A 57,189-nucleotide genomic window follows, 5' to 3' on the forward strand; every position below is an offset into this window, starting at 1 on the left:
CGAGCTTGCCGGGCTTCGGGAACTCATGAAAATGCAGCGCCGCATCGTGCAGGCTGGAAGTCGTATCGGCCATTTTGTCTCCCCGGTCTTTATAAAGGCTGTTCAACGCCCCGCCCCACAATCAGGACGGTACCAGCCATGACCAGATAGACTTTGGTCGCTAGGGCGCGGCTTGCCCCAGCATCTCGACGAATAAGCCATAGGCGACGTCGGTATTGGCGTGCTCCTGCCGCGGATCGATGAGGTCATGCGGCAGGCCCAGCGATAGCGGCACCACTTTCACCTCAACCTCAGCACCAAGCCCCCGCCATGCCGCCACCAGACGGTCGATGAGCCGATCGTTCACTTCGGTGTCCGCCTCGTTGATCATCACCGCCAGCCTCTGTGCCCTTGGGGCCTCCTTGTCCGCCAGATCAGCCGTCACCTCCCCAATGAGCATGAATTGTCCAAGAGCCCTCGTGGCCACCCGCGGATAGGCATAGTCCATCTCGGGCGATCCCTCCGGGTTTTGTGCGTCCCAGCTCATCATCATATTGGGCAGCAGCAGCAAGAGATTGGTGGCCGCCCGATTGGCCCAGGCCGGAACCAGGCGCGGGCCGAAAAACGGCGCCATGGCAATCGCCTGATCAACATCGGCGCGCTGCTGTCCACTCCAGGCCGAAAGCACGCCGCCGGCCGACAGACCGCTGACCACGACCTCACCCCCAATGCCCTGCGCGATGGCAATGGCCTCTTCGGCCGCCGCCACATAGTCCTCCGCGCCAATCTCGGCCAGGGCCATGGTCATGCGGTCAGCCTCTCCATGACCCGGCAGTCGCGGCACATACACATTGTATCCGAGCCCAAAAAGCATCGGCGCCAACGCCTCCGCCTGCGCCGGACAATTGGTCAGGCCATGGAGAAAGATGATGGTTGGAGCCTCCTGGCTCTCCTGCAAGAGCAGCTTCGACGCGCATCGCGGATTGATCGGAAGCCGATCCTCCCGCTGCCGCACCGCCGCATAGGTAGCGATCGCCTGCTCATAGTTCAGCTCCGCGGCGAGGCCCTCGCCAGCCACGCGCCCCCGCTCAAGCGGCAGCACGGTGAGCCAGACGAAAACAACAGCCAGAGCGCCCATCAAAGCCAACAATACCAATCCCACCCAGCGCAGCAATTTCAGCGCCGGATCGCCTCCCATCGAGGCTGGATAGAGAGGCCGCAACAAAAGCGCCGCGACCACGCCCGTGATCGCCATGAAGGGGACCGCCGCAAATCCAGTGGTGAAAAGCCCAAAGCCGCTGAGCCTGCCGACCGCCGCCGCCTGCTCCATTGCCCCGTCAATTTCCGGCGAAATCCGCAACACTTCGGCAAAGGCGAGCACGACCGGGTAGGACAATATCCCCGTCAATGCCCCGGCAATCGCCCCTCGCAGCAGCGATGCTCGCCCGCGGCGCCCCACCAATACCCACCAGCCCAAGGCTCCAACCACGAAAACACCGACGGCAATATCGGCCCAGTGCAGGCCACCCTCGCTGCCGAAGAACTCCCCGACCGGCAATCCCCCGAAGAACGTCGCCACGAGGCCGCCGAGAGAAAAAATGAGCCCCGCCAGCACATTTGCCAAAATAGGTCGAAACATCATGCTGCCGCCACTCCCCTGTCCCGAGCTTACTGAAAGCATGGGTCATTCTCGATGTGCGCAAAATCCCGCAGCTTTGCCGCCCGTCCCTATTTCATCACAAATCTCCAGCGCGCCTTTTCTCTCCCGCCATTGTGGGATTAGCTAATTCACGGCAGCGATTGGATGAGCGTGGCCATGCGCCTGATTGAGCGAATAGGGTCCTATATTTCCACAGCGGGCCTGATCGTCGGCATCCTGTTTTTCGCGCTGTCGCTGACCCCTTCGCTGATCCCCCGGCCCGCCGTCGTCCAGGGCCTGCTGTCGGGTTGTGTTTTCGCCGTCGGCTACGCGGTGGGCGCAATTCTCTTCTGGTTCTGGACCTACCTGCAGCTCCATCCCGCCAATCCCACAGTCCGACGCTGGCTCCGCTGGGGTCTGCTCACGGTTTCCGGGACACTCGCCCTTGTCTGCCTCTATCGCTATACCGGCTGGCAAAACGCCGTCCGCGCCGAAATGCAACTCGAGCCGGCGAACGATAGTCACGTCCTTGTCGTCATCGTGCTGGCGCTTATTCCAGCGCTCCTCTTCGTCACCATCGGCACGCTCCTGACGCGCGGAACGCAGCGCGTCGCCGCCCTCCTGCGTACCCGCATGCCCCGACGCGCCGCCACCCTGGTCGGCATCATCATCGTCGGCATCGTGACGGGCCTGCTGGTCAATGGCGTCTTGGTGCGCGGCCTCCTGAACTTTGCCGACGAAACCTTCCTACGCATCGACGCCGTGGTTGCCCTCACCGGCACCCCGGCCCCGACCGATCCACTCCGCTCGGGGAGCGGGGCTTCCCTCGTCCCCTGGACCTCCATCGGCCGCGACGGCCGGGTCTATATCGAAACCCAGCCGACCGAGGCCGATATCGAGGCCGTCACGGGACGGCCCGCTCAGACACCCCTCCGCACCTATGTCGGCCTGCGTTCCGCCGAAACCCTGACGCAGCGCGCCGACCTGGCCCTCGCAGAAATGCTGCGCATCGGCGCCTTCGATCGCTCAACGCTCGTCATCATCATGCCTGTCGGCACCGGCTGGATCGACCCGCCCAGCATCGATGCCCTCGAATACCTTCTCGATGGCGATGTCGCGAGCGTGGCGATCCAGTATTCCTACCTCACGAGCCCGCTTTCGCTGCTGGTCGAGCCTGATGAGGGCAAGTCGACCGCCCAGGCCCTCTTCGATATCGTCTACAATTATTGGCGCGCCCTGCCCGCCGATAAGCGTCCGCGGCTGTTCCTCAACGGCCTCAGCCTCGGCGCCAACAGCTCCCAGGCCTCCACCATGTTTCTGGATATCCTCGCCGCCCCGTTCGATGGCGCCCTCTGGGTAGGCCCACCCTTCACCAGCACCGTCTGGCACTGGGCAACGGCCAACCGGGCCGACCAGTCCCCGGAATGGCGGCCCATTTTCGGCGACAGTTCCAGCGTGCGCTTCGCCAATCGCGGCATTGACTTCCTTAAGCCCGGCAAGACATGGGGCCCCATGCGGATAGCCTTCCTGCAATATCCCAGCGATCCCATCGTCTTCTTCGACTACGACACCATCTTTCGCGCGCCCGCCTGGATGGAAGGCGAGCGGGGCGAAGGCGTATCCCCCGAATTTCAATGGTTTCCCATCATCACCTTCTTCCAGCTCGCCATGGATATGGCGCTCTCCAACACCTCGCCGATCGGCTTCGGCCACGTCTATTCCGCCGCCGATTATGCCGATAGCTGGTACGCCCTGGTCGAACCGGAAGGCTGGAACCCCCAAAAGATGGCAGAACTCAAGGCAGCACTGGCCCAGAATACCGGCCGCGCCCCATGACAGCACCGAACACCTAGTTCACAGTCCCGCCCCTATCGAAGCTCGCGATCTGTTTTGACATCAGTACGGCATAGTCCGGGGTCAGCGGCCCCATCGAACAGACCTGCGTTTCGGCGTCACCCTCGCGACAAGCGGCATTGAACGCGGCGATGGTGCTACGCGTCAGCCGGCCATCGAGCGTGCCGCCATACCGTTCCGCCTTTTTCAATTGCTGTTGCAGCACATAGACATAGGCATTCTTGTTGCTCCAAAAGAGCATCTGCACCGCCTGGGTGACATCGCCTGCGGCGAGCTGTCCAAACCTATCCCCCACCGACTGCATAGCCGTCAGCGTCGGCGGCCCAGCCGCATAAAGCGCCATGCTTTCAAACGTCGCCGCCTCAGGTGGCAGCAGATTGCCATATTGATCGAGCGACGCCTTCGCCTTGGCAATGGACGGCGGCATTCCTCCTCCGCCCGCCCGATAAAGCTGCAGCAAAAGCCGCAACGCTGCGGGATCGTCGCGCCGGACTTCGCCGAGGAGCCGCCCCTCCGCCGCCTTGCCACCCTCGGCCCCCGCCAACCCCATCATTTCAAGACGCGCCATTTCGACCGCCGCCCCCGGCACGCCCTGCGCCACCGCGCCGCGCACTAGTTCCAGCCCTTCGGCCCGGTGCTCGGCGGCCAGCGGTCCCGAAGCCAGCAACCCGCCGAAACGAAAACGCGCGCTGGCGTCGCCAAGACGCACGGCACTGTCGAAAAATCCCTTCGCCTTCTGATAGTCAGGTTGTTCATAGCGGCCATCGGCATAGTACCCACCGAGTATCCCATTGGCCCAGGCGCTATCCGGCGCCGCGTCGCCCAGCAGCTCCAGCGAACGCCCCACGTCCTTGGCCACGCCACGCCCCTCGAAATGCATCAACGCAAGCTGAATTCTCGCCAGGCTATCCCCACCAGCCGCGGCCGCCTCGAAATATTCGGCCGCCTTGGCCGGGTCCGCTCGCAGCGTTCCCGCGCCATTGAGGTAGAGCAATCCCAATTTCACCGCACCCGCGCCAATCCCTTGGTCGAGTGCCCTCTTGTAATAATCGCGCGCCGCCACGGCATCGACGCCAACCGCCCCGCCTTGCGTCAACGCATCACCAAGCTGAATCTTGGCCCAGCCGTCTCCGGCCTCGGCAACCTCCCGCAGCAGTTTGAGCCCTCGCTCCGCGTCGATCGCTCCACCAGTGCCGGCCAGCAGCATCAGCCCGAGCTTGTTCTTGGCCCCAAGCTCGCCCAGCGCCGCCGCCTGCTCATAATAGTCCCGTCCCATAGCCGGATCCGAGGCAATCGGCGCCACCCACTTCACGTAGAGATCGCCAAGCAGTGTCAGCGCCGCCGGATTGTCCTCACCGGCCAGCGGCGTCAGCAAATCCAGCGCCCTCTGTGCATCATGCGGAACCTTGTCGCCACGGATCAGCAAATCCGCCAAAATCGTCGCCGGCCACGCCTCCCCGCGCGCCGCGCCGTCATCGAGCAAATTTACCGCCCTCTTCACCGAAGCCTCACTGCCATCGTCCAGCAGCAGCCGCGCGAGACTGACGCTGGCAAAGCTGTCGCCTTTGGCCGCAGCGGCCTCCCAAAAACCCACCGACTTCCCCCGGTCCGCCCCCTCGGCGCCGAGCCCATCTTGATAGGCCTGGGCCAGCCGCGTCAGCGCCGCCGTATTGCCTGTCGCCGCCGCCTCTTCAAAATAGGGAATGGCCCTTTCTGCCGGCTGCACCAGTCCCTTGGCATAGAGATCGCCCAGCGTGATCAGCACCCATGGATCGCCCCCCTTGCCAACCTCCTCAAGCAAGCCAACCGCCCGGCCGATATCGCGCGGAACGCCCTGTCCATCGATCAGCAGCGACGCCAGCTGAAATTTGCCCCACATGTCGCCGGTATTCGCAGCCCGTTCAAAATACGCCGCAGCCAGCGGCACGTCCTTGGGCGTATTGTTCGCACCGGCAAGATAAAGCTCCCCCAGTCCCGTCAACGCACCCGCATTGTTGGCTTTGGCCAGCGGCTCCAGCAGCGCCACGGCCTTAGCGCCATCCTGATCCACCGCCTCCCCCTGCCGATAAAGATTGGCAAGGAGGATCGTCGCCCATGCATCGCCCCGCTCAGCCACGCCGGAAAGCAATCGCACCGCCCGCTCGGCACTCGCCGGCGTCCCCACCTTAAGCAGTTGCTGGGCCAGTTCCACCTTGGCCGACGGATTCCCCTGGGCCGATGCTGTCTCCAGCGCGGCAAGGACACAGTCAGGCGAAGACAGCGTCACCGCGCAAGTTTCGTCCCCCGTGGCCGCCGCCACAGGGCTGATCATGCATAAAGCAAAGAGAATGGACAGATGGCGCATGGCAGTCTCCGGCCAGAGTGGACCAGCAGGATGCCTGTCGGAACGCCTTTGGCATTGATGACTGTCAAAATTCCCTGATCACAAATTAAACGCTGCCGCTGCGTGCATGCCCCCTCTGCGGCGCCGATATGGAACGGCAAACGCCGCATGCTATTGTCAGTTCAGGCATTCTTGCGGCGGCGATGGGGCAATGGCGCAATGGACACGGTCGCTTCGCCACCAAATCTCCCAGCTTTTGACATATCTCGTTGCCCAGTGGCCCAGAGGTTGCCGTGGTTTTCGTGTCTTGGGTAACGCGCCCGTGATTGGGCGCGCGTAATAAACTAAGAGGCTGAAGCATGCCGATGTCCCGATTTCGCTATACGCTGAACGAGGCTGTGGGCGACCCCAAGGCCTGGTCATTCACCTGGGCGATAGCGGATGACGTGACCTTGGGCAGCACCTGCGGCTTTTGCGGCCAGACCCATCAGCGCCTCACCTATGAAGTCGCCCGGAGCGAGGACACGCTCTGGATCTGCCAGCGCTGCGTCGGCCGCTATCCGGTTGGCGGCGTCATCGACGGCGAGCGGTTCGATATCCCCTCGGTCCGCGCCTATATTCACGGCCTCACCGCAAGACAAAAGCAGCGCACCTGCCAGGAGGCCATCCGCAAGGTGCAGGCCGCCTTGCCCGATCTGCCGCTGGGCGAAATCATCGTCTATTTCGAGCGCAATCTGCAATTGTCGCCCCAGCCGGCCGCCGTGCTGTTCGCCGGCATGGCGCAACTGGACGAGCCGATCGACCCGCGCATTTTCGAAGTGCAGACCCGCAGCATCGCCCATCAGGACGAATTCGGCAGCCTCAATGAACTTGAGCGCGCCGTGATCTGGCCCGCCCTCACCCCCCAGCAACGGCGGAGGCTCGCCTCGCTCGGTTACGCTCCGGGCGGAATGCGGACAAGACGCAGCCGCACAGCCGAACGCCCAGAGGTGCCCGCCCCCCGCATGTCTGCCTTGAGCGAGCCGGCAATAGTCGATCCCGCTCCAAAACGGGCTGAAAAATCAACAGCTTGATCTGATTTTCGCCGGCACAAGCGCCGATCGCCCCGAAGTCCTGCCCCATTGCGGGCATGATCAATCGCGACGATCCTAATCCCACGAATAGAAGCAAGGATGGGGACATGATCTCAGCCCCCGATTGGACTTACTCTGTCGCGCGCCGCGTTTCCGTGTGCCTGCTGGCGCTCGCCGCGTCAGGCGCCGCACAGGCCGCCGAACCCTATATTCTGGGCGTTTCGGACAAGCTGGCGATCAAGGTCGTCCAATGGAAAGCCGCCGATTCCACCTTCGAGGAATGGACGGCGCTGGGCGGCGACTACATCGTCGGTGCCGACGGCAATGTGAATTTCCCCATGGTCGGGCCAACCGAGAGCCTGGGTAAAACCAGCACCGAACTGGCCGCCGATCTCGGTGCGGCTCTCCAACAATCCCTGGGCCTCCCCACCGCCCCCTCGGTCACCGTGGAGGTCTCCACCTATGGCCCCATCTACGTCTCGGGCGATGTCGGCTCCCCCGGCGAATATCCCTTTGCGCCCAACCTGACGGTCGTAAAGGCCCTGGCCCTCGCCGGCGGCGAACGCCGCAGCGCCGAAGCCGTGGCCCGTCCCGAAAAGGAAATGCTGACCACCTCCGGCGCCCTCGACGTCCTCGAAGACGAATACAATCGCCTCCTCATTCGCCGCGCCCGCCTCGATGCCGAATTGGCCAACGAGGAAAAGATCCCCGTCCCCCCCGAACTCGAAAATCACCCTGATCTGCAAGCGCTGCTGGCCGCCGAAACCGCCATCCTCGAAGCGCAAAAGCGCCAGGCCGAGGCTCAGACGACTTCCCTCACCGACGAAGTTGGCCTCCTCACCACCCAGATCACCGCCTTCAACCAAAAGCAGGCGAGCGCCGAAACCCAGCTCGAAACCGCCCGCGACCAACTCACCAAGATCACCGCCCTCTCCGACGATGGCCTCGCCCTCTCCTCCCGCGTCACCTCGCTCCAGACCAATGTTGCCGACCTCGAGACCCGCCTCCTCGACACCGAGACAGCGACCCTCCAGGCCCAACAGGCCATCGCAACAGCCAATCGCGAGCAGTCGCGCCTGACCGACCAGCGCATTTCCGACCTTTCGCTCGAGCGCCAGACGGTCGACGGCCAGATCAGCGCCCTCGCCCTAAAAATCGCGACGCAAAAGGGTCTGGTGCAGGAAGCCGTGCTCCATACCGGCATCTCCGCCCCCTCGGACACCGCTCCCGCCTACAGCTACGCCATCATCCGTGACGGCGCCGAAATCCCCGCCGAGATCGGCACGCCGCTGATTTCCGGCGATGTCGTCATCGCCCGCCTGGCCTTCGCACAGTGAGGACCTTTTCCAGATGAAACGCACTCTCACCCTTCTCACCGTCCTCGCGGCAGGCATCGCCACCCCGGCCTTCGCCCAGGAAGCCTTCTTCGACGGCTTCGACACAATCGACCAATCCCGCTGGTACGTCGCTGACGGCTGGGCCAATGGCGCCCATCAGAACTGCACCTGGTCCACCGATCAGGTCACCGCCTCTGGCGGCATGCTCCGCGTCGGCTTTTCGCCCCAGCCCAAGGGCGACCGCCAATACCGCTGCGGCGAGTTGCAAACGCGAACGGCCTATGGCTACGGCACCTACGAAGCCCGCTTCAAAACGCCCTCCGGCTCTGGCCTCAACGCTGCCTTCTTCACCTATATCGGCGCCCAGCAGGGCAAACCGCACGACGAGATCGATTTCGAAATCCTCACCCGCGACACCAGCCACGTCGACACCACCACCTTCGTCAACGGCAAGAGCGGCGATGGCAAGGTCGGCAGCGGCCAGTCCCACGCCCTGCCCCGCCCGTCCGACAGCGATTTCATCACCTATGCCTTCACCTGGTCGCCCGACAGCGTGCGCTTCTATATCGATGGCCAGCTCGTCCGCACCATGGACGACCCCAAAACCATTCCGAGCAATCCGCAGCGCATTTTCTTCAGCCTCTGGGGATCAGATACCCTGACCGACTGGATGGGTCCGTTCACCCCGGTGACCACCCCCATCGCCATGGAGGTCGATTGGGTCGCGTTCACTCCGCTCGGCCAGGAATGTGCATTCGAACAATCCATCCTCTGCCAGGACTGAAAAGGACTTCTCGATGAAGCTGGTATTCTTCCGCGGCCACGTGCCCAATTTCGGCGATGAGTTGAACCTCCACGTCTGGCCCGCCCTGCTGCCCAAAGGCTTTCTCGACGAAGACGAGAGCGAACTGTTCGTCGGCATCGGCTCCATCATTGGCGACCACCTCCCCGAAAAGTCGCGGAAATTCGTCATGGGCTCCGGCTATGCCGGCTATATGGGCCTCCCCGATGTGCATGACGGCACCTGGGACATCCGCTTCGTCCGCGGCCCCAACACCGCCAAAACCCTCGGCATCGACCCCGGCCTCTCGGTCTGCGACAGCGCCGTCCTGCTCCGCGCCATGGACCTGCCCCCGCCCGACGACAGCACCGGCATCGCCTTCATGCCCCACTATGAAAGCCTCGAGCGCGGCGATTGGGCCGAAGCCTGCCGCATGGCCGGCATGACCCTGATCGACGCCACCGCTCCGGTCGAAACCGTCCTCAGCCAGATCCGCGGCGCCCGCCTCCTGATCACCGAAGCCATGCACGGCGCCATCGTCGCCGATGCCCTGCGCACCCCCTGGATCGGCGCCCGCCCCATCTATGGCGGCCACCACAAGAAGTGGCTCGACTGGGCCGGCGCCCTCAATGTCGACGTCCGCCTCAACGAACTCAAACCCACCAGCGTCCTCGAATACTACATCGGCCGCACCGGCCGCGGCGGGCGCCTGGGCAAAGTCGGCCAATTCAGCGCCTCCCCGCTCGCCGCCATCCCCAACCGCATCTTCACCAGCATCGCGGCGAAACACCTCACCGAAATGTCCCGCCTCGAACCCCAACTCAGCAGCGACACCCGCATCATCGAAGTCACCGAACGCGCCCAGGAAGCCGTAGACAATTTTGTGCGCAGCCGCGTGGCGGTTCACTAAGCCGCCGGGCGGAAAAGACGCCGTCCCTCCCAGCACCAGCACCAACACCAGCACCCAAGCCCCAGTAGCCCTCATGGTGAGGCGCTTTGCGCAAGCAAAGCCTCGAACCACGAGGGCGTGGCACTGGTTCATCAGAGCGCGCCCCGAGCCGCCAAAATGTCCTTCAGCCGCGGATCATGCCTCGAAATCGAAGTCACCGTCATCGGACGGCATCGCCAGTGGCCTATTGACCGAACTTGAGATCACAACAATCTCGATCTCTGATCGCCGGATGCGGTAATCGTAGAAATAGCCGTCCCGAACGAACCGGCGCAGGCCCGGAACGGGCAGCCCCTCGTCCGAAAAGCCGGCTTCGCCAAAGCTCGCGAGATCTCTCCTGACCGACTTTACCCTGTCCAAAAAATGCTCCGCTGCGGGCCGGCTGTGCTGGCGCAGATACGCCGCTTCATGCCGCACATAGTCGGCCGCATTCCTCGAAAGCCGGACTTTCATCACGCAGCATTGCCGCGGACGATCTGCTCCACCTGCGCGATAACGTCGTCCATATCCTCGGACTCGCCACTATCGAGTTGCGTAATTCCATCTGCGACATTGAGGATTTCAGCACCTTCGCTGGCCAGATAGAGCCGCATGGCGCGTACCATCACCCAACTGCGCGACCGATCCGACGTTTCCGCGATCCGCTCGATTGCTTTCAGAATGTCCAGCGGCAGCCGGAGCGTGATGGGGTCGGAAAGCTGTGGTTTTGACATGGGCACTCCAGGTTCAAAATACAGCGTATTACAAAAATGCATCGCAGCAAAGAGCTACCGCTTCTTCCGCAAAAACCCCACCATCCGCCACATCCGCTCCCGCCCTAGCACCACAATCACCGCACTATAACTCGCCGCCGCGATACCCACTGTCGCCACCAGCCGCAATACCGGCTCAGTCTCCCCCACTTCCCGCTGCACCAGCCACCCCGCGCCCCACATCACCGCGGTCGCCAGCACCGGCAGGGCGAACGATCGCAGATAGCCAAAAATCGAAATGCCCAGCAGCCGCACCACCATGTGCAGCGTCGGCATCCACATCAGCGCATTGAGCACCACCAGCGACACCGTTAGCGGCAATAGGCCCCAGCCCGCAAACAGGAAGACGTAAAGCACCGTCACCACCTGCTTGCTCAGCACATAGTAGAACCACAGGTCCGCCTGCCCCTGGCTGCGGATCAGCGAGGCCTGCAATATCCCTACCGCCGTCAGCACGCCCAGCGCACAAAAGGCCTGCACCACCGGCACGGCCTCGATCCAGTGCGCGCCAAAAGCGAGCGGAATGAGATCGCCCGCCACCAGCGCCAGCCCCGCAAAAACCGGAAACGCCACAACTGAGGACGCAAAGGTCCCCAGCAGATAAGCCTCGCGCAACTTCGCCTTCTCCCCCTGCATCGAGGACAGCAGCGAATAGGACACAAGGTTCAGCGCCCCCGAAAGCAGATCGGTGAGAATCTGAAAAATCCGCCGCGCAAAGCCATAGATACCCAGCCCCGCCGGCCCCAGCAGCGCCCCAATAAGCAGCTGATCCAAACTGATCGTCGTGATGAAGTGGTTCCCCGTCGAAAACAGCCCAAAGGCCTTCAAATCTCCCAGCGCCCGGAGGTCGAACCGCAAACCCGGCCGCCAGCGTGCCGCGATCAACGCCCCGACACAGGTCGTCACCGACCCCGCCAATTGCGAAGCCGCCAGCGCCCAAAGCCCGAACCCGGCCCACAACAGCCCAAGGCAAACCATTGCCGCAACGAGAGACGCCGCCGTCGTCCGCAGCGCCAGCATGCGAAACGACATGGTGCGCACAAGCAGCGCATTGGGCACTGCCGCCGCCATATCGAAAATCACCCGCGCCGAAATGAACGGCACCAGCGCCGTCAGCAGCGGATCGCCCGATGACGACGCAACAAACGGCGCCGCCACACAGAGCGCACCAAAAATAACAACCGCCGCCCCGACACACAGCCAGAACACCGTATCGAGGTGCTTTGCCTCGATATCCGTCCGCTGGATCAGCGCCTCGCGAAACCCCGCCGGCGCCACTGCCAGCCCCACGGTCGCAATGCTCGCCGCAAAGGCAACAATCCCGAACTCAGCGGGAGTAAGCACCCGCGAGGTCGCCAGAAACACCAGAAACCCGAGCAGAGCCGGCGCCAGACTGCTGACAAGCGACCACATCGTGCCCTTGATCGCAGCCGAAGCCCGGCCCGATTTCAGATGACCGAGCCGTTTGCCTCCCGTCTCTGCCACAACGGTCATGCGCTGTGCCGCAATCCATCGCGCGAGGCGACAAAGCGCTCGAATTCCGGCGTCACCCGCCCGAGCACACGGATCACCAGCCCGCGTAGCCGCAGTTTCGCAGCCTCCACCGGGGAAACATGCGGCATGATCCCCTGCCCCAGCAGCGCCTTGCCCACATTCACCGCCCGCACACCAATCGGGGTCGCAAATCGCGTATCGGTCAGAAATCGCGCCCGCTGCTCCGCGCTAGCCTCGGTCCAAACCCGCTGCCGCAGCGCCTGCACGGCCCGCTTCAAGTCCAGCTCCCGCCGCAGATAGCCCGCATTCAACTCCGCATTGCGCGTCGTCTGTTCGGCATTTTCCGCCCACACCGCCAGTGGCTCCATGGCCACATAGACCGGCTCCACCACCGAATAGGTCCGCAGATATTCCTGCAGCGTCGCCGTGCAGCCATATTGGATTTCGAGCGGCGATTTCGCCCTCAGCGACCAGAAGAGCCCGCCATTGGAAACCCCGATCCCCGCCAGAAGCGCCATGCGGAAATCGCCCGCCTCATAAAGCCCCTCGGTAAAAAGCTCGTCGAGCACGCCGATATCCCCGACATGCGCCCGCTCCGTGCCGCTGGCATATTCAAAATACTGATTGCGCAGCACGATCTCGACACCCTCGCTCCGCGCCAATGCGATATTGGCCGCGCAGAACTCGGGCAGGATGAAATTGTCATCCTCAACCACGCAGAAGAACTCCGCCCCATGCGGATTGTCCGCCGAAAAGCAGTGATCGATATTTTTGGAGGCAAAGAGCTGCGGCGTGTTCGCCGTATAGCGGATACGCGCGTCCCCGATCGCGGCCACCACCGACCGCGCCGCCTGCTCGGGGTCGTCGTCATAGACGTCGCAGACCCAATGCGGCCAGGATTGGTCGATCATCGAATAGAGCGCGCGGCGCAGCGCCTCGGGACGCTTATAGGTCGGCGTGCGGAAGTGGACGAGGCCGGGCTGGTACTCGGACATGGCTGAATAAACCTCCAGGACGGCGCCTTGCGGGCGCAGCGGATTGGGCGCGGAGGGCAGAGAGCCCCTGCGCGGCATAAATGAGGGTGGCAATGCCCATGATCGAGCGGATGGAGAATTCGAAGAACACCTCCACCTCGATGAAGCTCCGCAGGATCATCAGCGCCTGCAAAGCCAGCAGCAGCGCATTGGCCGCATTGGGCCGGGCAAAGGTATAGGCACCCATGAGAAAGGCCCCGCCATAAATGATGGCGATCTGCAATATCAGCCCGACCAGCCCGATCTCGACGGCATTGGAAATATAGGTGTTGTGAAAATTGAACCCCGCGCCCGAAGGCACGTCGAACATGGCCCAAAGCTCCTCGGCCGGCGCAAAGCCGATCACCCAGAACGAGCGATAGCCCAGCCCCTGCAACGGCCGTTCGGCAATAAAGCTCAGCCCCGTCGCCCAGAGATCGGTGCGCCCCGTCAGCGTCGCATCCTTGCCCGAGCCTTCCAGCACTTCGGCCAAGAGAGTATCGCCCGCCACCATGATCAGCAGCGCCAGCGCCGCCCCCACGATGACAAGCATCACGACCACGAACAGTTTTTGCATGCCGCTCAGCCGCGAAATCAGCAGCGTCAGCACAATGATCGCCATACAGGGCGCGAGCATCAGAATGGCGCCAGCAGACTGGGCCAGCGCTAAAAGCGGCCCGGACAGAACCGCGCCACCCACCGCCAGGAGCCGCAGCATAACCGGCGAATTCCGATCCGCCGCCACCGCCACCGACACCAGTGCAAAAACCGCGATATGCGCCGCCACCGCGTTCTTGCTGCCGAACGCTCCGACCCAGGCCCCACCAAGACCGGTCTTGCCAAAGGCGAGACTAGCCACCACGCCGATGCCATAGACGATGAACATCAACCGCATCAGCGTCGACGTAGACACCCGCCCCGTGATCACCACGGCCACCGCGACGGTAAACGCCAGTTGCAAGCCATAGCGTAGCGAATTGGACGGATAGAGCGACCACAGCGAAGTCAGCATGCAATAGGCCGGCAGCAGCAGCACCGGCCACCACCGCCGCAAACTCTCAAGACTTTGCGCCGGATTGCTGACGATCAGCAGCGCCCCACACCCCATGAATGCCAGCGCCGCCAGTGACCCGAGCATGGCATTAAGCACCAGCGCCGCAAAAGCGCCGAAGGTCAGCAAAGTCGCCATGTTGATGGTCACGCGCCCGGGCACTTGCATCAGGACGCCTCCGCCATTTCCGGCGCTGCAACAATCGCCTCGGGAATGAACCCGGCGGCATAGCGCCCCGCCGCATCGAGCGGAATGCAGCGCACCGCCCCCGTCCCACGCCGTGCCGCCAACCCACGCCAGACATCGCGCAGCGCAGGCGCCGCCCAGTCCGTCAGCGATACCGGCACATAGGCCGGCACCATCTCGCCCGCCCCCGCGCCGAGCACCAGCACCGGCGAAGGCAACGCCGCCTGTACCGGGGCCGCACGCCGCTGCCGCCCTTCGGCAAACGAAGCCCACAACCGGCGCAGATGCCCTGGATGCCGCGCCACCAGCGCCAGCGCCGAACCCAGCCGCCGCTGCTTCACGCTCGCCACCAGCCGCTCATAACTCAGCCCATGCTGCAAACCGGCAATCCGCCGCTCAAACGCAGCCTTCAGTCTTGCATCAAGCGGCCCGAACGCCCCAACCAGCGCCTTCTGCCGCCCAACCATGGCCTCCATATCCGCGACCGACAGCCGGTGCGAAATCGACCCCGAATGCCGGCGATAGAGATAAAACGGCTCCGGCACGATCAGCATTCGCGCGCCCTCAAGCAACAGCCGCAGGATCAGATCGAAATCCTCCCCGATCCGCAGGCTTTCGTCATAACGAACCGCCTTCAGCCGCGCCGCCGAGATCAGCGGCTTCAAATAACCCAGTGCCGGGGTGCCATCCGTCCCCGCCAACACCCAGCGCTCGGCCGAAACGAGGAAACTCCGCTCCACCCCCTCGCCCAGCATCAGCCGCGGCGCCGAGCCATCCTCGAAAAACAGCAACAGATCATCGGCGACGATATCGGCATCATACGCCGCCGCCGCCGCCAGCAGCCGCTCGAACCGTTCAGGATGAATGATGTCATCGGAATCAACCACGGCGATCCAGCGCCCGCGCGCCATATCCAGCGCCCGATTGCGACACCGCGCCGGCCCGCCATTGGCATCGGCCGTGACAAGCTTTATCCGCCCGTCGATTTCCATCAGCCGCCGCACATGGGCGAGGCTATCGTCCCCCGAGCCATCGTCGCTGACGATCACTTCGAGATCGCCAACACTCTGCCGCAGCACCGAATGGAGGGCATGAACGATCTTCTCGCCCGCCTCGAAATTGGCCATCACCACCGAAATCAGTGGCGCGGCCCCGGCGGAAACTTCAGGCAATATCGGCATCGGCCGCAGCCGTTTCAGCTTGCGCCCCGTCGAGCTGCCCGATCAGCGCGGAAAACTTCTCCATCTGCGCTTCGAGCTGCGCCACGCGCTTGCGCGCATTGGATGCACTTTGCTCGGCCGTGCGGATCACCGCCTCGTCGGCCGCCGCCCGCGTCCCATATTCTTCCGATGTATCGAGCATGGTCGCCGCCTGGGCATAATACATGCTCATGCGCTGCTTCAGCCCGTCGCGTTCGCGGCGGGCATCGGCCAGCGCCATCAGAATGGCATTGCGCACGGTTTCGGTGCGGGCCTGGTCCGTCTCGGCGTCCCGGCCCGGATTACGGGTGCGAAACGCACCCGGTCGAAGCGAAAGAATGGCCATGGCAAACTCCTATCGGCTGCCTGAACGCAGGGCGACAACCCTCACGGTCTTGAGAAGAATGACCATGTCACCGGTAAAGCTCCATTCGCGCACATAGGTGCTGTCGAGCTGCACCCGCTGGTCATAGCCCACATCGCTGCGGCCGCTGACCTGCCAGAGCCCGGTAATCCCCGGACGCACGGCCGAATAGTGTTCGATATCATCGGCATAGCGCACGACTTCGTCCTCGACGATCGGCCGCGGCCCGACAAGGCTCATATCCCCGCGAATGACGTTGATCAGCTGGGGCAGTTCATCGAGGCTCGTCACGCGCAAAAACTGCCCGAGCCGGGTAATCCGGGGATCGTTGCGCAGCTTTTGCGTCTCTTCCCATTCGGCCCGCGCCTGCGGAAACAGTTCGAGGTGACGCTGCAGCGCCTCCTGGGAATTGACCACCATGGAGCGGAATTTGAGGCACCGGAACCGGCGCCCGTTGAGCCCGAGCCGCTCATGGCCGAAAAAGATCGGCCCGCGGTCGGTCGAAAACATGATGACGGCAATGAAGAACATGGCCGGCAGCGCAAAGATCAGCATCGTGGAGGCAGCAACCACATCGAAAGCACGTTTGGCGACGCCCCCGCGGGGCATGCCGGCTTTGCGCGGATAGGTAGTTTCGCCGATGTCGGCATTGATGATCGACATGATGTTCTCTCTCGCAGAATGGACTTGCGAAGAAAGGCAGCAGAGCCCGCCTTTTTCCTAGCGTGCGGAAGGGGTCGCTGAAGCGCCATGCGCTCAGTCGAAACCGGGTTTCTCACTCATCTCTGATGCACCCCGAACACTGGTCCGGAGACGCCGCATTTGCTGTCGACGGCATGTGGCTTGCCGCGACCTATGGTGAACCAAACATGACGGGAGATGCGTATCAACGTCGTGAATGCATGGCTGACATGCAGCCATGCAGCCACAAAATCGCCTCACCGGCAGACCGCAAAACGTGGCAAATCAAGCTCTTAAGAAGAACCTGAACTTTAGGACAGGGATATACTGAAATCGTTGCCGCTCGCCCGCGATTTCGCGGCGCAAACAAGTAACCATGCATAGAATTGGCCGTATAGCGGCCGCTGCCTTAAAGGCTGAAGAGGAAGACGACGCCGTTCCACATGAGATAGATGCCGACCCAGGCGAGGGCCATAATGCCCACCGCAACCAGCCCCCAGGGCCATGGAAAGGGCGTGCGCTGGCCAGCATTGGCGGACCCCGCCAGCGGCACCTTGCGGGCCGCGCCGTCCTCGGGCCTCTCACCGTCCACGTCATCCTCCATCCGGCGGGCATTCTTGTCCGGCGGCCCTCATTGCAGCCGCAGCCATTTTCCTACCAGTCCCCGGTAAATATACCCCTCCCACCCAGATTAAAATACGCCCGGTCATCACGACTGCGTACCGGCCCCATTTGGTAGCGATTTTCCTCGGCCGCCCGGGGCTCGCCTTTACTTGCACCTGCTCACGCAGACTCAAGAACAACTACGAACTATATCGCATTACTGCCCGCGCCAAAACGAAACCAATTCGTCATAATGGCGCTTATGTGACCAATTGCTCTGAAATTGGGCAAAATGAATCGAGAGCAAAACTGCAATCGAGCCATGCGATGCCGGAACCCGTTTTGGCTGGATCGACTTGGGTCTACATGCTCCAATTCACCCTGTTGTTACCCTCAATCAGGAGAAAGCCATGGTAAAACGTGTAAGAACTGCCGTTTTCCCGGTCGCTGGCCTCGGAACACGTTTCCTGCCGGCCACCAAGGCCATGCCGAAAGAGATGCTGACGGTCGTCGATCGTCCCCTCATTCAATATGCAGTGGACGAAGCGCGCGAGGCGGGAATCACCCACTTCGTTTTCGTCACCGGCCGCAACAAGGGCGTCATCGAAGATCACTTCGATCGCCAGTTCGAACTTGAGACGACGCTCGAAACCCGTGGCAAGACTGCCGCCCTCGAAGCGCTGCAAAGGGACCTTCCCTCCGCCGGCCGCACCAGTTTCACCCGCCAGCAGGAGCCGCTCGGCCTCGGCCACGCCGTCTGGTGCGCCAGGGATATCGTCGGCGACGAACCCTTCGCCCTCCTCCTTCCAGACATGCTGTTCAAGAGCCGCCGCGGCGTGCTCAAGCAGATGATGGAAGCCTATGAGGAAATCGGCGGCAATATCATCGCCGTCGAGGAAGTGCCGCACCAGGACGTGTCCTCCTACGGCGTCGTCGGCCGCGGCGACGGCACCGATGCCGGCTTCCGCATCACCGACATGGTCGAAAAGCCCAAACCCCAGGATGCTCCCTCGAACCTCATCATTTCGGGCCGCTATATCCTCCAGCCCGAAGTCTTCAATCTCCTCGCCGATCAGCCCCGCGGCGCGGGCGGCGAAATCCAGCTCACCGACGCCATGCAAACCCTGATGCGCTCCCAGCCCTTCGCCGGCGTCAAATATGAAGGCCAATCCTTCGACTGCGGCTCCAAGGTCGGCTTCCTCACCGCCAACGTCGCCTACGCCCTCGACCGCGACGACATCGCCGAAGGCTTCCTCGCCTCCCTCAACAAACTCGGCCTCCACACCGCCCTCATCGACGGCATGAAAATCGCAGCGGAATAACCAAAACAGGCCCGAAAAGCATTCATCTGATCGCTTTTCGGGCACTCCACGCCCACCGCGTCATTCCCGCGAAAGCGGGAATGACGCGGCGGTAAGAACTGAACAGCCCACGTCGGAACCCACAAACGAATGGGCCACCCGGATCACCCGGGCGGCCCATTCGTTTGAGACCTGAAACCAAAGTAGCCCTCATGGTGAGGTGCTTTGCAAAGCAAAGCCTCGAACCACGAGGGCGTGGCAGAACAGAAAAGTCGCGCAGCGACACCTTTCCCTTCGGGGGTGAGGTCGGCCCGCAGGGCACACCGAATTCGCTTGCGAATTCGGTTGGGGTGAGGGGGCCTTTTGGAGAACCATGAGGCTATCATTTCGGTAAAACGAATGAGCCGCCCGGACCAACCGGGCGGCTCATTCTGTTGAAGCACATCTGAATATCTGTCAGAAATTGCCATCCGCCATAGCTCAACTAGCAATAGCGCAGAGGCATCCCATGACCAGTCGAGCAAGGTCCAAGCTGCACAGAATACGCCTCTCAGCGCTTGATGCTGCTATTGCCAGAGGTCTAGCCGACGCTGATGCAGGGCGGGTGCGACCGGTGCACCAGGTGGCGGAACGACTTGCCGCCAAGTACCGGGCCCAAATAGATGGACCGAGCACAGTGGCCCGGCCCTCGTCGAAAACACAAAGACCGTGAAAGCGCCGACTAACCCTGCGCCCCCTCGGCCTCCTTCGCCGCCCGCGTCTCACCGCGATACGCAAACCGCTCCAGCCCGCCAATATCGGTAAACTTCGGCAGCGTCCCGAGATCGACCTTGTTCAGCACCACCCCGACCACGTGGTCCGCCAGCTCCGGCTCGCGCTCGAACACGCCGCGCACCAGGCGCCTTGGGGTTTTGCCCCATTCGGTCACCAGCACGCTCGCATCGGTCAACGGCAACACCGATAGCGCATCGATCACCGGCCCAAGCGCGGGCAGGTCCATGATGACATAGTCGAACTGCCCCCGCGCCTCGGCCAGCAGTTTTTGCATGGCAATGCTCGACAGATCCCCGCCGCCCGCTTCCGGCGCGCTGGCCGAAAGCATGACGAGCCCGGTTTCAAGATCCGTCGTCGCGGCATTGCGCCAGTCGCCCTGCTGCGATGGCATGATCCGCGTCGGAATACCGTTCCGCCGGTCGCCAAGATCGGCATCGAGCAGCAGCACCCGCGACCCCATCGCCGTCAGCATTTCCGCAAATGACAGCGCAAAGGTCGATTTCCCCTCGTTGGGCAAGACCGAAAGCACACCGACCACCGCCGTGCCGCGATCCGATACCGGCTGCAACACCAGCCGCGTCGATTTCAACGCCTCGGCATAGGGCGCACCCCAACGCCGCCCGACACGCGTGCCAAGCGCACCGCGCACCAGCGCCCGAATAGTCCTTTGCCTTGCCTCAGCGCTGTCACCCCGCCCGATCTGCAGCTTCGGCATATAGCCCAAAAACCGCATCCCCAGTTCGCGCCGCACCTGTGCCCCGGTGCGGAAACCGCTCTCGCGCAACTCGTTGAGCACACCCAGCACCGCACCAAAAAAGCACCCGGCGATCACCGCGGCCGCCAGAATGATCATCGTCCTCGGGCTCGATGGCTGCTCGGGCAACAGTGCATCGGTCACGATACGAACCGACGGAATGGGGAAACTCTGCCGCTGCACCGCCTCCTCATAACGCGCCAGATAGCTGTTATAGAGCGTGCGCAACGCGTCCGAGCGCTGCTGCAATTCGTTGAGCCGCACCTGCTCCTGCCCGATGGCGCCGGCGCTCTGCCCCTCGGTATTGATATCGGCCCGCAGCCCCGCTTCCTGCTGCTGGGCAATGGCCAATTGCGTGCGATATTGCTGGTCGAGATTTTGCAGCAGCGCAAAAATGCGATTGTCGAGCGCACCCTTTTCCGCCTTCAGCCGCACCAGTTGCGGATGATCGGCGCCATAGCTGGCCTCCACCTCGGCAATCCGGCTCGTCAGCGTCGCCACCTGATTGCGCAGCAGCGAAATCTCGGCCGGATCAGTCTGGGCCCCGCTTAGCAGCGCCACCGAACTGGACGCCGTCTCCGGCCCCGCCGCCACCACGGCACCAACTTCAGCCGACAGCGCCCGCAGCCGCGCACTCTCCGCCTGCGCCTCCGCCAGCTTGGTAGACAGGCTTTCGATGCGCTGCTTGGTCAGATCGCGGTCCTGCCCCACGGAGAGCCCCGTTTCCTGCCGATACTGCTCGATGGCGACAATGGCCTGCCGCTGGCTTTCGCCAATTTCGGCCAGGCGCTGCTGCAGCCAGTCCGCCGCCGCGCCCGTCGCCTCCAGTTCGGCATTCAGCTGATCCTGCAGCAGCGCCGTGCCATAGGCCTGGGCAATCCGCTGCGCCAGTTCCGGCGTCGCCGCTTCAAAGCCAACGCGAATGAGCGAACTGCGCCCCATGCGATCAACCACCACATTGGCGCGCAACATGCCCACCACCTCATCAAGGCTCGCCTCCAGCGCCACCGGCTGCGTCCGCGGCCCAAGCCCGATCAGCGATTTCACTCGCTGGCTGAATGATGGCGGCGGATTGAGAAATTCCTGATCCGTCATCAGGTTCTCAGCCTCAGCCACGGCTTTGGCCACACGGCTCGAGCGCAAAACCTCGATTTGGTTGAGCACTTGCGCCTCAAGATCGGTGGCGCTGGTGGACGTCGCGTCCCCACTCGTCACCTGCTCGAGCTTCTTGTCGATCAGGATTTGCCCCGCCGAGAGATAGCTCCGCGGCGCCATGGCCAGGTAAAACCCGGCCAGCACCACCATCACAGCCACACAAAGCCCCAGCACCAGCGCCTGCCGCCTAATCAGCGAAAAAATCCGATCGAGATCGATGGTCTTGAGGTCCGATGGCTGCGGCGCCACCATTTCGGGATAGATGTTCTTTTCAAGCATTTTTTGTCCTTGGCGCTAGAGCGCTTTCAGGAAAAGTGGCCCCCGGTTTTCCGGTTCGAAAGCGCGGCAAAACGACTCGCTCAGGAAGCGGCCGGCTGGCCGTAATGTTCAGCTTGCGTGAGGCCAAGAATGCCCCCCGCCACGCCCATATGGAGCACCGCGCGCAGCCAGTTACGGCGCCGCGATACCGGCGAAAAAACCGTCAGTCCGGCCATCACACAGCAATAGGAAATCTTGGCGACAACCACCGGCAGCCGCTTGAGCCGCGCCCCGCCCAGCAGCATGCCATGGGTCTGCCCAAACCGCAGGCGGCGCTTGGTCAGCCAATCCATCGACGCCCGCGCCGCTGGCACCGGCTCTTCGACCACCGCCTCGGGCGCATAGTCGATTGTCCCGCCCAGCCCCGTCAGCCGGTAGAAAAAGTCCGTATCCTCTCCGCCCGACCGGCCCAGAGCCGTATTGAAGCGCAGCGCCCGGAACGGCGCCACCCAGCGGATCAGCACATTGCAGGTATAGCCCGTGCGGATTTCCCCGCCGACGAACACCGGCAGCGTCGAGTGAAAATCCCCCTCGACCATCCAGTCCGGCGCATCCGGCGCATAGATCGCCCGCACCGGCCCCAACACCGCCGCCGCGCCACTCGCCTGCGCCTTTTCGAGCAAAGCCCTGAGCCAGCCTTCGCTCACCACCTCGTCGTCATCGACAAAGGCAATGAAATCGCCATCCGCCGCCTCAAGGCAGGCATTGCGCGCCACGCAAATATTAGCCGCAGGCGCATGCACATAGGTGAGCATCATGCCCATTTCCGTCCGCAGCGCTTCGACCCGCTCGCGCGCCGAAGGCACCTCGTCATTGTCAGCCACGATCACGCGCAACTCATGCACGCCACGGTCGAGCCGCGCCACCGAGCGCAGCGTTTCGACCAGAAACGGCCGCCGGAAAGTGCAGATACAGATATCGATCCGAGCCATGTGGCCTCACACGGTTTCGCGCCGGAACGGGCGCTCAATGAGATGCAGCCAAAACCCCGACGACCAGGCGAAATGCATGATCATCGCGGCCCAGCCAACGAGCGGCGACAGCACCATCGGCGTGCCATATTCGGGATAATGCTTGCGCGCCGCAGCCATGCCGAGCGCGATGCACCCCACACCCCAAAGCGCCAGCGGAATGAGAAAAGCCCAGTGCCAGATCGACAGCACGGCCAGGAGCACCACCGGCAAAATCGCCAACGGCGCCATCTGCCGCAACCGTGGCCGCATCCGATGCTTCAAAATATTGCGCGCCCTGCCCCCGCCATAGCCAAAATACTGCCGGAACAGCCCGCCCATGGTCGAGCGCGGATAATAAATCATCCCCGTCCGCTCGGTCAGCCAGATCGTGTGCCCCTTGGCCCGCAGCCGGAAATCGAGTTCCGCGTCCTCATTGGCCCGAAAACTTTCGTCATAGCCACCGACCTGCCGGAAGGCTTCCACGCGCATCAGCGCATGATGCCCATGGTCCACCGGCCCGCTACCAAGCCCCATCCGATGCGCCGAACCACCCGTTCCGATCGGCGAATTCTGCGCCGTCGCCACCGCCCGCTGAAACGCCGCGTGCCCCTTGGTCGTCATCGGCACCACGACGCTGGCGACGCCGCGCTCTTCCGCCTCGGCCACCAGCGTCCGGCAGAAATCATCGGGGTAGGTCCCATGCGCATCGATGCGAATGAGATAATCCACCCCATCGCCAAACTGGGTCACAGCGAGGTTAATCGCCGCCGACTGTATCCGCCGCGGATTGTGCATCAAAACCACCCGCGGCGCCTCCACCGCCCGCACCAGCACAATATCCCGCGTCCCATCAGTGCTGCCGCCATCGGCCACGACGATACGCGCATCCAACGCCTCCGCCTCGGCCAGCAGCAGATCGAGCAGCGGCCCGATATGCCGGCTTTCGTTCAGCGTCGGCACGATGATCAGAACCCGCCCGCTCATGCCGCCAACTCCGTCTCTCGTTTGATTCCGGCGACACCCGCCAGCCGCGCCACCAGCGCCGCGCATTCCTCCGCCTCGCAGCGAAATGCCCGCGTGCCCACCGCCGCAACAGCTGCAGCCCGCCCGCGCAGCCGCTCCGGCGTCATCCCGGCAAAAAGCGTTTGCAGCGTCTGCGGTTCGATATCGGGAATGACGACGCCAATCCCATGCCGCTCGACAAAGGCCGCCGTCTCGGTGCCCTTGAGCGCAATCGGGATCGCCCCATTCAGGCACCCCTCATAAATCCGGTTTGGCAGCAGCCAGGCCGAATTCTGCCCCTCTTCGAAAAAGTCCACGGCCCAGACCAGATGCACGTCCGAATAAATCTCGGGCAGATCGTCGGGATAAAGATAAGGCCCACCAAAGGACATATGCGGCGCCGCCGCCACGTCCCGGTGAAAATCCTCAAATTCCGTCAGCGCCGGCCGTCCGCCGAGGATCACCTCCAGCTTGCCGTCAAGTGCCCGCGAAACGCCTTCTAGCGCCGCGAGGGATTTGCGGCACCGCAGCGCCCCGAACCAGCCAAGCCGCACCGGGCCATCAACACCATCCAGCGCCGGATTGCGCCCGACCACATCATGATCAGGCGCAAAAACCTTGTTCTCGAGCAGCAGCGCCGGCGGCGCCCCCTGCTCGTCAAAATAGCGCTCCAGAAAAGCCGGCGAACTGGTGATGAGAAGATTAGCCCGCCGCATCAGCCGTTGCTCCACGGCCCGCATGCCCCGCCCCAGCCGGTCCTGCCGAAGCATCAACCGATGGATATCGAGGCATTCATAGACCAGCGCCGGCGGCTCATCCCAAAGCGACAGCAGCCCCTCGGCCACCGCCAGCATTTCGAGATTGCGCGCAATGATCACATCGGGCCGCGCCAGGACCTTGGCCCAGCGCTTGACCCCGTAGCGCGCCTTCAGCGTCGCCAGCAGCCGCTGCAACATGCGCGCGTCATGGGTAATATCGAGTTCGACCACGGTCTCGGCCGGCAGATCCGCCAGCGGCGCATCGGCGCGACGAAACCCGGCTATTTCCACCTCGGCGCCACCGAGGCGCAGCATAGCCAGCCGCCGCGCTACCGCGGGGTCGGAGAGATTGTGGACCAGGTAGAGAATTCTCGGCAAACCCGCATCTCCTATCCCAAGCTAAGTGCCCAAGTGGAGATGCTGGAAGCCATGCGGTCAACGCGACCCAGAGGGACGAAGCGCTGCACCCAGCGCATGCCCCAAAGCCGCCACAATTGAACCGCGGCACAAGCGAGCTTTACGGAGGTTTGCCTTACCAAGACCACCTTCTATCGCCGCATTTTTTCGGTTCTTCCCGCTCTTTCACGCAAAAATCCCCGCTCGCGCGGGGATTTTCAGGTCCTATCGAAATTACAGCAGATCGCTTTTATCCCTCTCCAAGAGGCCTCATGGTGAGGTGCTTTGCGGAGCAAAGCCTCGAACCACGAGGTCGAGCGAGTGGAGGCTTCGTGCCACGCTCATCGCCTGGCGCGCAGCGCTCTAATGCCCCGTACCGCCAATCAACCTCTGCCGAATGGCGGTGCTCATATTATCGAACAAAAACACCACCAGCAGGATCAGCAGCACCATATAGGCCACCTTGTCCCAGTCCGAATTGGTGCCCATCGACTCCAGCAGCTTGAGCCCGATACCCCCCGCCCCCACCGCGCCGATCACCGTGGCCGAGCGCGTATTGCTCTCCCAGAAATACAGCGACTGCGACACGAACACCGGCAGCACCTGCGGCACGACGCCATAGCGGTTGACCGAGGCCGGGCTCGCGCCCACCGATTTCATGCCCTCGCGCTGCTTGTCGTCCACATTCTCCAACGCCTCGGCATAGACCTTCCCCAGCGCGCCGGTATCGGTAAAGAAAATCGCCGCAATGCCGGGGATCGGGCCGGGCCCAAAACCGCGGGTGAAAAACAGCGCCCAGATCAACATATCGACCGAGCGGATGAAGTCGAAAAACCGCTTCATCATCCAGTTGGTCGTCCGGTTCGGCGTAATCGTCCGCGCCGCAAAGAAGGCCAGCGGAAAGGCCAGCAGCGTCGCCATCAGCGTACCGACAAAGGCCATCACCAGCGTCTGGAACAGCTTTACGAGAATATCCGCATGCTGCCAGGCCTGATTGTTGAGCCACTGGTTGAGCACATATTGCGCGTTGCTCATCTCGGGATTGACCCGGTCGCCCGAAAACATCAGCCCGATTGAAGAGAACAGGTCATTCCCCCACAGCGGCGATTTCGTATCGTAAAGAAAGTTCGCCCAGCCAAGGAACCGGCGCTGCACCGCCACCTGATTGGCGCGGATTTCCGCCTGCCCCTCAAAGCCATAATCGACAATCACCTTCTGGCGATCCTGCACAATCGCCGCCGGCACACCTTCCGGCGCCACCGCGGCATCACCCGTTATGGTCACCGGCCAGACTTCGCCATTGATATAGACGTCCACCTGCGTGGTCGAAATATCGAGCCGATCCGCCTCGCTGCCAAACGTCGCCGTCACGCTGCCATCATCATGCGGCGTCAGCCAATCAATCGTCGCACCAGCCGGATATTGCCCACGGCTCGACCATTGCGCCGTCACCGCCCCATCTTCGCCAAACCGCAGCCGCGGCTGGGCGCGCCAGCTATACCAGTCCTGCACATAGATCGAGGCGCGATCCCATTTGCCGTTCTGCAGCGCCGGCCCGACATTGAAGAAGAACCAGCAGAAAACGAGATAGAGCGCCGCCGCCGCAATCCCGACGATCAGCCCGTGGCGCTTGAAAAACGAGGTTTTAAAAACCTCGGGAAATTTCTGTTCGAGCCGAGCGCGCTCGGCAGCACTGATCGCTGACATTTTCAGACGCTCGCCTTTCCGAAATTGAGACTTGCATTGCCCACCAGCCGCCCCCGCAGCCAGCCCGAAAACTGGTCGATGGCAATGATGGTCACGAGCAGCAGGATAATGATCGCATAGGTCTGCGCCGCATAATCGCGCCCGATCGAGAGCCGAAACACCTCGCCAATACCGCCGCCGCCCACCGCCCCGATAATGGTCGAAGCGCGCACATTGATCTCCATGCGCAACAGCCCATAGGACACGAAATTGGGCATCACCTGCGGCACGATGGCGTAGCGCACGCGCTCCAGCCAACTCGCCCCCACCGATTTCAGCCCCTCGTCAGGCTTCATGTCGGCGTTCTCAACGACCTCGAAAAACAGTTTTCCGAGCGCCCCGACCGTATGCAGCGACACCGCCGCAATAGCCGCAATCGGCCCGATCGACAGCACCGCCGTAAGCAGCCCCGCGATGACGATTTCCGGAAAAGCCCGCATCACTTCCATGATGCGCCGAACCACCCACCGCACCGCCCCCGCGCCAACCAAATTGGTGGCCGCGAAGAAGCACAGGCAAAACGCAAAGGTCCCACCAATGATCGTCGAAACCACGGCGATATTCACCGTAACGATCAGCTGGTAGATGAAATTCGGGATATAGATCGTGTCGGTCAGATAGATATTGCTCGACGTATAATCGTACTTCGCCGAGCCATCGAAATAGGGCGACTCCAGCCCAAACATGGCGCGAAAGATCTCAAGGGGATCGCGCGGCATGAAATTCTTGATGAAGTCGAACATATAGGGAAGCCGTTCGAAGAACTTCCCCGAATTGGCCGAATTGGCATAGGACATCGCCGCCAACAGCGCGACCAGCACCCCGGCCACGACAAGGATCGTATAAACCCGCCGCGTCATAACCTGACTGCGATAATGCTGCAGCAGCGTCGCGCCCGCCGGCGAAAGTCCAGTCGAACTATGAGTGGTATCGGCCATGGGCAGGAGCTTTCCAAACTCTCGATGTCACCCCGGCGAAGGCCGGGGCCCATCCTGAGATCTCAAGATGGATCCCGGCTCAAGGCCGGGATGACACCGAGTGAGGGAATGGGGAGGCGACGACGCCGAAGCATCGCCACCAGGGAACAGAAGATTAACCGCCGATCACCGACTTACGCGCGTCGATGATGGTCTGATAAAGCGGCTGACCAGCATCGACGAAGTTGGTATAGCCACCAGCGGTGAACGCGTCGAAGCAGTCGAAATCGGCTTCCGGCAGGCCCTTGAAGAAGGCGGTGACCTTGGCCTTCATGTCGGCGCCGAGCTTGTTGGAAACCATCAGCGGGCCGTTCGGGATGATCGGCGACTGCCAGACTTCAACCAGGTCGTCCATATCGAGGAGACCCTTATCGACCATGATGCGCAGGTTCCCCGAAGTATAACCTTCCGAGAATTCGCCCTGGCCCGAACCAAAGGTGGTGCCAACATCCCAGGTGCCATCGAGAACGCCGAGCACGAGGTTTTCGTGGCCGCCGCCAAAGCCGGTTTCGCTGTAGAATTCAGCGATCGGCATGCCGAGATCGGCCGGCAGGGCAACGTTGGGGATCAGGAAGCCCGAGGTGGAATCGGGATCGGCAAAGCCAAGCTTCTTGCCCTTGGTCGAAGCGAGATCGGTGATCCCACTGTCAGCGCGCGCCACCATGATCGTGTGGTAGCCGGTCGAACCATCGGCCTGCTGGGTCGTCAGCACCGGGTCAACGGCTTCCGGATCCTGCAGGTAGATCGCGGCATAGGACGAAGCGCCCATGATGGCGATATCGATAGTGCCGCCAAGCAGGCCCTGGATGATGCCGTTATAGTCGGGCGAGGGGAAGAACTGGACTTCCGAAACGCCGGTTGCAGCCTTCAGCGGCTCGGCAACGCATTCCGAACGGCGCAGCTGATCGGCTTCGTTTTCGCCGCCATCAAGACCGATGCGCAGAACAGTCACGTCCTGGGCAAAGGCAGCGGTCGACATCGAGAGGGCCACGGAGGCCAGGAGCAGTTTCGAAAACGCGGACACGGGAAGTCTCCTTTGGTGACGCGGGATGGGTCTACGGCCTGAAACCGTTGGACTTAGGGAGCCTGCTGCGCGTTGGTCGGCGTACGCGGCAGGAATTTCACCGGCGCGATCGAGGTCGAAGTCATGGCTTCCGAAAAAGCCTCCTTCAGACCATCGGCGCCGTAGATGGTGCGAGCGACATCGGTCGTCAGCTCGTCGGGCGTGCCGTCGAAAACCACCTGCCCCTGCGCCATGCCCACGATGCGCTCGCAATAAGCGCGCGCCGTATCGAGCGTGTGGAGATTGGTGATGACGGTGATGCCCTCGGCATTGATGTCACGAAGCGAGTCCATGACGATCTGCGCATTGCGCGGATCAAGGCTGGCGATCGGCTCATCCGCCAGGATCATTTTGGGGTTCTGCATCAGCGCCCGCGCAATCGCCACGCGCTGCTGCTGACCACCCGAAAGCGTCTGGGCCCACTGCATCGCCGTCTGCGCAATGTCGAGCCGCTCCAGCGCCTTCAGCGCCTCAAGCTGCTCGTCCGGGGTAAAAACCTGCAAGAGGTTCAGCACCGGATTGCGGCCATTGAGCCGCCCGAGCATCACGTTGGTGATAACATCGAGGCGCGGCACGAGATTGAACTGCTGAAAAATCATGGCGCAATCGCGCTGCCATGAGCGCAGCGCCGCGCCCCGCAACTCCGACGTCTTCACGCCCTCATATTCGATATAGCCCGATGACACGTCGTTAAGACGGTTGATCATGCGCAGCAGCGTCGATTTGCCGGCGCCCGAGCGGCCGATAATCCCGACCATCTGCCCCTGCGGAATTTCGAGCGTCACATCATTGACGGCGACCTTGTCACCGAAGCGTCGTGTAACGTGCGAAATCTTGAGCATGCCTGGCGCCCCGCCTTTGTGATGGGGGACACCTAAGGGGGGTACGTAACGTCAGCATAACGGTTGGGTGACGGTTCCATGACTGTGCACGGGACAGTGGCGGTGGCACGCCCTCGTGGTTCGAGGCTTTGCTGGCGCGAAGCACCTCACCATGAGGGCTACTTATAGGCCGGCCTTCAAGTAGCCCTCATGGTGAGGTGGGAGCGCAGCGACCCTCGAACCACGAGGGCGTGCCCCCTACTCATACTTCTCCAAAAACGCCTCAATCCCCAGCGCCCGAAAATCCGGCAGTGCCACCCGCAATTGCTCGTGGCTCCAATCCCACCACTTCAACTTATCCAGCCTTCCCGCAATCGGATCGGAAAACCGCTGCTTGATCGTCTTCGCCGGCACACCCACGGCAATGGCAAAATCCGCCACATCCTTGGTCACCACCGCATTGGACCCAATGATCGCCCCATTGCCGATCGTCACCCCCGGCATAACAACCGCCCCATGCCCAATCCAGGTATCGTGCCCAATGCTGATCGGCGTGCTCTCGCGCCATTCGAAGAACGCCACATCATCCTCCTCGCCCTCAAAATACTGCGCCGAGCGATAGGTAAAATGATGCAGCGATGCCCGCTCCATCGGATGCATCGAGGCATAAATCCGCCCATTGGAGGCGATATTGGAAAATTTCCCAATCGTCGAATAGGCAATCTGCGTCCCACTCACGCAGTAGGAATAATCCCCCATGCTCGAGTGTGCGACATGGCAAAACGCCCCCACCTCGGTATACCGCCCCAGCACCGACTGCTTCACCTCGGCCGTCTCATGCACCGACGGCGTTTCGCTCAGCTTCTTCATGCTGCCACCCTCGGCGCAAAACCCGTCACATCGACAATCCGGTCGGCCACAGCGCTGCGCACATCCTCATCGTGGAAAATCCCGAGCATGGCGACTCCACAGCGCTTCTTCTGCGCGATCATATCAACCACCACCGCCCGATTGGCCGCATCGAGCGACGCCGTTGGCTCATCCAGCAACAACACCGGGTGATGGGTAATAAACCCCCGCGCAATGTTGACGCGCTGCTGCTCACCCCCCGAAAACGTCGCCGGCGGCAGGCCCCAAAGCCGCTCCGGCAGATTGAGCCGGCTCAGCATCTCCCCTGCCCTCCCTTGCGCCTCGGCCTTGTCGATCCCCCGCACCACCAGCGGCTCCGCCGCCACATCGAGCGCCGAAACCCGCGGCACCGTCCGCAAAAACTGGCTCACATACCCAATCGCATCGCGCCGCAGGGTAAGAACCGTCCGCGGATCGGCACTGGCCAAATCCACCTGCGCCCCATCATGGGCAATCAACACCGCGCCGCCATCGACGCCATAATTCCCATAAACCATCTTCAAAATAGAAGACTTGCCGGCGCCCGATGGCCCACCGAGCACAACGCACTCGCCCGGATTGATATCGAATGTAACATTCTCCACCACCGGCAGGCTGATCCCCCCGCGCAGGTGCATGGTAAAAGTTTTTGCGAGATTTCTTACTGATAGAGCGGTCATTTCGACCTCCATATTTGTGAGCCACCGCACCTCCCCTCGCCCCTTGCGGGAGAGGGACAGCAATTTCTTCGTTCAGAAGAAATTGCAGGGTGAGGGGTCTGCGATGCTGCAACAGGCTCAAACCTGCAAAATCGAACTGACGAGCAACTGCGTATAGGGCTCGCGCGGATCGTCGAGCACCCGGTCGGTCAGCCCCGCCTCGATCACATGCCCGTCCTTCATCACCATCATCCGGTGGCTCAAAAGCCGCGCCACGGCGAGATCATGCGTCACCACAATCGCCGAAAGCCCCAGCTCCCCCACCAGCTGCCGCAACAGGTCCAGCAACCGCGCCTGCACCGACACATCGAGCCCACCCGTCGGCTCGTCCATGAAAATCAGCCGCGGCCCGGTGACGAGGTTCCGCGCAATCTGCAACCGCTGCCGCATCCCGCCCGAAAAACTCCGCGGCTGATCATCGATCCGATCCGCCGCAATCTCCACGCGCCCGAGCCAATCAAGCGCCGTATCCCGGATCCGCCCATAGTGCCGATCGCCCACCGCCATCAGCCGCTCGCCGACATTGGCGCCGGCCGAAACCGTCATCCGCAGCCCATCCGCCGGGTTCTGGTGCACAAAGCCCCAATCCGTCCGCGTCAGAAACCGCCGCTCGGCCTCACTCAACTCATAAATATTGCGCCACTCGCCCATCCGCATCCGATAGAGCGCCTCGCCCGATGTCGGCTCAAGATTGGCCGAAAGCGTATTGAGCAGCGTCGTCTTCCCCGACCCACTCTCCCCCACAATCGCCAGCACTTCGCCGGGCCAAAGCTCGAAACTGACATCGGCACAACCAAGCCGGGAGCCGTAATATTTGGTCAAATTGCTGACACGCAGCAGCGGTTCGTCAGACATTCGAATTCTCCGTGTGCAGGCCCCACCCCCTCCTAGCCTCCCCCATAAAGGGGGAGGTACCGGCCGGTGATTGGGACTGGATCGAGCAAAAGGAGTGGAGAGGCACCTCCCCCTTGATGGGGGAGGTTGGGAGGGGGTGACTTCCGAGACGCATCATTCCGCCGCCTCCCCCATCACCCCAACATACCCCGCGTCCCGCCGCTCCTCGCAATGATCGGTATCCGAGCACACATACATATGCCCGCCCCGGTCATCCAAAATCACCTCATCGAGATACACCTGCTCAGCCCCACACAGCGCGCAAGGCTCAGCAAAATGCTGCACCGTGAACGGATGATCCTCGAAATCCAGGCTCACGACTTCCGTATGCGGCGGCACCGCATAAATCCGGTGCTCGCGCCCCGCCCCAAACAGTTGCAGCGCCTCGCTTCGATGCATCTTCGGATTATCGAACTTCGGCGTCGGCGAGGGGTCCATCACATAGCGCCCCTCAACCTTCACGGGATAAGCATAGGTCGTCGCAATCCGCCCATGCCGCGCAATGTCCTCATAAAGCTTCACATGCATCAGCCCATATTCCTCGAGCGCATGCATCTTTCGCGTCTCGGTCTCACGCGGCTCAAGAAAGCGCAGCGGCTCGGGAATTGGCACCTGATAAACCAGTATCTGCCCCGCCTCGAGCTTGCGCTCCGGTATCCGGTGCCGCGTCTGAATAATCGTCGCCTCGGCCGTATGCGTGGTCGTCTTCACCTGCGCCACCTTGGCAAAAAACGCCCGGATCGAGACCGCATTGGTCGTATCATCCGCCCCCTGATCGATAACCTTGAGCACATCGTCCGGCCCAATAATGGACGCCGTCACCTGCACCCCGCCCGTGCCCCAGCCATAAGGCATCGGCATTTCCCGCGACGAAAACGGCACCTGATAACCGGGGATCGCCACGGCCTTCAAAATGGCCCGCCGGATCATTCTTTTGGTCTGCTCATCGAGATAGGCAAAATTGTAGTTTGCGACGGCGTTCATTTCAGAGCCTCGTGAAATCTGCTCATGCCGCAACACCCCCTCCTAGCCTCCCCCATCAAGGGGGAGGTACCGGCCGGTGGTTGAAACTGGATCGAGCCAAAAGAGTGGAGCAGCACCTCCCCCTTGATGGGGGAGGGTGGGAGGGGGTGGGGCAACGCCTTGGTAACCATCATTCCACCCCCTCCAACTCCGCCCGCATCCGCCGGATCAAATCCAGCTCCGCCTGGAAATCCACATAATGCGGCAGCTTCAGATGCTCGACGAACCCCGTCGCCTGCACATTGTCCGAGTGCGAAATGACGAATTCCTCGTCCTGCGCCGGCGCCACGATATCCTCGCCAAATTCCTTGGCCCGCAGTGCCCGGTCCACCAGAGACATGGCCATGGCCTTGCGCTCCGCCTGCCCGAAAACCAGCCCATAGCCGCGCGTAAACTGCGGCGGGATCGTCGCCGAACCCTTGAACTGATTGACCATCTGGCATTCGGTCACCCGAACGCGCCCGAGGCTCACCGCAAAGCCCAGCTCGGCAATGTCGAACTCGACCTCCACCTCGCCAATGCGGATTTCGCCCACAAACGGATGCGTCCGCCCATAGCCGCGCTGCGTCGAATAGCCGAGCGCAAGAAGGAATCCCTCGTCGCCCCGCGCCAAAGCCTGCAGCCGCAAATCCCGATCCAGCGGAAAATCCAGCGGCTCGCGCGTCAGATCGCCAACCTCTTCGCCCTCGGCCAATTCGCCATCGGGCTCGATCAATCCCTGCCGGCCCAAGAGATCAGTCACCCGCGGCGCCTGTTCCCCTTCGGCCTCGCGCACAACCGGCACTTCGGCATCCTCGCCCACAATGCTCGGGTCCAACAACCGGTGCGTATAGTCAAAGGTCGGCCCCAGCATCTGCCCACCGGGAAGATCCTTGAACGTCGCCGAAATCCGCCGCTCGATTTTCATCGCCCCGGTATCGATCGGCTCAGAATAGCCAAACCGCGGCAGCGTCGTCCGATAGGCCCGCACCAAAAAGATCGCCTCGATCAGGTCGCCCCGCGCCTGCAAAATCGCCAGCGCCGCCAGCTCCCGGTCATAAAGCGATCCCTCGCCCATGCACCGATCGACCGCCAGCCCCAGCTGCTCGACAATCTGGTCCAGCCGCAGCGCCGGCACCGCACGGTCCCCGCGACGGCGATCCGCCAACAAGCGATGCGCATTGGCAATGGCGGCCTCGCCACCCTTTACAGCTACGTACATCCTACGCCTCCACCCGGCTCGACCGCGGCAGGCCCATCACCTGGCCATCGGCCACCAGCAGCAGGTCCACACCGCGCGGAAAAATCTCCCGGTTCTCGCTCCACTGCGCGAGAAAATCCCGGGGCAATCCCACCGGGCTAATGTCCTGCGTCTCGCGTATCCCCGGCCCGCGCAGCACCAGTTTTGCGCCGCCACTCAGCGACGGCACTTCCGCAACGATGGTGGTCGAGCGATCCGGATATTCTTGGCTTCCTAGATTGCAGCGCCCCAATTCGGGCATCGCATCGCCGAGCGCCACGAATGCAAAATTCGCCTTGGCCGGATCGTTCACCACATCGGCGCCGGTGTGAAACCCGACAAAACCCTGCACCGCGTCCGAATTTAGCGCGGGCGATAACCAAATCGCCGTGTCGTGGTCGCCAAGTGTTAACAGTGTGCTAGCCAATTCTGACGTCAGCGCAGCACAGCCACCGCTCATGTTAGCCAGTTTTTGCGCCGTCCCGGGGTTCGCCAGCGCGTCGAGAACAGCCCGGAACACACCCTGCGCATCGCGCACCGGCTCGGCAAAACCGGCTCCGAAATCATGGGAAAGCATCAGTTATCCCCTCTCACCATGGTGAAAAAATCCACCCGCGTGGCCGCCGTTTCCTCGGCCCGCTTATCGTCACCCGTCGAGATAAGCTCTTCCAGTGGCACAATAATTTCCGCGTCCACTTTGGCCGCATCGCACTGGCGCAGCGCATCGATCACCGCAATGGCCTCGGCCTTGTCGAGGTCGCGCCCCAAACAATACCCGTGCCCCACTTCCCCGGTTACAATGCGCACGCTGGCCCGGCTCACCGTCGCCTCGCCCAGATTAAACGGCGCCCCGCCGCCCCCGGCCCGGCCCCGCACCATGACGAGCCCGGTCTCGGGCCCGCGAATGCGCTGATGGCCCGGCTTGTCGCCAAAAGCCTCCCAGCGCTCGGCCAGCGCCTTGGCCGGCGCTGCGGCCAGAACATCCAGCGCCCGCTTTCTTGCGCTTTGCTCGGCAGAAATCCCTGTCGTCATGCTTGCCTCAACTTGTCTAATAAACTAGACAACTAAACTCACTAGTTCCGCTCTACGCTTCCCATGTGAAAGTGCAATGACAAAATCGCAATCAGCCGCTGGTGGTGTTGCGCTCTGGCGCCAGATCGCCGATGCCATCCGCCTCGACATCGTCGGCGGCAAGCTCGCCAATGGCGATCGTCTACCCACCGAAGCCCTTCTGGCAGAACGCTTTTCCGCCAATCGGCACACGGTCCGCCGCGCCCTCGCTGTCCTTGCCGAAGAAGGCGTCGTCGCCGCCGAACAGGGCCGCGGCACCTTCGTAAAAAGTATCCGCCGGCTCAGCTACCCCATCGGCAAACGCACGCGTTTCCGCGAAGGCCTCAGGGGCCAGGCCGGCTCCCTGACCTCCGTCAGCATCTCAGACAAAATCGAAAACGCCACCGCCCAGGTCGCCGAGGCCCTCGGCCTAAAACCCGGCACCAAGGTCGTCCGCACCGAAGGCATGTCGGTCGCCGATGGCGTGCCGATCTCGCGCTCCACCACCTGGCTCCCCTATCGCCGCTTCCCCGATTTCGCCGCACGGATCAGGCAGATGCAATCGACCACGCTGGTCTTCCAAAGCTATGAAATCGCAGACTATTCCCGCTTTTCGACCCGCATTTCCGCGCGCCACGCCGACGTCGAAGAAACCCGCTCCCTAAACCTCGCCCCCGGCGCCATCGTCCTGGTTTCGGAAGCCGTCGACATCGACCCGGAAGGACTACCGCTGTCCTATGCGCTAACGCGTTTCCCGGCGGAACGGATGGAATTGGTGGTGTAAAACCCCCACCTACCCCCCCTGATAGGGGGAGGGACGCATCGAGTTTGCATCTGTGTCGGTGAGCCACCGGCAGATCCCTCCCCCTAACAGGGGGAGGCTAGGTGGGGGTTCTTGCGACCCCAGAGGACCGACTAACCCCCTGCCGGCAAACGCAAAAGATCCCTCAGCAACCCCACGAACTGCTCCCCCGCCACCTCAAGCGCCCCGGAATTATCAATCCGCACCGTGCTCGCCGGCAGCCGCACGCCAACGCTCCGGTCCATCCGCCGCTGGATTTCCGCGGCATCTTCCCGCCCACGCCCCGCCAGCCGAGCCGCAATCACCTGCGGCTCCGCCGTCACCTCGACCACCACCGCACTCGGATAGCGCGCCACCAATTGCGGAATAACCGCACGGGAGAGGTTCGCAATCACCACCCGCCCTGCATGCAAATCATCCTCCAGCTCCACCGGCAGCCCATAGCGCAGCCCATGCGCCGGCCAACTCAGCGCAAACCGCCCTTCGGTTTCCGCCGCCGCAAACTGGTCCAGCGTCATCGTATCGTGGTCTTCGCTACCGCCATCGGCATCCCGCGTCACGACGCGCCGCACGATCACCACATCATCGCCGAGCCGCTCCCGGGCATAAGCCATGACACTGTCCTTGCCGGCCCCGCTGGAGCCAACCACGGCGACGAAAGTGCCGGTCATATCACCCGGCGCCCCTCGCGCCATACGGTCTGCACGATCGGAATACCCTCCTCGATCCGCAGATGCACAAGATCGGCCCGCTTGCCCACGGCAATCTCGCCGCGGTCATCCAAACCCGCCGCATCCGCCGGCCTTTTGGTCACAAAACTGACCGCCTCCGGCAAACTTATCCCCGGCACCTCATCGACCAGACAGAACGCCGATTGCAGCATCGAAAAGGGAATGTAGTCCGAAGACAGAATATCGAGCAGCCCCGCCGCCGCCAGATCGCGCGCCGAAACATTGCCCGAATGCGACCCGCCGCGCACCACATTGGGTCCGCCCATCAGGATCGCCATCCCCGCATCGCGCGACGCCTTTGCCGCCTCCAGCGTCGTCGGGAATTCGGCAATGCGGATACCAAGCTCCACGGCCTCGTCCACATGCGCCGAAGTCGCATCATCGTGACTCGCCAGCGCAATCCCGCGCTCGGCACTCAGCGCCGCCAGCGCCCTGCGATGCTTGTCCGAATAAGCCTCTGATTCATAAGACCGCCTCGCGATGAACTCGGCCAGCGCCGCATCGCTCATTTTGAGCTTGCCCTGATAATAGACCTTATAGGCATCCGGGCTCGCAAACTGCCGCTGCCCCGGCGCATGGTCCATCAGCGAAGCCAGCCGCACCAGCGGGTGGTCCATGATCTTCTCAAAGCTGGCGAGACAATCCGGCGCCGAAACCTCGCACCGCAGATGGATCAGGTGATCCGCCCGCAGCCGCCCGGCAGTGACGCCGGCCGTGATCGCATCGGCCAAAATCCGCAATTCGTCCATGCCCATATCGGCATGTTCATCGATACCGACGCGAATGGCGTCGAACACCGTGGTAATCCCCGAAGCCGCGATCTGCGCATCATGCGCCTGCACGGCGGCGACGGGATGCCACCGCACTTTCGGGCGCGGCGCATAGTGCGTTTCCAGATGGTCGGTATGGAGTTCAACCAGCCCCGGAATCAGGTAGTCGCCATTGAGATCCGTGCCGCGCCTGGCGCTCGTTCCGATGTCGGTAATGACGCCACCGGTGATTTCCACCGCGCCTTCAAGCACTTGGTCGGCCAGCACAATCCGGGCATTGGTAAGAACAGTCGCGTCAAGGGCTTGCATGGTCGCTTCAGCAGGTTCGAATGAGAAAGGTCGGTGCGATAGCCCGACAATGTGACAGGGCGACGACACGCCCAAGCTTCACATCTCTACCGCACCGCGCCCCGCTGCGGGAGCGGTCTCATTCGCGACCCAACCGAAATCAGCTCTGGAACGGATCGAGCGTCGGCAACAACTGCTGATACTGCCCGCGCCAATAGAGCAACGGCTGCAAGTCCGTCGACAGCTCCACCGAGCGCACCCGCCCCAAGACGATCGCATGCGAATGCCGCTCGATCGCTTCATCGAGTTCGCAATCGATCACCGCCACCGCGTTCTTGAGCCCCAGATTGCCGCTATCGAGCCGGTTCCAGTCCCAGCCAACATAGCGATCATTTCCCTTGATCCCGCCGCGCCCGGCAAATCGGTCCGCAATGGCCGATTGCCCATCGGTCAGAATATTGACCGCAAACGATCCGGCATCGCGCAGCGCCTGCCAGGAGGACGAACCGCGATTAAGGCTCACCAAAATGGTCGGCGGCTCCGCCGAAAACGAGGACACCGAGGTCGCGGTAAACCCCGTCCGATTTTCGCCGGTGCCCACGGTGATCACGCTCACCGCCCCGGCAAGGTTCCGCATGGCCTGCCTGAACGCAGATGCATCGACAGTATTTTCGGGCTGCCGAACCGGCGCATAGTTTGCAAAATCGACAATCGACACAGTCAGTTCTCCTATCCCGCGCCAATGCAAGGACGCAAAGCCTGGGGAAAGACTAGCCCCCCTCGCCAAAAGGCGGGAGGCCGCCCGGGAGCACAGTTTCCCGTCACAACCCGCCGCAGAGAAATTTATATCCACTAATTCTATAGACTAATATTTTAATGGGTAATCACACCCTCGGCGCCAGAATTCTTGCAACGATGCAATCCTTCTTGTTCCATATCCTCGCGCCGTCCCTATAATCGCCGCGCCATCAGGCCACCAACCGTCCCTAAGAACTCGGCGCCATATCTCCATGCCTCGTATAGCCACGCTCGACCGCCTCCTCGCCGCCCTGCGCGAGCGCATTTTTCTGCCCAGCGGCGTCCATGTGCCCCTCCGCTACCGGCCCGCGGCCAATGGCGAGCGCTATGCCGTGGTCGAGCAAGACCGCAGCGCCTGGACAGGGGTGGATCGCAGCCTCGTCTGGGGCGAGCCCGATGGCTATTATTGGTTCGGCGGCCAGGTCACCATTCCCGCAACGCTCGCTGGCAAATCCATCTTTGGCCGCGTCCACGCCCAGTTCGGCTCCGTCATGGGCCGCAGCGATCCGCAGCTTCTGGTCCGCCTCGATGGCCGCATCGTCTCCGGCGGCGATGGCAACCACCGCGAATTCCCCATCGCCCGCAACGCCGTAGCAGGCCAGGCCATCGACCTCCTCATCGAAGCCGGCACCATCGAAGATCGCCGCCAGCTCGGCTTTGCCGTCGAACTCGTCGCCCACGACCGCCTCGCCGAGATCGTCTATTACGACCTGAAAGTTCCCCTCGACGTTGCGCGCCTCCTCAAGGCCGACGACGCCCGCCGCGCCCGCCTGCTCCGCCATATCGAAGCCGCCCTCGATCTCGTCGATTTCCGCCCCGGCAATCCCGAACGCTTTGCCCAAAGCCTCGAAGCCGCCCGCCTCCGCGCCGACGCGCTCTATGCCGAGGCCGACGCCGATGCCATGCCCGAGATCGTCGCCACCGGCCACACCCATATCGACGTGGCCTGGCTCTGGCGCGTGCGCGAGACGCGGCAGAAAATGGCCCGTTCCATGGCTAATGCCCTCTCCCTGATGGACGAATATGAAGACTACCGCTTCATGTACAATCAGGGCGTGCTGCTCGATTACCTCGAAGAAGACTATCCCGAACTCTTCTCCCGCATCGAGACCCAGGTCAAAACCGGCCGTTTCGAAATCGAGGGCGCCCTCTGGCTCGAACCCGATGTCGTCATCGCCTCAGGCGAAAGCCTCGTCCGCCACATCACCAAGGGCGTTAAATATCATCAGGACAAATTCGGCGTGACGCCGAAAATCGTCTGGCTCCCCGACACCTTTGGCTACACCGCCGCCCTGCCCCAGCTCATGGCCCTCTCGGGTTTGGAAGTGTTCATCACCCACAAGATGAGCTGGAACGACACCAACCGCATGCCGCATGAAATCTTCTTCTGGCAGGGATTGGACGGCACAAAGGTCCCGGCCTATTTCCTCACCACCCAGCGCTACGAATATGACGGGATCAACACCACCTATTGCCCCGATCTAGTCCCGAGCCACGTCATGGGCACGTGGAAACGCTTCAGCCAGCAGGGCCTCCACGACGAACTGTTCCTCGTTTATGGCCACGGCGATGGCGGCGGCGGCCCGACCCGCGGCATGCTCGAAAACGTCCGCCGCATGGAGCGCGGCATTCCCGGCTGCCCGAAAATTCGCCACGAACCCATGGCGCCCTATTTCGAGCGCCTCGTTAGCCGCATGCGAAGCGAGCCCGAAGCCTTCCCCAACTGGGTCGGCGAACTCTACCTCGAATATCACCGCGGCACCCTGACCTCGGTCGCCAAGAACAAGCGCAACAATCGCCTCGCCGAACAGACCCTGCACGATCTCGAACTGCTCGGCACGCTTGCCGCCCAGCAGGGCGTCCCCTATCCCAGGCAAACCATCGAGCGCCTCTGGAAGACCGTTCTCCTCAACCAGTTCCACGACATTCTGCCCGGCACCTCCATCGGCTTTGTCTATGAGGACAGCGACCGCGACTACGCCGCCTTCTTCGCCGCAGCAGCAGATCTCGCCCAAACCCTCGGCGCCGCCCTCGCCGCCACCGGCCACCACGCCGTCCTCAATTCAACCAGTTTTGCCCGCACCGATCTCCTGCCCCTTCCAGCCGACGCCACCGGCATCGAGATCGACGGCGTCACCATCCCATCCCAAGAAATCACCCGCGCCGACGGCACGCTTACCAGCGTCGCTCCGCTGACCAATGTCCCCGGCCTCGCAACCCAAACCCTGCGCCTCGCGACCTCTGCCGCACCACTACCGGCCAGCACTCTCTCCGTCTCGCCAGCCCTCCTCGAAAACGCCCTCCTCCGCGCCCGCTTCAACGAAAAGGGCCAGCTCACCTCCCTCTTCGACAAAGTGCGCAATCGCGAAGCCCTGCAGGCCGGAAAAGTCGGCAACGCCCTCGTCGCCCACCGCGATATCCCGATCGATTTCGACGCCTGGGACATCGATGAAAATTTCGAAAACCAGAGCTGGCCGGTCGATAATCTTGTCAGCGCCGAAGTTTTGGAACACGGCCCCTACCGCGCCGCCATCCGCTTCACCTGGGCGTATGAAGCCTCCCGCATCGTCCAGGTCATTTCGCTCGCCGAAAACACTGCACAACTCGAGTTTGACACCCTTGTCGATTGGCATGAGCACCAGACGCTGCTCAAAACCGGCTTCCCCCTCGATATCCGTACCGATGTCAGCCGCGCCGAAACCCAGTTCGGCCATTTGACCCGCCCCACCCACGCCAATACCTCATGGGACAAGGCGCGTTTCGAAACCTCCATGCATCGCTGGGTCGACCTCAGCGAGGCCGGCTTCGGCGTCGCCGCGCTCAACGATTGCAAATATGGCTACGACGCCAAGGGCAGCACCCTCCGCCTGACCCTCGTCAAATCCCCCGTTTTCCCATGGCCCGAAGCCGACCAGGGCGAACACCATTTCCGCTATGCACTGCTCCTCCACGCCAGCGATCTGCAAACCATCCACAACGCCGCCGCCGCCTTCAACCTGCCCCTGCGCCTCCTCGCCGGCGGCGCCGAAACCCCGCACCATCCGGCCCCCATCGCCACCCTCTCCAGCGATCAAATCGCCATCGAAACCGTCAAACCCAGCGAAGACGGCAAGCGCACGATCCTCCGCCTCTGGGAAACCCAAAACCGCGCCGGCACGGTCACCCTCACCCTGCCCAAAGCAACGCGCATCGCGGAAACAGACCTCTACGAAACAGACGTCAAAACTCTGGCGGAGAGCGCAGACACGGTCGAACTGGCCTTCAAGCCCTTCCAAATTCTCACTCTGGCGCTAGGCTAGATCATCCGTCACCACCGCCACCGCAAACGCGATTGTCACCCCGGCGAAGGCCGGGGCCCATCCCGAGATCTCAAGATGAATCCCAGCAGTTGGACTTGATCTGCAGCCGGGACCATCAACACAAATCCCAAAGGCCACCATGATCCCGCCTCTCCCCAAAACCCTGCCCCCGCCCCCCGGCTTTCAGATCGGCATGTGGCTCAAGGGCGATTGGCACATGCATTGCCGCCACTCGACCGATTCATCCAACAATCCGCAATCGCGCATCATCGCCTTTGCCGAGCGCATGGGCTTTGACTATCTCGCCATCACCGACCACGACGTCCATGTAGAGGGCGCGGTCGCCCAAAACACCTGGGCCGATCCCGAATTCCGCTCGGACTCGGTCCTGCTCTTTTACGGCGCCGAACTCACCGCCCCCCGCGGCCACGTCAACATCCTCTCCGCCGAACCCTACGACCACCAGCGCATTTTCGACGCCCGCAACGCCCGGGATTGGGACCTCCTCAAGCTCAAAAACGACCTCGGCATCCACTGGTCCGCCAACCACCCCCACCACAAGAACCACTATGGCTTCTCCTTCGATCTCGCCGATAGCGTCGAGATTTGGAACACCAGCGTCTGGCCCAAAAACATCCCGAGCCTTCGCATCTGGGACGATCAGCTCCTCTCCGGCCGCATGATCGGCGCCCGCGGCGGCAGCGATTCCCACCATGGCATCCCCGAAGACCCGGCCAAGATCGTCCCCCTGACCATCGAAGGCACCGGCAATTATGTCGGCACCCCCACGACCTGGATTTTCGCCACCGCCCGCACCAAGCCCGCCATCCTCAAGGCGCTCGAACAGGGCCGCGCCTCGGTCAGCTCCAACCCCTATAATCCCCGTGTCGAGCTCTATGCCGATACCAATGGCGACGGCCAGTTCGAGTTGATGATGGGCGACAACGCCATCCCCTCCGGCGGCCCGGTGACCTTCGAAGTCCGCCTCTCCGGCGGCGGCATCCCCGGCGCGTCCTACAAGGTCCGCGTCATCAAAAACCGCGAAGAATTCGGCACTTTCATCACCGACCCCGCCACCCGCTCCGTCCGCTTCGTCGATGCCCCCTCGCCCGACGCGCGCAGCTACTATCGCGTCGAAATCGAAGGCCCCCAGGCCCCCTATCCCGAAGTCCCCAATTCCATGGCCCAGAGCCAAAACATGGTCGCCCTGTCCAACCCCATCTACTTCAACTACGATCCGGATTTCTGATCCGTCCCTGACTCACCCCCAAACTCGATGTCACCCCGGCGAAGGCCGAGGCCCATCTTGAGATATCAGGATGGATCCCGGCCTAAAGCCGGGATGACAGCCGGTGGATAACAACATGATGTGCCGATAGATGGTAAGAGACCCAAGCCGCAAGGTCGGCATCAAGGACATCGCCGAGGCCGCCGACGTCGCGGTCTCGACCGTCTCGCACGTCCTCAACGGCACGGCGCCCATTTCCGCCGAAGTGCGCGAGCGCGTGCTCAATGCCGCCAATACCCTCGGCTATCTCGCCCGCCGGCGCGACAAGGCCGCCATTGCCGTTTTGCGCAGCGTACTGCTCGTCGTGCCGAGCGACACCCTGCCCCATAACGAGCACAACCTCTTCTCCTGGACCCTGCTCAGCGCCCTCACGCGCGAATGCGAGCGCCGCGCCATTCGCGTCGTCGCCATGGAAATCGACCATCCCCGCGTCAGCGGCGCCGAAGTGGTCGATCGGGCGCGCAGCGAAGAGGTCGATGGCATCCTGCTCCTCAACGACGACGGTCCCGAACTCCTCCACGATATCGCCGCCGCCCAAATTCCCGCCGTGCTGATGAATGGCGAAGATCATGAAATGCAGATCGACAGCGTTACCCCCGGCAATCGCTTCGGCGCGCGCTACGCCACCAATTGGCTGATCGGCCAGGGCCATCGCAATATCCTGCATCTCACCTGGGAAGGCCGCTCGACCATCCGCCGCCGCCGCGACGGCTTTCTCGATGCCTTCCGCGTCAATGGCCTGCCGCTCGACGGCGCCCATGTGCATCTCGCCGAAGGCTACCTGCCCGAACTCGGCGCCGCCGCCATCCAGCAATGGCTCGAAACCCATGATGGGCTGGGCGGTATCACCGCCATTTTCTGCGCCGCCGACAATCTGGCGCTCGGCATCATGCCCGCCCTCAACCGCGCCGGCATCCGCATGCCGCAGGATGTCTCCATTGTCGGCTTCGACGGCGTGGCCCTCGGCGAATTCACCAGTCCCTCGCTGACGACGGTCACCGTCCCCCTCGAACATATGGGCCCCTCTGCCCTCCACCTCCTCGAACGGCGCATCATCAACACCGCCCTCAACCCGCCGGCCCACCGCCTCGAACTCGGCTGCCGCCTGACCATCCGCGGCAGCGTACGGACGATCGGCTAGCTCTCGTCACTTTTCGTCTAATGCACCCACAAACGCGATTGTCACCCCGGCTTTAGGCCGGGGCCCATCTCGATATCTCGGGATAGAGCCCGGGCTGACAGCCGGTGGATGGCCGGAATTTTCCGGTTCAGGAACCGGCAACAAAGCCCCAAGCCGATGTCGCAACCAGCCCTCGATGCTGCTAGAAGCGCACCGAATTTGCGAAGAGGGTTGCCTTGCTCACGATCAGACCTGCCGAGCCCGCCGATGCAGAGCCGCTGACCGCGTTGATGCATGCCTCGAGCGCCTATACCGGCGCCTATGCCAGCATTCTCGAAGGCTACGCCATCACGCCCGCCCAGCTGGCGAAAGACCTCTTCTACGTCGCGCTCCTTGATGGCGCCATTTCAGGCTTTTACAGCCTGACCCTTGCCGGCGAGCCGGAGCTGGACCTGCTATTCGTTGCCGATAGCGCGCAAGGAACAGGCCTCGGCAAAACACTCTTTCAACACATGGCGAACCAAGCAAAGCGCCGCGGCTTGTCTGCCGTCAAGATCGTCTCCCATCCCCCTTCGGTCGGTTTCTACCAAAGAATGGGCGCCACGATCACCGGCACAAAGCCACCCACGGCCAAGGTAACGTGGGAACGCCCAATCCTGACATTGCCGATCTAGGCTTCAGTCCGGGGCGCCGATCTCATAGGATCGGGCGATGAGATCGGCCATCGCCTTCTCAAAGTCATCACGTCTCTGCTCGCTCCAACCAGCGGTCAGCGCGACAAAAACCTCTTCCTGCCACGCATGCGCCTGTCCCAACGCGATGTGTCCAGCCGCGGTAACGGAAAGCGCCCGCCGGCGTCGGTCAGTCGGGCCCGCCATCATCGTCAGATACCCTGCGTCCACCGCCCCCTTGATCAGACGCGATGCGCCGCTTTGGTCGATGCCGAGCGACCATGCAACTGCGTTCACCGTCGCCGGCTCGCCGCGTGCCACAAGCGAATTGACCGCCTCGGTCACCAGCACCAGCCGCCCCTGCTCGGCCATCGCGGCATCCGACCCCGCGCGGCGCGACCAATGCCGCACGAAACCGAACAGCAGCTCCCCCGGCCCCATCGTACTCATTCGGACGCCGCCATTTCCCTGCAGATATAGGCCAGCTCCAGAGCCGATCTGAGGTCCGGCAACCGCAGTGCCGCAGTGACCTTGGCGCCCGTGACACGGAAAACCGTCGCCACATGCGTCGGCTTCCCGCTCCCCGGCCACGTCGCATCTTCCTCGACCACCATCAGCCGCTCGCTCACCGGATGCCAGGAGCGCGGCACCAGCCGTATCCCCGACCGCACCACCCAGTCCGCAAACTGATCAGGCGAAATCGGGCCGGCACCTTTGGGGCCGAGGACGACGATCGGATCGCCGACCGCCGCTGCCGCCCCCTGCAGATCGCCGGCGTTCACTTTGCCATGCCATTCAACGATGGCGTCTTCCAGATTTGATCTCATACAGTATTTATATGCAAAACGCATATAATTGCAAGAGCGCCAGCAACCTAGTCCGGCAACACCAAAGGGTCTCGATCCACCCGAAATTCGAACAGCCTCTCCTGTCCCTTTTGCCCAATGGGAATGAAGATCGGCAGCGCGACGTCGCGCACCCGGCGGGCAAACCAGCTGAGCGCCTTTTTCGCCGTACCGCCCTGTCGCCCCAGCCGGACCGCCGCGGCAACCCTCTTCCGGCGCAGCGCCTCAAATCGCTGGTAGGCGGACTGGCATGTGCCCTCCGCCTCGATGCATGCCGCCAGGACATTGGCGTCTTCGAGCGCCATCGAGGCCCCTTGTCCCGAATGCGGCGTCACCGCATGTGCCGCGTCGCCGATCAGAACCACCCGCCCCCGCGACCAGAAGGGCAGATCGGGAATATCGAAATCGGGATAGAAGCGCTCGATGCCCGGCGCCGCAGCCTCGATGATGCGCCGGTTTATCTCGGGGTCACTGTGATGCAGCGCTGTCACAAAGTCCGAAAGCTGCGCCCGCTCGGCAAACTGGCCGCGTCCCTCGGGCGCAGGAAAGCTGTTGAACCAATAGACCGGCCCATCCCCCTCCTTGATATAGCCCAGCGACGCCTGCCGCCCAAAGGTCATGATCATCCGCCCATTGGTAGCGGGCACGCCGGGCACATCGACGATCCCGCCGCCGCCCAAAAGGCCGTTATAGGCCGGCGGCGCCAGTTCGGGCATCACCAATTGCCGCACGCTTGAGCGCAGACCATCGGCACCGATCAGATAGTCGAATTCATGCACCGCCCCGCTTGCCAGCCGCAAGACAACACCGCCGTCCTGCTCCTCGACCCCGCTCACGCCCGCCCCAAAATGCAGCTCCACGCCGGCGGCCCGCGCGGCCGAAAGCAATATCGCGCTCAACACGCCCCGGCGAATGGTGACCGAGGGCGCCCCGAACCGCTCGGCATGGCCGGCATAATCGATGCCGCCGAGAAAGACCCCATTCTCGTTATGCAGCGCCAGACCCATGGTCCTGATACCGCTTGCAATTGCCGCCTCGGCGATGCCGAGTGGCCGCAAGGCATTGACGCCGTTCGGCGCCAGCGTCAGGAAAATGCCTTCATCGACGATCCCACGCTCCTCGCGCTTTTCAAATACCGTCGGCGCAAAGCCCTTTTTATGGAGCGCCAGCGCCAGCCCCAGACCCGCAAAGCCGGCCCCGACAATTCCTATACGTGCTTTCATTCTTGCCTCGGCCCTTCCCATCACGGCACAATGGGTGATCTTAATATTCGATGAATTGATAATTAGATGATCGAAACAAATGGATCAAGGCTCGAAAAGCCTGCACTCATCGCCGAGATCGGTGGGCTGATCGCGGCATGGCAGGATGCGACCCAGCTTTACGACGAGGCCGTTGGCGAGGTTTTCCAGCTCGGCCCAAAAGAGCGGCTCTGCCTTAGTTTCCTCAGGGAAGGTCCCCAGACCGCCAGCGCCATAGCCAAAGCCACCCGCCTGACGCCCGCCGCGGTAACCTCGCTGGTCGACAGGCTCGAAGCGCGCAACTTCGTCATCCGCCGCGCCGACCCCAGCGACCGGCGCAAGGTCTGGGTGGAAATCGGGCCGGCCACATACGAACTGATCCAGCAGGCCTATCTCCCGCTGGCCGCGGCAGGCGAGCGGGTATTCGGCAAACGAAACGCGGCAGAACTGCTCCTCGTCGCAGCAGTCATCGAAGAAGCAATGGCCGTCCAGCGCGAAATGACGGAACAGCTCAGAACGCGAATGGCTTCGGAGAAGGCCTGAGCGCCAAGCCCAGCGCCACCCCACAAACCAGCATCAGACCGCCCCGGCCCAGGCCGCGATATCCTGCGCCGCCTCCATTGCCGTTTTCCCGGTCGTATCGATTGCGAGGAAATGCGGGGCATCGAAACCGGCCAGCACCTCGCCATCGCGCTGATTGCGACGGGCCATGTCCGGGTCCCTCGGCTTTCGTTTCTCGTCGCGCTGAGGCGATTGGATACGGCGAATGTTCTCGTCGAGATCGCAATGCACGTGAACGACTAGAAACGGCGGCCTGGCATTTCCCAGAGCAACGATCCGATCCCACTCCGCCCTGGCCCAGTCGCTGTCGCCGGCAAGGACGGTCGTCAACACGACAGGAACGGCATCGGGCAATCGCAGGACCAGCTTGTGGGCGATGGCCTCCACTTCTTCAACCGCGTCCCGGAACTCGGGCGATCGAAACTCGGTCAGCGCAAAGGCGATATTGTAAACCGAGTGGATATCCAGCAGCCGACCGCCAAGCACAGAAGCGAGCTCCCGGCCTATACTGAGCTTTCCCACCCCCGGATAACCGTTCAAGACAATGATCATGCCCCCACTCCTGCCCCGGCAACGCTAACGAGCCCCCAAAGTGTCACGCTGCCAAGCCAATTCCAATCTCGTCAGACCTGAACGCGGCCCTCGCCCGTCACGTCCTTGATCGTCATCGGTTGCCCGAGCGATTTCCAAACCCAATTCGCCCCCACCGCGCCTCGCGGGCAGGTGCCATTCCCGCCCGCATCGACGTCAGGACCTACCAGGGCGCATTGCCCTGCGGCTCGGCAAAGCTGCCGGAAACGGCGTCGGGACCCAGCAGTGCATAGGTAACCGGCAGACGTGCCCCCTCCGCCGGTGTCATGAAGCCATTGCCGCCCGTCAGGTCGGTCCTGACATAGCCAGGGGCGACCGAATTCACGACAATGGCCGTGTCCTTCAATTCCGCCGCCAATTGCACTGTCAGCATGTTGAGGGCCGCCTTGGACGCATTATATCCGATCAACCGGGCCTCGTAGTAAGGCGAAGTCGGATCGCCATTGATGGCCAGCGAGCCCAGCGTGGTTGAAAGATTGACGATGCGACCGGCCTTGGCGCGGCGCAGCAAGGGCAGCATGGCCTGCGTAACGGCCAGCGCGCCGAGGAAGTTGGTTTCCATCAGCCTGCGGGCGGCAGCCGTGGTGGCAATGGAGGGTGGGCCGTCCTCGCCATCGACGATGCCGGCATTGTTGACGAGAATGTCGAGCCGGCCATATTCCCCGGTAATTTTTTCGGCGGCAGCAGCGATGGTCGCCTCGTCGTTGACGTCGATTTCGATCGCGGCCACAGCCAGGCCGGCCTCCGCCAGATCGCCGGCGGCATCTTGACCGCGCTGCAGGTTGCGCGCACCCATCAGCACTATCACGCCCGCCTCGCCCAACTGCCGGGCAATCTCGAGACCAATGCCTTTATTGGCACCCGTCACCAGCGCAATTCTCTTCGTCTCAGTCATCGAATGTCCTTCACATATTGGCCAAAAGGCTGCGATCAATATATGAAGGATCATTCATCTTTGGGATTCGCATATGCAAGCGGCACCACCCCAGCACCTGAACCCCCGGAAAAGACCGCGCCAGGCCCGGTCGGTCGCGACGGTAGAGGCGATCTTCGAGGCGACTATTCAGGTTTTGCTGCGCGAGGGCATTCATCGCCTGACCACGACGCGCGTCGCCGAACGGGCGGGCGTATCGGTGGGCACCATGTACCAGTATTTTCCGCACAAGCAGGCGCTGCTCTATGCGCTCAATGAGCATTATCTTGATCTGGTGGCCGAACGCGTCGAGGCAGCCTGCCGGGCACAATATGGCGCCTCGACCGAAGCCATGGTCGAAGCGCTGGTCACAGCCTATTGGCAGGCCAAGACCGAGCGAAGCGAGGTGACGCGCGCCCTCTACCGCTCGGCAGTCGAACTCGACAACGAGGCCTTGATCGACGCTTTCGCAAAACGCATGGACGCGGCAACCATGGCCATGCTCAAAAGCGCGCCGGATGCCGATTATGCCAGCATCGATCTCGTCAATGTCACGCTTCTCTCTGTGATTTTCGGCACGGTGCGCAACGTGTTTGAGCGCAACCTGCCATCCGCCCAGCAGTTGGCAATTCGCCGTCAGCTGGCAACCATGTGCCTGTCCTACCTCAAAGCCTCGGGCGGCTAGCCCTCAGGGCAGCGCCCCGAACATTTCGTCCAGCATATGCCGCCGCGCCAGTTCCAGCGCCCCCAGCAGTCCGGCGCGCCCGCCGCTCTGGCTGCGCACCAGCCCGACCCGGCGCTCCCAGGTGCCCGAAACCTTGTTTTCGACCCGCGCGATGAATTCCGGCCGCGCCCCGATACTGCCGCCAAGCACGATCATATCGGGATCGACCAGCGCCAGGAGGGCCAGAATGGCGCGCGACACAGTCTCGCCAGCCGCATCGAGCGCCACCGCCGCGGCACCATCGCCCGCTTCGGCTGCCGCAAAAATATCGCGCACCGTATGCGCCGCGTCCCCGCCCGCCGCCACATAAGCCCGCCTTATCCCGGCCTCGCCCACCTGCTCTTCGAGCGAGGGCACCCCCGGCGCATCGATCCGCCAAAGCGGCATGTAGCCGATTTCCCCGGCCCCGCCATGCGCGCCGCGCAGCAACCGTCCATTGATCATCAGCGCCGCGCCGATTCCGGTCCCGAGCGCGACAAAGGCCACGTTCTGTCGGCCCCTGGCGCTGCCCTGTCCCACTTCCGCCAGGAGCGCGAGATTGACGTCATTGTCGATCAGCACATCGACGCCCATTGCCGCCGCCAGCGCGCCGCGCAGATTGGCCCCCTCCAGCCCCGGCACATTGCCCGCAAGGCTCAGATCCGCCGTTTCCGGATGCACGGCCGCCGGCACGCCCACCGCGCCGACCCGCAACCGAAACCGCGGTGCCCCGGCCATGTCGCATAGCGTCGCCGTCATGCGCCCCAACTGCGCAACCAGATTCTCCGCCCCCGTCAGCACCGTTGGTTCGGTCAATTCCGCCAGGATGTGCCCGCGCAGATCGCTCAATGCCCCCGCAACTTTGGTGCCGCCGACGTCAAAGCCCACCGTCATCGCCGCATCGGCCTTGATCGTATAGGAGAGCTGCGAGCGCCCCGGCGCGCCCCCGATTGCCCCGGCAACCTGCACCAGCCCCCGCGTTTCGAGCCCCGCCAGCAGTTCCGAAACAGCCATGCGCGACAGGCCGATTTTCTGAGCCAGCGCCGGTCGCTGCTGCAATTCGTCGGTCATCATCGCTTCGGCAAGAAGCCGTAAGTAACCAGCTTGTGAATTTTTACGGACCGAAAGCGGTGCCCGCAAGGCCTCCCAATCTGCGCCCTTAGAGCCTTGATCCACTTGCCAATCTTCCATTCAAGACCCCCAAAGACAGCATCGTCACACTCTTGTTTCGTTGTCATGCAAATTTTTTCGTATTGCGCTGACGCTGAAGTGACGCATAGATTGCCAATGTAACAGCACAAAAGCTGCAAATGATACAAGCCAATTGTACGTGCAGCGGCGATTACAGGATGGAACGGGAGGCAAGTCATGAAAATTTTTCATGTTCGTATTGCGCTTGCTTCGACAAGGAATTCATTACGCCCGCATGTCACCGGATGGTGCATTAGCGGACCAAGCACGAGGGAGAATTCGATGACTGCCAATAAGTGGATCGCCCGGCTGGCGATCGCCGCCATGTCGGCGACGGCCATGGCCGGTTCCGCCTGGGCTTTTCAGGAAGCGCCCATGCTGGCCGAACAGGTTACATCAGGGGCCCTACCCGCCGTCGACGAGCGCCTGCCCACCAATCCGACCGTCGTCAACGCTCTCTCGGTTGGCGAATATGGCGGCACCTGGCGCCGCGCCTTCAGCGGTCCCGGCGATCGCTGGGGCCCCACCAAGCTGATGGAAGAACGCGTCCTCAAGTGGACTGCCGATGCCAATGGCGGCGCCGAACTGACCCCGGGCTTCATCGAGAGCTATTCGGTCAACGAAGACTCCACCGCCTTCACCTTCACGCTTCTCGATGGCCTCAAATGGTCCGACGGCGAGCCGGTCACCACTGAAGACGTGAAGTTCTGGTACGAGGACATCTTCCTCAATACCGAAATCACCCCCAATATCGACGCGACCTTCGCGCCGGGCGGCAAGCCGATGGAAATCGAGATCGCCGACGATCGCACCTTCACCGTCAAGTTCAGCCAGCCCTACGTCTATTTCCTGCAGATTCTGGCCAAGGATTCGACCGGCGAGCCGAGCCTTGATCGCCCGAGCTTCCTGTTCCCAAAGCACTATCTCAGCCAGTTCAATAATAAATATGCCGACGACGCCGCGCTGACCGCTGCCGCCGCCAAGTTCAACGTTGCCGGCTGGAAGGATCTCTGGGGCTCCAAGGGCGCCGCGACCGCCTGGTGGCTCAATCCCGAACTTCCCGTTCTCACCGCCTGGAAGATCGAGACCCCGCCCCCCGCTGATACCGTGACCATGGTCCGCAATCCCTATTATTGGGCTGTCGATCAGGAGGGCAACCAGCTCCCCTATATCGACCGCATCGAACACCGCCTGTTCCAGGATCCTGAAACGCTCAACCTGATGATCGCGCAGGGCCAGCTCGACATGCAGGATCGCCACCTGAACCTGGCCAACTACACCTTCTACAAGGAAAACGAAGCCCGCGGCGGCTATCACATCGTCAACTGGAAGGACTCCAACATCTGGTCGCTGGTGCCCAATATCAACACCACCGACGACGTGCTGCGCGGTCTGTTCGAAAACGCCGATGTCCGCCAGGCCCTCTCCGTCGCCGTCGATCGCGAACTGATCATCGAACTGACCCAGTCCGGCCTCGGCAAACCGGTTCAGGCCGCCCCGGTTTCCGGCTCGCAATATTACGTGCCCGAACTGGCCGAACATTGGGTCGACTATGACCCCGATCTCGCCAATGAACTACTCGACAGCGCCGGCCTCACCGAGCGTGACGACAAGGGCTTCCGCCTCCGTCCCGATGGCCAGCGCTTCAGCCTCATCGTCGAAGCCAACGACGCCTCCTATGCCAAGACGCTCGAACTCCTCACCGAGAACTTCGCCGAAGTCGGCATCGAAATGCTGCCCCGCGTTATCGACCGCACCCAGTGGGACAATAACCGCTCCAATAACGACTTCCAGATGCAGTGGGTCCCCTATGACCGCATGACCTATGTGCCGGCCGATCCGCGCCGCCTCATGGGTTCGGACAGCTTCGCCAACCAGTATTACGTCTGGTACACGACCGAAGGGGAATCCGGCATCGAGCCGCCGGCCGATCACCCGATCCGCCAGATCTTCGACCTCTGGGATCAGGCCTCGCAGTCCTCGTCCGTCGAAGATGCCGATGGCTATGTCGCACAGATGGTCAAGATCTTCGCCGAATCCGGCTGGGTCATCGGCGTCTATGGCGAAGGCCCGGTGGTCAACGTCGTCTCCAACAAGATGCAGAACGTTCAGCCAGATCTCGTCCAGGACGACATCTTCCGCGGCGTGGGCCTTGCCCGCACCCAGCAGTTCTGGCTCGATCAGAACTAATTCGGAAAATGCGCTCGGGGATGGAATTCCGTTCCCGAGCCTTTGTCTGGCCCCGATCCCGCCCCCACGCGGCATCGTCCGGCCGGAACGGGGAGAACCGGCAGCATGGTTGCCTTTATTCTGCGGCGCGCGCTTCTGGCGATACCGACGCTCATCTTCATTTCGTTCATTTCCTTCGTCATCATCCAGCTCCCGCCGGGTGATTACGTCTCGGCCTATGCCGCCGAATTGCGCCGCATGGGCGACTACATCTCCCCCCTGCAAGAAGCCGCCATGCGCGAGCAATTGGGCCTCAACGACCCCATGCTCGTCCAATATTGGCGCTGGATCAGCGCCATCGTGCTGCGTGGCGATTTCGGCTATTCGCTCGATTGGAACGCCCCGGTTTCCAACCTGATCTGGGATCGCCTTGGCCTGACGCTGATGATTTCCTCGGCCAGCCTCGTCATCACCTGGCTGATCGCCATTCCCGTCGGCGTTTATTCGGCCACCCGCCAGTATTCGTTCCTCGATTATCTCTTCACCGTCTTCGGGTTCCTCGGCAAAGGCGTGCCCGATTTCCTCCTCGCCCTCGTTCTCATGTGGCTGAGCTTTTCCTATCTCAACCTCAATGTCGGCGGCCTCTTCTCCCCCGAATTCCAGAATGCCCCCTGGACCCTTGCCAAGGTCTGGGACCTCGCCACCCACCTCTGGATTCCTCTGGTCGTTCTCGCCACAGGCGGCGCCGCCGGCCTTATCCGCGTCATGCGCGCCAATATGCTCGACGAATTGGGCAAGCCCTATGTCGAAACCGCCTATGCCCAGGGCCTGTCCGAGGGCAAAGTCGTCTGGGGTTATCCCGTCCGCGTCGCGCTCAACCCCTTCATTTCCACGGTCGGCTGGGCCCTCCCCGCGCTGTTCTCGGGCGACATCATCGTTGCCGTGGTGCTCAATCTGCCCACCACCGGCCCCCTGCTTTTGCAGGCCCTCAAGATGCAGGACATGTATCTCGCCGGCAGCTTCATCCTCATCCTCAGCGTCTTCACCGTCATCGGCACGCTGATCTCCGATATTCTCCTTGCGTGGTTCGATCCGCGCATCCGTTACGCGTGAGGTCTGCCCCATGACCGATCAAGCCCTGCCCCCCATCAAGACCGTCGACCACAAGGAAGACCTTTATACCGCCAAGCCCTGGCAACTGATCTGGCGCCGTTTTTCCCAGCACACGCTGGCGCTGGTTTCGCTCTGGTTCCTGATCCTCCTCGCGCTCTGCGCCATTTTCGCCGAACAGGTCGCCCCCTATGATCCGTTCAAGGTGTCGCGCCTCCGCACCCTCGCGCCGCCGACCGCCATCCACTTCTTCCACGAAGGCCAGTTCGTCGGCCCCTTCGTTTATGGCCTGTCGCGCGAGCGCGACGCCGACACCGCCCGCGTCCTCTACGAGGTCGATACCGAAACCGTCCTGCCGATTCAGTTCTTCTATTCGGGCGACAAATACAGCTTCTTCGGCCTCTTCAGCGCCGACATCCACCTTTTCGGCGTCGATGATCGCCGCGAGCAGATCAACCTTCTGGGCACCGACGATCTCGGCCGCGACGTCTTCTCCCGCCTCACCCATGGCGCCCGCGTCACCCTGTCGGCCGGCCTCATCGGCGTCATCTTCGCCTTCGTGCTTGGCCTCACCCTCGGCTCCATCTCGGGCTATTTCGGCGGGTGGATCGATAGCTCCATCCAGCGCCTCATGGAGTTTATCCGCTCCATCCCCACCATTCCGCTCTGGATGGGTCTTGCCGCCGCTCTGCCCATCGCCTGGGACCCGCTCTTTGTCTATGTGCTGATCACGCTCATTCTCGCGCTGATCGGCTGGACCCACTTGGCCCGCGTCGTCCGCGGCCAGTTCTTCGCCATTCGAAACGAAGACTATGTGCTCGCCGCCCGCCTCGCCGGCGCCTCTGAATACCGCATCATCACCAAGCATATGCTCCCCTCGATGACCTCTTACATCATCGCGGCGCTTACCCTCGCCGTGCCCGAAATGATCCTCGGCGAAACCGCCCTGAGTTTCCTCGGCCTCGGCCTCCGCCCGCCCATCGTCTCCTGGGGCGTACTGCTTCAGGATGCGCAAAACCTGCGGTCCATTTCGATGGCGCCGTGGCTGCTTTCCCCCGGTGTTGCCGTCGTCATGACCGTTCTCGCCTTCAACTTCCTCGGCGATGGTCTCCGCGATGCGGCAGACCCCTATGGGCAGTAAGACTATGACCAGTAATCCAATGCCGCCCGAACGCCTGCTCGAACTCGACGATGTCCAGGTCCATTTCCCGCTCCGCGAAGGCCTGGTAAAGGCCGTCAACGGCGTCTCCTACCATGTCAATAAAGGCGAGGTGCTGGGCATCGTCGGCGAATCCGGCTCCGGCAAATCCATCACCGCCCGCGCCATTATGCGTCTTCTCCCCAAGCGCGCCGTCGCCGCCGGCGGCTCCATTCGCCTCCGCCCGCGCACCGGCGAGGAATTCGAACTCTCCGCCCTCGATCGCAATAGCCGCGCCATCCGTCAGGTGCGCGGCCAGCATATCGGCATGGTGTTTCAGGAGCCGATGACCGCCCTCTCCCCGGTCCATACCATCGGCACCCAGATCATGCGCACGGTGCAGCTTCACAAGGGCCTCAACCGCGCCGATGCCCGCGCCCGCGCTATCGATCTTCTCGCCAAGGTGCAGATGCCGCGTCCGTCCGAAATGGTCGACGCCTATCCCCATCAGCTCTCGGGCGGCATGCGCCAGCGCGCCATGATCGCCCTCGCTATTTCCTGCGACCCGAGCCTCCTCATCGCCGACGAGCCCACCACCGCGCTCGACGTGACCACCGAAGCCCAAATCCTCGAACTCTTGAAACAGCTCCAGTCCGAAATGGGCATGGCGATCATCTTCATCACCCACAATTTCGGGGTGATCGCCGATATCGCCGACCGCGTTTCGGTCATGTATCTCGGCCGCATCGTCGAAACCGCCACGGTCGATGACATCTTCTATGCGCCCAAACACCCCTATACCAAGGCGCTGCTCCGCTCCATTCCGCGCCTCGGCGTCGATCAGGGTCGGCGCCTCCCGACCATTCCCGGCATGGTGCCCGATCCCTTCAGCGTGCCGCCCGGTTGCGCCTTCAATCCGCGCTGCACATACGCCCGGCCCGGCATTTGCGATGTGACGACGCCGCCCGCAAAGCACTTCGGCAATCAAATATCCCGCTGCCACTTTGCCGAAAAGCTCGCCGAGGAGCACGCTCATGTCTGATCAGCCGATCACCAGCCTCACCCTGCCCGACGACGTGCTCTTCTCCGTCCGGGGCCTCAAGAAATACTTCCCCATCCATGCCGGCTGGCTCAAAAAGCATGTCGGCAACGTCAAGGCCATCGACGACGTCTCGCTCGATATCAAGAAGGGCGAAACCTTCGGCCTTGTCGGCGAGTCAGGCTCGGGCAAATCCACCGTCGCCCGCCTCATGCTGCGCGCCTATTCGATCACCGACGGCGAAATCTTCTTCCGCCGTACCAATGGCGACATCGTCGATCTCTCCCGCCTCTCCGACCGCGACATGCGGCCGCTGCGCGCCGAGATGCAGATGATTTTTCAGGACCCCTATTCCTCGCTCAACCCGCGCATGACCCTCCTGGAATTGGTGGGCGAGCCCATGGTCATCCACGGCAATGGCAATCAGGGTGAAATCAAGGACCGCGTGGCCGAACTCCTCAGGGTTGTCGGCCTCCGTCCCGAATTCATCAACCGCTATCCGCACGCCTTTTCCGGCGGCCAGCGCCAGCGCATCGGCATCGCCCGCGCTCTGGCCCTTAACCCGAGCTTCATCGCCGCCGACGAAGCGGTCTCCGCCCTCGACGTGTCGGTCGCCGCCCAAAACATCAATCTCCTGCAAGACCTGCAGGAGCAGTTCGGCCTCACCTATCTCTTCATCACCCACGATCTCGGCATGGTCGAACATATCGCCGACCGCATCGGGGTCATGTATCTCGGCCGCCTGATGGAGGTCGCGCCCACCGAACTCCTGTTCTCCAAACCCCTCCACCCCTATACCGAAGCGCTGATGGCCGCCGTGCCCCAGCCCGAT

General features: G+C 62.6%; 54 protein-coding genes (2 of these 54 only partly in view). 18 read left to right on the forward strand and 36 right to left on the reverse strand.

Annotated features, from left to right (window positions below):
- A protein-coding gene (locus ASD83_RS10090) for an NADP-dependent malic enzyme (protein WP_056310497.1) crosses the window boundary here: on the reverse strand, positions 1-73 show its 5' end (the start). Its footprint begins 2,201 nt before the window's first position; only the first 73 of its 2,274 coding nucleotides appear in the window; it begins with the start codon at positions 71-73; the stop codon falls past the left edge of the window.
- Positions 74-160: 87 nt separating this feature from the next.
- Positions 161-1,621 (reverse strand): alpha/beta hydrolase, encoded by a 1,461-nt coding sequence (locus ASD83_RS10095; protein ID WP_056310499.1) that lies wholly within the window; start codon positions 1,619-1,621, stop codon positions 161-163.
- A gap of 174 nt (positions 1,622-1,795) precedes the next feature.
- On the opposite strand from ASD83_RS10095, the gene ASD83_RS10100 reads away from it, so the two are divergent.
- Positions 1,796-3,454, forward strand: a complete 1,659-nt coding sequence (locus ASD83_RS10100; protein ID WP_162249147.1) for an alpha/beta hydrolase — start codon at positions 1,796-1,798, stop codon at positions 3,452-3,454.
- 13 nt (positions 3,455-3,467) lie between these two features.
- On the opposite strand, the gene ASD83_RS10105 is transcribed toward ASD83_RS10100, so the two are convergent.
- Positions 3,468-5,816, reverse strand: a complete 2,349-nt coding sequence (locus ASD83_RS10105; RefSeq protein ID WP_082561099.1) for a tetratricopeptide repeat protein — start codon at positions 5,814-5,816, stop codon at positions 3,468-3,470.
- 344 nt (positions 5,817-6,160) lie between these two features.
- Here ASD83_RS10105 and ASD83_RS10110 point away from each other — a divergent pair, with 344 nt between their 5' ends.
- The 4 genes from ASD83_RS10110 (at position 6,161) to ASD83_RS10125 (ending at position 9,896) form a co-directional block, all read left to right on the forward strand.
- Entirely contained in the window at positions 6,161-6,868 is a 708-nt protein-coding gene (locus tag ASD83_RS10110; RefSeq protein ID WP_156385912.1) for a hypothetical protein, read from the forward strand.
- A gap of 107 nt (positions 6,869-6,975) precedes the next feature.
- Positions 6,976-8,205 (forward strand): polysaccharide biosynthesis/export family protein, encoded by a 1,230-nt coding sequence (locus ASD83_RS10115; protein WP_162249148.1) that lies wholly within the window; start codon positions 6,976-6,978, stop codon positions 8,203-8,205.
- Between the two features lie 13 nt (positions 8,206-8,218).
- Positions 8,219-8,989, forward strand: coding sequence for a family 16 glycosylhydrolase (locus ASD83_RS10120; protein WP_056310508.1), 771 nt, complete (start codon positions 8,219-8,221; stop codon positions 8,987-8,989).
- Positions 8,990-9,002: 13 nt separating this feature from the next.
- The gene (locus ASD83_RS10125; protein ID WP_056310510.1) at positions 9,003-9,896 is read left to right on the forward strand and encodes a polysaccharide pyruvyl transferase family protein; all 894 of its coding nucleotides are present in this window, start codon (positions 9,003-9,005) and stop codon (positions 9,894-9,896) included.
- 174 nt (positions 9,897-10,070) lie between these two features.
- Here the strand turns inward: ASD83_RS10125 and ASD83_RS10130 are convergent, their stop codons facing one another.
- From ASD83_RS10130 to ASD83_RS10170, 9 genes are all read right to left on the reverse strand, one after another.
- Positions 10,071-10,388: a type II toxin-antitoxin system RelE/ParE family toxin gene (locus ASD83_RS10130; RefSeq protein ID WP_056310512.1), complete on the reverse strand. Its 318-nt coding sequence runs from the start codon at positions 10,386-10,388 to the stop codon at positions 10,071-10,073.
- Positions 10,388-10,648, reverse strand: coding sequence for a CopG family ribbon-helix-helix protein (locus ASD83_RS10135; RefSeq protein WP_056310515.1), 261 nt, complete (start codon positions 10,646-10,648; stop codon positions 10,388-10,390). The genes ASD83_RS10130 and ASD83_RS10135 overlap by 1 nt, the downstream gene beginning before the upstream one ends.
- A gap of 54 nt (positions 10,649-10,702) precedes the next feature.
- On the reverse strand, positions 10,703-12,181 hold the full coding sequence (locus ASD83_RS10140) for a lipopolysaccharide biosynthesis protein (RefSeq protein ID WP_056310516.1): 1,479 nt from the start codon (positions 12,179-12,181) through the stop codon (positions 10,703-10,705).
- Positions 12,178-13,176 carry a glycosyltransferase gene (locus ASD83_RS10145; protein ID WP_056310518.1) on the reverse strand — a complete coding sequence of 333 codons (999 nt, stop codon included), beginning with the start codon at positions 13,174-13,176 and terminating at the stop codon, positions 12,178-12,180. The genes ASD83_RS10140 and ASD83_RS10145 overlap by 4 nt, the downstream gene beginning before the upstream one ends.
- Complete coding sequence (locus tag ASD83_RS10150; RefSeq protein ID WP_056310520.1) at positions 13,127-14,413, reverse strand: O-antigen ligase family protein; 1,287 nt, start codon at positions 14,411-14,413, stop codon at positions 13,127-13,129. The genes ASD83_RS10145 and ASD83_RS10150 overlap by 50 nt, the downstream gene beginning before the upstream one ends.
- On the reverse strand, positions 14,413-15,603 hold the full coding sequence (locus ASD83_RS10155) for a glycosyltransferase family 2 protein (protein WP_162249150.1): 1,191 nt from the start codon (positions 15,601-15,603) through the stop codon (positions 14,413-14,415). The genes ASD83_RS10150 and ASD83_RS10155 overlap by 1 nt, the downstream gene beginning before the upstream one ends.
- A complete protein-coding gene (locus tag ASD83_RS10160) occupies positions 15,596-15,976 on the reverse strand; it encodes a hypothetical protein (RefSeq protein WP_056310524.1) in 381 nt (126 codons plus the stop codon). Before ASD83_RS10160 ends, ASD83_RS10155 begins: the two co-directional genes overlap by 8 nt.
- 9 nt (positions 15,977-15,985) lie before the next feature.
- Positions 15,986-16,657, reverse strand: coding sequence for a sugar transferase (locus ASD83_RS10165; RefSeq protein WP_056310526.1), 672 nt, complete (start codon positions 16,655-16,657; stop codon positions 15,986-15,988).
- A 427-nt stretch (positions 16,658-17,084) separates the two neighbouring features.
- Positions 17,085-17,267: a hypothetical protein gene (locus ASD83_RS10170; RefSeq protein ID WP_156385914.1), complete on the reverse strand. Its 183-nt coding sequence runs from the start codon at positions 17,265-17,267 to the stop codon at positions 17,085-17,087.
- 421 nt (positions 17,268-17,688) lie between these two features.
- Between ASD83_RS10170 and galU the strand changes: the two genes are divergently transcribed.
- Positions 17,689-18,600, forward strand: coding sequence for a UTP--glucose-1-phosphate uridylyltransferase GalU (galU, locus tag ASD83_RS10175; protein WP_056310529.1), 912 nt, complete (start codon positions 17,689-17,691; stop codon positions 18,598-18,600).
- A 700-nt stretch (positions 18,601-19,300) separates the two neighbouring features.
- Here the strand turns inward: galU and ASD83_RS10180 are convergent.
- The 15 genes from ASD83_RS10180 to phnG all read right to left on the reverse strand — a co-directional run bounded on the left by ASD83_RS10180 (position 19,301) and on the right by phnG (position 35,071).
- Positions 19,301-21,541 carry a Wzz/FepE/Etk N-terminal domain-containing protein gene (locus ASD83_RS10180; RefSeq protein ID WP_056310531.1) on the reverse strand — a complete coding sequence of 747 codons (2,241 nt, stop codon included), beginning with the start codon at positions 21,539-21,541 and terminating at the stop codon, positions 19,301-19,303.
- Between the two features lie 80 nt (positions 21,542-21,621).
- Positions 21,622-22,512, reverse strand: coding sequence for a glycosyltransferase (locus ASD83_RS10185; protein WP_056310533.1), 891 nt, complete (start codon positions 22,510-22,512; stop codon positions 21,622-21,624).
- Positions 22,513-22,518: 6 nt separating this feature from the next.
- Positions 22,519-23,517: a glycosyltransferase family 2 protein gene (locus ASD83_RS21115; protein ID WP_056310535.1), complete on the reverse strand. Its 999-nt coding sequence runs from the start codon at positions 23,515-23,517 to the stop codon at positions 22,519-22,521.
- Complete coding sequence (locus ASD83_RS21120) at positions 23,514-24,671, reverse strand: hypothetical protein (protein ID WP_056310537.1); 1,158 nt, start codon at positions 24,669-24,671, stop codon at positions 23,514-23,516. The genes ASD83_RS21115 and ASD83_RS21120 overlap by 4 nt, the downstream gene beginning before the upstream one ends.
- A 381-nt stretch (positions 24,672-25,052) precedes the next feature.
- Complete coding sequence (gene phnE / locus ASD83_RS10200) at positions 25,053-26,396, reverse strand: phosphonate ABC transporter, permease protein PhnE (RefSeq protein ID WP_056310540.1); 1,344 nt, start codon at positions 26,394-26,396, stop codon at positions 25,053-25,055.
- A 2-nt stretch (positions 26,397-26,398) separates the two neighbouring features.
- Entirely contained in the window at positions 26,399-27,373 is a 975-nt protein-coding gene (gene phnE / locus ASD83_RS10205; RefSeq protein WP_056310541.1) for a phosphonate ABC transporter, permease protein PhnE, read from the reverse strand.
- Positions 27,374-27,527: 154 nt separating this feature from the next.
- The gene (phnD, locus tag ASD83_RS10210; protein WP_082561102.1) at positions 27,528-28,436 is read right to left on the reverse strand and encodes a phosphonate ABC transporter substrate-binding protein; all 909 of its coding nucleotides are present in this window, start codon (positions 28,434-28,436) and stop codon (positions 27,528-27,530) included.
- Positions 28,437-28,489: 53 nt separating this feature from the next.
- Positions 28,490-29,317, reverse strand: a complete 828-nt coding sequence (gene phnC, locus ASD83_RS10215) for a phosphonate ABC transporter ATP-binding protein (RefSeq protein ID WP_056310543.1) — start codon at positions 29,315-29,317, stop codon at positions 28,490-28,492.
- Between the two features lie 237 nt (positions 29,318-29,554).
- Positions 29,555-30,166 (reverse strand): DapH/DapD/GlmU-related protein, encoded by a 612-nt coding sequence (locus ASD83_RS10220; RefSeq protein ID WP_056310545.1) that lies wholly within the window; start codon positions 30,164-30,166, stop codon positions 29,555-29,557.
- A complete protein-coding gene (phnL, locus tag ASD83_RS10225) occupies positions 30,163-30,864 on the reverse strand; it encodes a phosphonate C-P lyase system protein PhnL (RefSeq protein ID WP_056312282.1) in 702 nt (233 codons plus the stop codon). Before phnL ends, ASD83_RS10220 begins: the two co-directional genes overlap by 4 nt.
- A 117-nt stretch (positions 30,865-30,981) precedes the next feature.
- A complete protein-coding gene (gene phnK / locus ASD83_RS10230; protein WP_056310548.1) occupies positions 30,982-31,758 on the reverse strand; it encodes a phosphonate C-P lyase system protein PhnK in 777 nt (258 codons plus the stop codon).
- Between the two features lie 153 nt (positions 31,759-31,911).
- The gene (locus tag ASD83_RS10235; protein ID WP_056310550.1) at positions 31,912-32,781 is read right to left on the reverse strand and encodes an alpha-D-ribose 1-methylphosphonate 5-phosphate C-P-lyase PhnJ; all 870 of its coding nucleotides are present in this window, start codon (positions 32,779-32,781) and stop codon (positions 31,912-31,914) included.
- A gap of 169 nt (positions 32,782-32,950) precedes the next feature.
- Positions 32,951-34,021, reverse strand: a complete 1,071-nt coding sequence (locus ASD83_RS10240) for a carbon-phosphorus lyase complex subunit PhnI (RefSeq protein WP_056310551.1) — start codon at positions 34,019-34,021, stop codon at positions 32,951-32,953.
- A 1-nt stretch (position 34,022) separates the two neighbouring features.
- Positions 34,023-34,616, reverse strand: a complete 594-nt coding sequence (gene phnH, locus ASD83_RS10245; RefSeq protein ID WP_056310553.1) for a phosphonate C-P lyase system protein PhnH — start codon at positions 34,614-34,616, stop codon at positions 34,023-34,025.
- The gene (phnG, locus tag ASD83_RS10250) at positions 34,616-35,071 is read right to left on the reverse strand and encodes a phosphonate C-P lyase system protein PhnG (RefSeq protein ID WP_056310555.1); all 456 of its coding nucleotides are present in this window, start codon (positions 35,069-35,071) and stop codon (positions 34,616-34,618) included. Before phnG ends, phnH begins: the two co-directional genes overlap by 1 nt.
- A gap of 76 nt (positions 35,072-35,147) precedes the next feature.
- Between phnG and phnF the strand changes: the two genes are divergently transcribed.
- Complete coding sequence (gene phnF / locus ASD83_RS10255) at positions 35,148-35,873, forward strand: phosphonate metabolism transcriptional regulator PhnF (RefSeq protein ID WP_056310557.1); 726 nt, start codon at positions 35,148-35,150, stop codon at positions 35,871-35,873.
- 131 nt (positions 35,874-36,004) lie between these two features.
- Here the strand turns inward: phnF and phnN are convergent, their stop codons facing one another.
- From phnN to ASD83_RS10270, 3 genes are all read right to left on the reverse strand, one after another.
- On the reverse strand, positions 36,005-36,562 hold the full coding sequence (gene phnN / locus ASD83_RS10260) for a phosphonate metabolism protein/1,5-bisphosphokinase (PRPP-forming) PhnN (protein WP_244489138.1): 558 nt from the start codon (positions 36,560-36,562) through the stop codon (positions 36,005-36,007).
- Complete coding sequence (locus tag ASD83_RS10265; protein WP_056310561.1) at positions 36,559-37,701, reverse strand: alpha-D-ribose 1-methylphosphonate 5-triphosphate diphosphatase; 1,143 nt, start codon at positions 37,699-37,701, stop codon at positions 36,559-36,561. The genes phnN and ASD83_RS10265 overlap by 4 nt, the downstream gene beginning before the upstream one ends.
- Positions 37,702-37,840: 139 nt before the next feature.
- Positions 37,841-38,398 (reverse strand): flavin reductase family protein, encoded by a 558-nt coding sequence (locus tag ASD83_RS10270; protein WP_244489139.1) that lies wholly within the window; start codon positions 38,396-38,398, stop codon positions 37,841-37,843.
- A 292-nt stretch (positions 38,399-38,690) separates the two neighbouring features.
- Here ASD83_RS10270 and ASD83_RS10275 point away from each other — a divergent pair, with 292 nt between their 5' ends.
- From ASD83_RS10275 to ASD83_RS10290, 4 genes are all read left to right on the forward strand, one after another.
- Positions 38,691-41,777: an alpha-mannosidase gene (locus ASD83_RS10275; protein ID WP_056310563.1), complete on the forward strand. Its 3,087-nt coding sequence runs from the start codon at positions 38,691-38,693 to the stop codon at positions 41,775-41,777.
- Between the two features lie 139 nt (positions 41,778-41,916).
- Entirely contained in the window at positions 41,917-43,026 is a 1,110-nt protein-coding gene (locus tag ASD83_RS10280; RefSeq protein WP_056310566.1) for a CehA/McbA family metallohydrolase, read from the forward strand.
- 130 nt (positions 43,027-43,156) lie between these two features.
- Positions 43,157-44,206 (forward strand): LacI family DNA-binding transcriptional regulator, encoded by a 1,050-nt coding sequence (locus tag ASD83_RS10285; protein ID WP_056310567.1) that lies wholly within the window; start codon positions 43,157-43,159, stop codon positions 44,204-44,206.
- A 215-nt stretch (positions 44,207-44,421) separates the two neighbouring features.
- The gene (locus tag ASD83_RS10290) at positions 44,422-44,859 is read left to right on the forward strand and encodes a GNAT family N-acetyltransferase (protein ID WP_200946494.1); all 438 of its coding nucleotides are present in this window, start codon (positions 44,422-44,424) and stop codon (positions 44,857-44,859) included.
- Between the two features lie 3 nt (positions 44,860-44,862).
- Here ASD83_RS10290 and ASD83_RS10295 read toward each other — a convergent pair whose 3' ends face one another.
- From ASD83_RS10295 to ASD83_RS10305, 3 genes are read right to left on the reverse strand one after another with little or no spacing between them, the layout of a single operon-like run.
- Positions 44,863-45,306 carry a MarR family winged helix-turn-helix transcriptional regulator gene (locus ASD83_RS10295; protein ID WP_056310569.1) on the reverse strand — a complete coding sequence of 148 codons (444 nt, stop codon included), beginning with the start codon at positions 45,304-45,306 and terminating at the stop codon, positions 44,863-44,865.
- A complete protein-coding gene (locus ASD83_RS10300; protein WP_056310571.1) occupies positions 45,303-45,683 on the reverse strand; it encodes a hypothetical protein in 381 nt (126 codons plus the stop codon). Before ASD83_RS10300 ends, ASD83_RS10295 begins: the two co-directional genes overlap by 4 nt.
- Before the next feature lie 47 nt (positions 45,684-45,730).
- A complete protein-coding gene (locus ASD83_RS10305) occupies positions 45,731-46,924 on the reverse strand; it encodes an FAD-dependent oxidoreductase (RefSeq protein ID WP_056310573.1) in 1,194 nt (397 codons plus the stop codon).
- A gap of 66 nt (positions 46,925-46,990) precedes the next feature.
- Between ASD83_RS10305 and ASD83_RS10310 the strand changes: the two genes are divergently transcribed.
- Positions 46,991-47,485 carry a MarR family winged helix-turn-helix transcriptional regulator gene (locus tag ASD83_RS10310; RefSeq protein ID WP_056310575.1) on the forward strand — a complete coding sequence of 165 codons (495 nt, stop codon included), beginning with the start codon at positions 46,991-46,993 and terminating at the stop codon, positions 47,483-47,485.
- A 33-nt stretch (positions 47,486-47,518) separates the two neighbouring features.
- Here the strand turns inward: ASD83_RS10310 and ASD83_RS10315 are convergent, their stop codons facing one another.
- A complete protein-coding gene (locus tag ASD83_RS10315) occupies positions 47,519-48,055 on the reverse strand; it encodes an AAA family ATPase (protein ID WP_056310577.1) in 537 nt (178 codons plus the stop codon).
- Positions 48,056-48,257: 202 nt separating this feature from the next.
- Positions 48,258-48,989 (reverse strand): SDR family oxidoreductase, encoded by a 732-nt coding sequence (locus ASD83_RS10320; protein ID WP_056310579.1) that lies wholly within the window; start codon positions 48,987-48,989, stop codon positions 48,258-48,260.
- A 73-nt stretch (positions 48,990-49,062) separates the two neighbouring features.
- Here ASD83_RS10320 and ASD83_RS10325 point away from each other — a divergent pair, with 73 nt between their 5' ends.
- Positions 49,063-49,692: a TetR/AcrR family transcriptional regulator gene (locus ASD83_RS10325; RefSeq protein WP_056310581.1), complete on the forward strand. Its 630-nt coding sequence runs from the start codon at positions 49,063-49,065 to the stop codon at positions 49,690-49,692.
- A gap of 3 nt (positions 49,693-49,695) precedes the next feature.
- Here the strand turns inward: ASD83_RS10325 and ASD83_RS10330 are convergent, their stop codons facing one another.
- The gene (locus ASD83_RS10330; RefSeq protein WP_162249151.1) at positions 49,696-50,781 is read right to left on the reverse strand and encodes an ROK family protein; all 1,086 of its coding nucleotides are present in this window, start codon (positions 50,779-50,781) and stop codon (positions 49,696-49,698) included.
- Between the two features lie 402 nt (positions 50,782-51,183).
- On the opposite strand from ASD83_RS10330, the gene ASD83_RS10335 reads away from it, so the two are divergent.
- From ASD83_RS10335 to ASD83_RS10355, 5 genes are all read left to right on the forward strand, one after another.
- Positions 51,184-53,091 (forward strand): ABC transporter substrate-binding protein, encoded by a 1,908-nt coding sequence (locus tag ASD83_RS10335; protein WP_056310584.1) that lies wholly within the window; start codon positions 51,184-51,186, stop codon positions 53,089-53,091.
- A gap of 105 nt (positions 53,092-53,196) precedes the next feature.
- Positions 53,197-54,183: an ABC transporter permease gene (locus ASD83_RS10340; protein ID WP_056310586.1), complete on the forward strand. Its 987-nt coding sequence runs from the start codon at positions 53,197-53,199 to the stop codon at positions 54,181-54,183.
- Between the two features lie 10 nt (positions 54,184-54,193).
- Positions 54,194-55,321: an ABC transporter permease gene (locus ASD83_RS10345; protein ID WP_056310587.1), complete on the forward strand. Its 1,128-nt coding sequence runs from the start codon at positions 54,194-54,196 to the stop codon at positions 55,319-55,321.
- Positions 55,322-55,325: 4 nt separating this feature from the next.
- On the forward strand, positions 55,326-56,360 hold the full coding sequence (locus tag ASD83_RS10350; RefSeq protein ID WP_244489140.1) for an ABC transporter ATP-binding protein: 1,035 nt from the start codon (positions 55,326-55,328) through the stop codon (positions 56,358-56,360).
- On the forward strand, positions 56,353-57,189 hold the 5' portion of the coding sequence (locus ASD83_RS10355; RefSeq protein ID WP_156385915.1) for an ABC transporter ATP-binding protein. The gene runs 213 nt beyond the window's last position; the window shows 837 of its 1,050 coding nt (coding positions 1-837); its start codon is at positions 56,353-56,355; the stop codon falls past the right edge of the window. Before ASD83_RS10350 ends, ASD83_RS10355 begins: the two co-directional genes overlap by 8 nt.

This window comes from Devosia sp. Root685, assembly GCF_001427875.1.
Lineage (GTDB): Bacteria > Pseudomonadota > Alphaproteobacteria > Rhizobiales > Devosiaceae > Devosia.

What these genes read in the sequence shown, in the direction of transcription:
- ASD83_RS10095 (WP_056310499.1), bottom strand. Translation starts at nt 1,621, where the DNA reads ATGATGTTTCGACCTATTTTGGCAAATGTGCTGGCGGGGCTCATTTTT.
- ASD83_RS10100 (WP_162249147.1), top strand. Translation starts at nt 1,796, where the DNA reads ATGCGCCTGATTGAGCGAATAGGGTCCTATATTTCCACAGCGGGCCTG.
- ASD83_RS10105 (WP_082561099.1), bottom strand. Translation starts at nt 5,816, where the DNA reads ATGCGCCATCTGTCCATTCTCTTTGCTTTATGCATGATCAGCCCTGTG.
- ASD83_RS10110 (WP_156385912.1), top strand. Translation starts at nt 6,161, where the DNA reads ATGTCCCGATTTCGCTATACGCTGAACGAGGCTGTGGGCGACCCCAAG.
- ASD83_RS10115 (WP_162249148.1), top strand. Translation starts at nt 6,976, where the DNA reads ATGATCTCAGCCCCCGATTGGACTTACTCTGTCGCGCGCCGCGTTTCC.
- ASD83_RS10120 (WP_056310508.1), top strand. Translation starts at nt 8,219, where the DNA reads ATGAAACGCACTCTCACCCTTCTCACCGTCCTCGCGGCAGGCATCGCC.
- ASD83_RS10125 (WP_056310510.1), top strand. Translation starts at nt 9,003, where the DNA reads ATGAAGCTGGTATTCTTCCGCGGCCACGTGCCCAATTTCGGCGATGAG.
- ASD83_RS10130 (WP_056310512.1), bottom strand. Translation starts at nt 10,388, where the DNA reads ATGAAAGTCCGGCTTTCGAGGAATGCGGCCGACTATGTGCGGCATGAA.
- ASD83_RS10135 (WP_056310515.1), bottom strand. Translation starts at nt 10,648, where the DNA reads ATGTCAAAACCACAGCTTTCCGACCCCATCACGCTCCGGCTGCCGCTG.
- ASD83_RS10140 (WP_056310516.1), bottom strand. Translation starts at nt 12,181, where the DNA reads ATGACCGTTGTGGCAGAGACGGGAGGCAAACGGCTCGGTCATCTGAAA.
- ASD83_RS10145 (WP_056310518.1), bottom strand. Translation starts at nt 13,176, where the DNA reads ATGTCCGAGTACCAGCCCGGCCTCGTCCACTTCCGCACGCCGACCTAT.
- ASD83_RS10150 (WP_056310520.1), bottom strand. Translation starts at nt 14,413, where the DNA reads ATGCAAGTGCCCGGGCGCGTGACCATCAACATGGCGACTTTGCTGACC.
- ASD83_RS10160 (WP_056310524.1), bottom strand. Translation starts at nt 15,976, where the DNA reads ATGGCCATTCTTTCGCTTCGACCGGGTGCGTTTCGCACCCGTAATCCG.
- ASD83_RS10165 (WP_056310526.1), bottom strand. Translation starts at nt 16,657, where the DNA reads ATGTCGATCATCAATGCCGACATCGGCGAAACTACCTATCCGCGCAAA.
- galU (WP_056310529.1), top strand. Translation starts at nt 17,689, where the DNA reads ATGGTAAAACGTGTAAGAACTGCCGTTTTCCCGGTCGCTGGCCTCGGA.
- ASD83_RS10180 (WP_056310531.1), bottom strand. Translation starts at nt 21,541, where the DNA reads ATGCTTGAAAAGAACATCTATCCCGAAATGGTGGCGCCGCAGCCATCG.
- ASD83_RS10185 (WP_056310533.1), bottom strand. Translation starts at nt 22,512, where the DNA reads ATGGCTCGGATCGATATCTGTATCTGCACTTTCCGGCGGCCGTTTCTG.
- ASD83_RS21115 (WP_056310535.1), bottom strand. Translation starts at nt 23,517, where the DNA reads ATGAGCGGGCGGGTTCTGATCATCGTGCCGACGCTGAACGAAAGCCGG.
- phnE (WP_056310540.1), bottom strand. Translation starts at nt 26,396, where the DNA reads ATGTCAGCGATCAGTGCTGCCGAGCGCGCTCGGCTCGAACAGAAATTT.
- phnE (WP_056310541.1), bottom strand. Translation starts at nt 27,373, where the DNA reads ATGGCCGATACCACTCATAGTTCGACTGGACTTTCGCCGGCGGGCGCG.
- phnC (WP_056310543.1), bottom strand. Translation starts at nt 29,317, where the DNA reads ATGCTCAAGATTTCGCACGTTACACGACGCTTCGGTGACAAGGTCGCC.
- ASD83_RS10220 (WP_056310545.1), bottom strand. Translation starts at nt 30,166, where the DNA reads ATGAAGAAGCTGAGCGAAACGCCGTCGGTGCATGAGACGGCCGAGGTG.
- phnL (WP_056312282.1), bottom strand. Translation starts at nt 30,864, where the DNA reads ATGACCGCTCTATCAGTAAGAAATCTCGCAAAAACTTTTACCATGCAC.
- phnK (WP_056310548.1), bottom strand. Translation starts at nt 31,758, where the DNA reads ATGTCTGACGAACCGCTGCTGCGTGTCAGCAATTTGACCAAATATTAC.
- ASD83_RS10235 (WP_056310550.1), bottom strand. Translation starts at nt 32,781, where the DNA reads ATGAACGCCGTCGCAAACTACAATTTTGCCTATCTCGATGAGCAGACC.
- ASD83_RS10240 (WP_056310551.1), bottom strand. Translation starts at nt 34,021, where the DNA reads ATGTACGTAGCTGTAAAGGGTGGCGAGGCCGCCATTGCCAATGCGCAT.
- phnH (WP_056310553.1), bottom strand. Translation starts at nt 34,616, where the DNA reads ATGCTTTCCCATGATTTCGGAGCCGGTTTTGCCGAGCCGGTGCGCGAT.
- phnG (WP_056310555.1), bottom strand. Translation starts at nt 35,071, where the DNA reads ATGACGACAGGGATTTCTGCCGAGCAAAGCGCAAGAAAGCGGGCGCTG.
- phnF (WP_056310557.1), top strand. Translation starts at nt 35,148, where the DNA reads ATGACAAAATCGCAATCAGCCGCTGGTGGTGTTGCGCTCTGGCGCCAG.
- phnN (WP_244489138.1), bottom strand. Translation starts at nt 36,562, where the DNA reads ATGACCGGCACTTTCGTCGCCGTGGTTGGCTCCAGCGGGGCCGGCAAG.
- ASD83_RS10265 (WP_056310561.1), bottom strand. Translation starts at nt 37,701, where the DNA reads ATGCAAGCCCTTGACGCGACTGTTCTTACCAATGCCCGGATTGTGCTG.
- ASD83_RS10275 (WP_056310563.1), top strand. Translation starts at nt 38,691, where the DNA reads ATGCCTCGTATAGCCACGCTCGACCGCCTCCTCGCCGCCCTGCGCGAG.
- ASD83_RS10280 (WP_056310566.1), top strand. Translation starts at nt 41,917, where the DNA reads ATGATCCCGCCTCTCCCCAAAACCCTGCCCCCGCCCCCCGGCTTTCAG.
- ASD83_RS10285 (WP_056310567.1), top strand. Translation starts at nt 43,157, where the DNA reads ATGGTAAGAGACCCAAGCCGCAAGGTCGGCATCAAGGACATCGCCGAG.
- ASD83_RS10295 (WP_056310569.1), bottom strand. Translation starts at nt 45,306, where the DNA reads ATGAGTACGATGGGGCCGGGGGAGCTGCTGTTCGGTTTCGTGCGGCAT.
- ASD83_RS10300 (WP_056310571.1), bottom strand. Translation starts at nt 45,683, where the DNA reads ATGAGATCAAATCTGGAAGACGCCATCGTTGAATGGCATGGCAAAGTG.
- ASD83_RS10305 (WP_056310573.1), bottom strand. Translation starts at nt 46,924, where the DNA reads ATGAAAGCACGTATAGGAATTGTCGGGGCCGGCTTTGCGGGTCTGGGG.
- ASD83_RS10310 (WP_056310575.1), top strand. Translation starts at nt 46,991, where the DNA reads ATGATCGAAACAAATGGATCAAGGCTCGAAAAGCCTGCACTCATCGCC.
- ASD83_RS10315 (WP_056310577.1), bottom strand. Translation starts at nt 48,055, where the DNA reads ATGATCATTGTCTTGAACGGTTATCCGGGGGTGGGAAAGCTCAGTATA.
- ASD83_RS10320 (WP_056310579.1), bottom strand. Translation starts at nt 48,989, where the DNA reads ATGACTGAGACGAAGAGAATTGCGCTGGTGACGGGTGCCAATAAAGGC.
- ASD83_RS10325 (WP_056310581.1), top strand. Translation starts at nt 49,063, where the DNA reads ATGCAAGCGGCACCACCCCAGCACCTGAACCCCCGGAAAAGACCGCGC.
- ASD83_RS10330 (WP_162249151.1), bottom strand. Translation starts at nt 50,781, where the DNA reads ATGACCGACGAATTGCAGCAGCGACCGGCGCTGGCTCAGAAAATCGGC.
- ASD83_RS10335 (WP_056310584.1), top strand. Translation starts at nt 51,184, where the DNA reads ATGACTGCCAATAAGTGGATCGCCCGGCTGGCGATCGCCGCCATGTCG.
- ASD83_RS10340 (WP_056310586.1), top strand. Translation starts at nt 53,197, where the DNA reads ATGGTTGCCTTTATTCTGCGGCGCGCGCTTCTGGCGATACCGACGCTC.
- ASD83_RS10345 (WP_056310587.1), top strand. Translation starts at nt 54,194, where the DNA reads ATGACCGATCAAGCCCTGCCCCCCATCAAGACCGTCGACCACAAGGAA.
- ASD83_RS10350 (WP_244489140.1), top strand. Translation starts at nt 55,326, where the DNA reads ATGACCAGTAATCCAATGCCGCCCGAACGCCTGCTCGAACTCGACGAT.